Genomic DNA, 57,671 nt, shown 5'->3' with positions numbered 1-57,671 from the left:
TACACGCAATATTTTCAGCAGAGACAACTATTCCGGCTTCAATAGCTCCCTGCTCGATCATGAGCCCAAGCATCTGAATCCCATTCGAAAAGCCGATACACGCATTGGTAATATCAAAGGCTTGGACGGTCTCACCCAGCTCCAGCTCTCTATGAATGATGGTTGATGTGCCAGGTTCAAAGAAGTCTCTCGTTACAGAACAGTTTACGATTGCACCGATACTCTCCCGCGGCACTGTCATTGATTCTAATACCTCCCTGACTGCAGGGATTGCGGCTTGGCTGGGGAGAACCGACGTATCCCAGAATCTTCTGGTCTTCACTCCGCTTAATTTCTCAAGCGTTCCAAATGGGATGTTCAGCCGTTCATAGAGAGGAGCGAGCCGATCTTCAATTTCAGCTGACGTGACCTCGTATTCCGGCAACTGAATCGCGTGCGCATCTAGAGCAACATTCTTAAATTGGAGGGCAAACATAGTATCCTTATCCTACCTGGTCGAAAATGAAACGACTATTTACTCCCGAAGGCTAGCACCCCTTGGGGCTAGGAACAACAAAGCAGGGCATTTTGAGTATGAAAAACTCAACAATGTGGGGCGGATGCAACAAGATCCTCAATAACATACCGAAAAGAGTGCAGACAGGTTGTTACCCGCCATTGAGCAAGGGCCCGCTCAAGATTATGATTTGGCCGAGTCACTGGAAAGTAGACATCGCCCCGCAAGTAATCCGCCAAAAATCGGGCAGTCAAATTAAAGCTAACCGTAAAGCCTGCAAATGAGAGGAGTGATTTCTCGGCATCTGTTAACTCGAAACGAGAGGATAAAAACCCCCGTAACACCGCCTCCATAATACCGCTATCAACCCCAACCTGTGAGAGGTCTCTCTCATCTTCACGACCGACTGCCGAGGCACTGCGCAGGAGATCTCCAATATCATATAGTGGTGTTGCTGGCATACAGAGATCTATATCAACAAGACACAACACCTCGTCAGAGTTCTCCCGAAAGAGAAAGTTATTTGTTTTTGTATCCCCGTGGATAATTTGCTGTCGCAGTTTGCCCCCCTTGACTGCCTTATGAATTTGAAGTGCGTCTTCCTCAAATGACCGCATCTCCTCATACAGACATTTCGATGTTTGTAGCCTTTCGGGGACCCCCTGACTGAGAGCCTCTTGCAACTCGCTCCATCTACGGAATGTGTCCTGAAAATCTGGGGAGTAATCATAGATTTCAGAGCACGGCATCTCAGAGAGAAGATACAAAAACTCCCCTGTCGCATTCCCCAAAGCATACCCCTTTGAATCATTGGGGCAGATGTCATAGGAAATACTATCTTCTACAAAGTTGTAGGTTCTCCAATACAACTTTCCATCAGAGTGATAGGGCTCATCATCAACAGTCGGAATCAAAGTAAGAGAATCAGAAAACTCTCGTTCTGGATGCATTTTAAGCACTTTAGAAATTCGTTGGATGTTGGATAACATGAGTTCAGGATTCTCAAACGCTGTGGTATTGATCTTTTGATGGAGATATTTCTTCGTATTTTCACCCACGCGGACTTCACTGACATACGTTTCATGCAAATGTCCCTGATAGAGTCGAAACATTCTTTTCACTTCTCCGCCGAGAGAGAATTGATTTAAGGTCGAATGAAAATTCGCTATTTCATCAACAGAAAGTTCCGTCAGCTTTCTCATTTCCTTTCCTTTTTCAGAAGACCCTAGCCTTCAGGCATTTAAAATCAAGGCACAACACGGTCTTCTATTACACTGATCGTGGAACTTTCTCTGTTCCCTATCACATACGAGCCATTAAAGACTTCTCGCCTAATGTAAACGAGAAACGGATAATACTCCCATTGAGCAGAAGTAAAAATCCGATACAGGTTCCCACGAAAACGTTCCACTCATGTTCACTCATCGGATAACCAATCATACCCTGATCCCGCCCGAAAAGAGCAAGCCCGAGCAATCCCATCGTGAGGAAAATCGTAAGAATGCTGAGTATCATAAAAACAAAACTACCAAAACTTGCAACAAGTTCGGCGCTATGCTCCCAATCGAACTTTGCAAAATATGCACCCAGCGCCAATCCAAGAGAAATTATCGAGCCACTCATTATCCAACTCACCAAAAACGTTGAGATAATGGTCTCTTTCGCAGCCCCGAGCGCTAGACCTCCTGAGACAAATGTAAAGCATGAAATGGACCCAAGCATTGGGTACCACAACCAGAACTTTTTTTTAAGCACCTGCTTCATGGAGATCGGTGCTGTCTGCAAAATCCAAAAGGCTTGACCTTCTAATGATAAAGCAGGAAAGACCAACCGTGCCGTAGCAGCAGTTGTTATGAACGCACCTATCGATGCATTCATTATGAAAAAAAATACCTGCGAAGATTCAAACTGACCATATGGAACACTATCTGCTATGCCAAAGATCTGAATATGCGAAAGATATACAGCATAAATAATCAGCAGAAGAACCAGCTGCAAAATCTGTGAGGTGTCACGGCATAATAATCGAAAGTCTTTCAACAAAAATTGAGCTGAGTAAACAGATGAGAGTGGCTTAAGGAGTCGAGCTGCAACAGGAGAAAGCCAAGAGCTCTTGAGCTTCAGGATTGTATTGCCACGAATACCGAAGGAGAATAACAGACTGAAAACAACAAATGCACCGCTACATGAAAAAACAGCAGCAGACCAAAGTAAGATAATCGAATCTTTTAAGTAGCGCTGTTCAGAGAGCAGGAAGTCCCCAAAACCCAACGCAATCCATCGGGAAGGCAACCAGAGCATACTCGGAACGGTAAGTTGAGAAACAAGACCGACAAGATATTCAAAACCCGCATCTGCCTGAACTCCCAAGGCTGCAAGCCTAGCAAGCTTGAAGATCAGGAAGAAGAAAAGAATAGCTGCCAAATATATGAGCCACTTTAATCGTGATGGAGGAATCAAGATCGTTATAATATGCGCCAGAATAGTCGCTAAGCTGCTCGAGATTGCAAAAAATGGCAACAAAAGGAATGGGGCAGTTACATACATCCATGGATCCACCTGGTAATGGATGCCGAACGCAAGAAGAAGAGGAATCATGAACCCTATTGGCATCCAGCTCGTACTCACAAGTATTGTGAGAAACTTTGAGATAAAAAACGTATAACGAGAAATGGGCGAAGCAAGAAGTAATTCATTGTCGTTGGACATGAAGAAAACCCCGATTGCGCTGACGGTAGCAGAGAGCAACAACATGCCGAAGAGAAATAGGAACATAGCTGAAAGGGGCAGAACAGGAGATAAATATACAAGAGATGAATACTCCTCCAATTTTTGCAACACCAAAGAGGTACCGATATAAATTCCTGCCACCGTGACAAGCATCACAAGGAGTAGGACGATGATTCTGATCCGTGAAGCAACTTCCTTACTCCGATAGGCCCAGTGATTCTGCATACTCAACCTTTTCGGTCGAAAGAGTAAGAAGCAACGAGGATAGTTCACAATCTGCCCTTCTGAATGAACATAAAGATTTTTTCAAGGAAATCATCAAGTATAACTGGCTCTATCCCGACTTCTTCGCACTCTTGACGAAGAGCATCGGCATCTTGTTCACCGATTGAGTCAATCTGAACGAGAGACGGATCCTGCTGTAAAGAAAGCTTCTTTGACAAAGGACGAATGACATTATCCCACTCTTTCCAGTTTCGAAAATAGAGCGCCCAGCTATCTTTGCCAGTCTGCCGCAATTCAATTGGCCCTTGTAATGATACATCTCGCGTCAATTCCTCTCCCAACAATATCGCAGAGACCGCAAGATGCACTAACTCAACTCCCTGAATATGCACATCAAAGGTATTCTTCGCTATACGAGCTTTTATAATTCCACCAGCCAGTTGTTTTAAAGAATTAAAGGTCAGAGACACTTGTAAATGATTAGGGATGAATATTTCTCCAATCTGCGCGTTGATCTGTAATGCCGATGAAAGTTGAAACCCGTCCTCTCGAATCAACTGATAGCGAAACCATCCAACACATCCATCTGAGTCGGTATTTTTCAATAGAAAGTTTTGGGTACCGCTGCGCATTGAAACGGTAGGCATCTGAGAGAACTGCATCCGATGGAGATTGTTATAGGAGGAAAGAAATAGAAGAGCTGAAAGACCTGCACTCACTCCAGCAGCAATGATAGCTCTCAAGGGTCGACTAAAAGACATATATATCACTTTCCATCTCACGTTCAGTCTACTTGGCGAGCCTGGCTTCGGGAAGGAGTGACTGGATAGCCTCAAGCGCTCAGAACGCAAATAGCGGTAGCAATCCCTTAACCCATCGTCTTTACTGCTTTTATTGTCCATGTCGCGGCTTCCCCAGTCAATGAAATGACATTTTGGGGATTGGTAACTTCACATTTGAGATTGCTATAGTGAGACCAATGACAACCAAAAAATCTTCCCCATCTGGAAAATCACTTGCGCGTGGCACCGCGATTGTCGGAAGCCTTACTGCCATGAGTAGAGTCTTGGGGTTTGTCCGTGACTTACTCTTTGCACGCATCCTCGGAGCTGGATTATCTGCGGATATATTTTTGGTTGCTTTCCGTATCCCAAATACCATGCGTGCCTTCTTCGCTGAAGGTGCCCTAAGCTCAGCATTTATTCCTGTGCTTGCTGAGGAAATGCAAAAAGAGCAGAAAGGTGCAGTCGACTTTTATAGAAAAGCAATTGGCGCAATGCTCTGTATCGTTTTGCTTTGCATTTTGATTATGTTCATCTTCTCAGAGGAGGTGGTACTCCTCTTCGCTGGAGGCTTTGCTCGTGATTCCGCTACCATCCATGAGACTGCAGCTTTATTGCGAATAATGCTGCCCTACCTTCCCAGCATAATGATCGTAGTACTCATCAATGGTCTACTTACCACCCTGCATAAATATGGCGCTGGTTCGATAGCGCAGATATTAGTCAATCTTTGTCTGATTAGCGGAGCACTAGCTGCCGCATTTTGGGAACCAAACGACCGTGGGCGGGTTCTTGCTTGGTCGGTTTTTATCGCCGCGATGATTCAGTATGGCGCACTTTTCCCGCTATCACAGAAAGTTGGATTCCCTCCGCTACCTTTATGGCCAAGATGGGATGCTGCGCTTGGAAAAATGTTCTGGCTTATGATCCCAGCGATACTGGGTGCTGCGGTCTACCAATGCACAATTTTGCTTAATACGGTACTTGCCTCCTTTCTGCGGGTGGGAAGTATCTCTTGGCTATTTTATGCTGATCGCATCGCACAACTCCCGATTGGAATCTTTACTGTGGCACTGAGCTCTGTACTGCTACCACACTTAGCTCGGACTCACGCGGACGGTTCTCGAGAAGAGACTATACAACGACTCAGTGAGGCAGTCAGATATTCCATTTTCTTTCTTCTGCCAATTTCTATCGGTATTTCTCTCACGGCTGAACCAGTAATCGGTCTTCTCTTTGAGCGCGGAAAATTTTCCGCTGCTGATTCATGGGAATCTGCAAAAGCTCTTCGATGGTATGCTCTTGGGCTTACCCCTCTCTCACTTTATGCAGTGATCAGTAGACTCTTCATAGCGAGGAAACAGGCTATTATACCTGCATGTATTGGAATAGCTGTCCTTGCTATCTCTCTCTGTGTGTCTTTAGCAATGATGGGACCCATAGAGCCCGTCAAGGACTCTCGCCTTAGTGATATTATTTCTGCTCTACAGGGTCTTCTGCCATGGTCGCTCAATCTTGGGCATGAAGGGCTCGCTATTTCCTCAGCCGTTGCAGCTGCTACAAGCCTCATTCTGAGTCTCGTAGCGCTCTCAAAAGATGAGCGTCGGACTGTTATCGAAAGCATCCTGCAGAGCCTGCGAGTTATTCCTGCTGCTCTATTGGTAGGCAGTCTTTGCTTATTCCTTAATCAATTCAAGCTACCTAACTATCTCCATATACTCATTATCCTCCCAGTGAGTGTCGCAGTATTTGTTATCATCGCTAAAATATCAAAATGTAAGGAGCAAGAGGAAACTTTTGCTGTATTACGTCGATACCTCAGTCGCAAAGAATTGTGAGGAGACGTAAGCATGGCGCAATTTATCGCTGGACTCAGGGACCAGCCGTCTGAGGAGGCGTTTTCTCCTATCGCTGTCAGAAATCTTCAGGAAAGCTTGCTACTTGAGCATGAAACAAAAAATAAAGCTGCAAGAAAAGTACTAGCAAACAATGCAAAAAAGATACGAAACGGACTTCAAAACAAACGTAAGCAAATCAAAGAAGATGCCATTCAAGCTTTGAAAAACAATCTGGGAATCTGCTTATCTCGCTTTCGCAGCTCTATCAGAGCTGAACTCGAACAAGAATGTCTTGGGCTAGCTCTTCAGATTACTGAGCGCTTTATTGGGAAGTTAGCAACCTCAGATAAAAGACTATTACAAAAGGGATTGCGTTCAGCTTTTGAGGAAGCTCAAGAGGAGACGAATATACAGATCGCTTTCCATCCAAGCGACCGCGAGCATCTCCAAAATCTGATTACTGCATCTGGCAATTCAGAGTACAAGCTTTTAGCTGATCCAGAGATGCAACAAGGAAAGGCAAAGATCATAGCAGGGAAAAGACGGTTTGTAATCGACTGGGAGGAGCAATTCGAGCGCATCTCACGAGATATCCTCCTAGAATATTCCGCAAAGAGCACGCACCATGAGCATCAATCTCACTAACCTGCTTCCAGAAAATCACGTTACTAGCTCCTCACAAGAAGTTGGTTCTATTGAATCGATCTCCGGCGGAATAGTCCGCTCGCGATTAACTGCGATTCAACTGGGAGAACTGTGTTACATTCATACTCAGAAGAAACGTCGAATTCCAACTCAGGTAGTCGGTTTTTCAGAGAGCAAATGCTACCTTGCTCCTTTTGAACCTCTCACGGGAGTTTCTCCGGGCGATATCATTACCAAAACTGGCTCATTGCCTCTGCTTACACTCCCATACGAGCCGAGTGGGCGCGTCTATGACTGTCTCGCTCATCCACTGGATTCAACCAGCAAGTCAAAATGCCATTCCACGACCGTGATGGAGATAGAAACTCCAGTCCCGAATCCATTATCTCGCCCATTAATCAGAACGCAGATGAAAACGGGAATACGTGCTATTGATATCTGCTGTCCAATTGGACTTGGTCAACGGATTGGACTATTCGCCGGCCCTGGCGTAGGAAAGTCGACTTTATTAGGAATGATTGCAAAAGGTGCTTCTGTCGATCGCATAATTATAAGTCTTGTTGGGGAGCGGGGGCGAGAAGTAAACGAATTTTTAGAGGAAGCACTTGGTGAAGATGGACTAAAAAGGTCTATCGTTATCGTGAGCACAAGTGATGAGCAGCCTATTAGACGAAAGCATGCTGCAATTAGTGCTACAAGAATCGCAGAGCATTATCGTGATAGAGGAGAAAATGTTCTTCTCTTAATCGATTCACTAACTAGGGCTGCAAGAGCAATTCGTGACGTCAGTTTAAGTACTGGAGAACTGCCTGTAAGACAGGGGTATACCGCCTCTGTTTTCGAAGAACTCCCCAGAATTCTTGAACGAAGTGGCACTGCCTCTACAGGCAGTATTACTGCAATCTACACCATTCTCTCTGAGGCTTTAGAAGCCCAGGATGTTTTAAGTGAGGAAATCAAGAGCCTCCTTGATGGCCATATCGTCCTCGACAAAGAACTCGCGCACCGGGGATACTTTCCTGCCATCGATCTTACGAGCTCTATATCAAGACTCACTTCACAGCTCTGCTCTCAGGAGCGCTTGAAACACATTCATACGATTCGAGATATTCTCTGCCGTCTAAAAAATGAAAAAGAATTGATTCAACTTGGCGGTACTCCAGATGCAAAACTAACATTTTGCCTAGAACATGAAAATGAACTTCTTCGCTTTCTTCATCATGGGACAAGCATAGAAAAACCGTTGAGCCATGCTGATGAGGAGTACATAAGATCCCTTCATGACCTTTATCAGAGGATTGTATAGAGATGCAAAGCTAATTCTTGCCAGTAAAAACGGCCAACTCAATCTTAGAAGATGAGCTATGGCTAGCGAATCAGTGCAATAGTGTCTCGGAGCATATCACCAGCGCTACTGAAGACTTGAGAACTTGCTGAATATCCACGCTGATAAATCACGAGGTCAACAAACTGGTCGGCAAGGTCTACATTCGAAAGCTCCAATGCCCCCGATTGAAGATCTCCAACCCCACCTTGTCCAGCTGCAGACACACTTGCCTCGCCTGAACGTTGTGTTGCATCAAAAAGCGAGCCCCCAACCCTGGTCAGCCCTTCTTCGTTATTAAAATTTGCTATCCCGAGAGTTGAAAGCACTGTTGTTCCACCAGAACTGAGGCGAGCTGATATTTGGCCCGTGGCAGAAATTTCATATCCTTCGATATCACCTGATGCTTGACCATCTTGAACAATCGAACTGATCGTCGAGTTAGATGCGTACTGAGAAAACTGCGCCAAGTTCATGGTAATATTTCCAGCAGCTGCACCATTGGCATAGGCTGGAGCTGCTACAATTTGTGCCGTAGCCACATCGGCCTCAGAAATCTCTCCATTCAAGTCAAAGTTTAAGGGAGTAATCTGACCGAGTCTCACTGGAGTTCCTGCAGTTCCTCCATTCACATCACCACCATCAATGAAAGCACCAACTGACCAGCGATTTGGACCCTCTTTGAAAAAACCTAAAGTGATATCATGAGATTCACCCAAACTATCAAAAACAGTAACGGTATTAACAAACGCAGCGTTCTCACCTATCTCTTGAAATGTAGCCGGCGCGGCTGGCTGGGCTACAACTCCAGATTGTGAACTCACGTTTCCTTTAATAGTCACGGTCGAGGTAGGACTACCCGAAAGGTCAACCCCAAGCATATCGATTGTCTGTAGGGTAGTAGTATCTCCCGTGAAGCCTAAGACATTCTGGCCTCCTGCGGTTGAGAGGAGCCCGTTCTCATCTATGATGAAACTTCCAGCCCGAGTGTACTGAGGATTCGTGGTATCGCCCACCACGAAAAACCCCTCCCCTTCTATAGTCACGTCAAGGGGACGTCCCGTAATCTCCACCCCTCCTGAGGTATGGTCTTGTCGCACCTGATCAACCTCTACCCCACTTCCTGAAACAGGAAGTGCTGATGAATTCCGTCCGTCAGCTCCTTCACTCAACAGGTCTGAGAACTGAACAATTCCGGCTTTATAGGCAGTGGTATTAGCATTAGAAACATTATCACCGATAACGGCCATCGCAGACCCGTGTGCTTCTAGACCAGAGCTACTTGAAAAAAGTGCTGATTCAAGTCTCATGTGTAGATCCCTCTCCTCATTTCTGCCTGCCCCTATTTTCCTACCCCTTCCGATAGCGGCAAACTTTACTAGGAATTTCCTTCTTCCTATGGCATGCAATAGCGCTTAAACAGGCAAAATATACCCTCTATTTGCCTTCTCGCATTGTAGTAGCAAGGGCCAGACCAATTCTTCTCTATGGTCTACAGCCACCGATGGCTATTGATTGGAATGTTTACCGATTTTCAATCTGCTCTAGGGATATTTGCGACTCTTGCCTGAGCTCAGTCAGCCGAACTCCAAAAAGCGAGAGAACATAAAGGCCATAAAGAACAAATACGATGAACTGAAAGAGATGCGTTACAAGAGAATAAACAAGTGCATCCTCTTTTGATAAATAAAACAACTCGAAACCGACTTGGCATGCGATCTGATACACTCCAATAAAACCAGGCGCACTAGGAGCAGCCACAGCGAGCGCTACCATAACCGCAACGGTAGTACCCAATAGGAAGGTCGCTGGGACATCCAGCAGGAAAAGAAATAAATAAAATAGGAGGTAGTTTGAAACCCAAACTAATACCGTCAGCCATAGCACCATGAAGAGATTCTTTGGACAGGCTAATACATGCGAACTTGCGATAAAGTCATCGAGAAAGTTCTCTGCCTTATGAGCCAATGAGGTATGCGCTACTTTTTTCAATAAAAAACTAAATGCCTGCCTGGTGACATCCGGGAGAAATATAACAAACAAAATAAAAAATAGGATGCCAACCGCAACGCCCCCCAAAATATAAGCACTCAGCGATACCCATTCTGGTAGAGCTGGCAAGAAGGGAATAAGAATTGCCAGAGAAATAATAGCCGCAGCAAGGTCGAAAAAGCGCTCTGTTACTATTGAAGCAAATCCTTCTGCGAAGGAGACTCTCGTTACCCGCGAGAGGAGAAACGGTCGAACGAACTCACCCGCTCTAAGAGGAAGGACAAAATTTGCGAAGTTACCGACCATGATACTGTCATGGCGCTCTCTGAGAGACGTTTTATCCCGACTTGGAAGTAAATAGTACCATCTCCATGCTCTGATCAACACATGGAGAAACGTTAAAGGAAGTGCTGGAATTATGATCCAATAATGTGCTGATAGTAACGGCTCTCGTACATCCTTGAAGTTAATGTCGGAAAGTATGAACCAAAGCAGTCCGCCACTAAAAACAATGCCGAGGAAAGAATGGAAAGAACGGGAAGTGCACAGAGTAGCGAGCGACCTTCCCCCGGCTGTAGCTGCACCGCTTGTATCCTCCCTCTGACTCATCCTCTTTTCCCTCTCTATCGCGTTTTAAAAGAGTAACCTTGTTTTTATATTTGCATCTATCTCTTCTAACTTCTTTTTAATCTCATACGATAGCTCTCTTTCAACGTCCATTATGAGATATCCAATTTCTGTATGCGTAGCTAAATATTGACGGGTAATATTAGCACCCGTATCCGCAATGACCGCATTAATCCTGCTCAGAACACCAGGCTCATTCCTGTGGATATTGAGAACTCGATGCGAGTCTTCCACGTACGGAAGATCAACATGAGGAAAGTTCACCGCACCTACTGAGCTTCCAGTTTCAAGAAACCGCAATAGAGATTCGGCGACCTCTCGACCGATTGACTCCTGGGCCTCTACGGTACTCCCACCAACATGCGGCGTGAGAATTACATTCGGAAGCCCTTGAAGAAGACTCTTGAATCCTTCTCCATTTGCAGCGGGCTCTGACGGAAACACATCCACAGCGGCACCGCTCAAATGGTTATTTTTTAATGCGGCTGCAAGATCATCAAGCACTACCACACTACCTCGACTCAAGTTAAGCAGGGCACTCCCTTGCTTCATCAGACCAAGTTCTTTTGCCCCGATCATGTTTTTTGTGTCCGGCGTCTCAGGAACGTGCAACGAAAGAAAGTCTACTTGGGGAAGCATTCCTTCTAATGAATCAATAGCTCGTGCGTTTCCAAGAGGCAGTTTCTTACTTATATCAAAGAATAAAACCTCCATACCAAGTGACTCTGCGAGTAGACCTACTTGCGGACCAATGTGACCATATCCGACAATCCCAAGCCTTTTGCCTCGTACTTCACTCGAGCCCCCCGCAGATTTTTCCCATACTCCCGCATGCATCTGCTGGCTCCGCCAACACGCTCGGCGAGCAAGCATTACTATTTCCGCTACCGTTAATTCAGCAACACTGCGCGTATTAGAAAATGGTGCATTGAATACTGGCACCGCACGTCTAGCAGCGCACTCAATGTCTACTTGATTCGTTCCGATGCAGAAGCAGCCGATACCCAGTAGACTCACCGCTCGTTCGAGTACAGCTTGGCTCACCTCAGTCTTGGAACGGATACCAAGGAGATGCACATCTGAAATTTTCTCGCTCAGCTCCTCCTCGGTGAGGGCTGACGTGATCCGTTCTACCCCATAGCCCTTTTCGGAGAGCAGAGTGACTGCACTTTCATGAATCCCTTCAAGCAGAAGGATCCTCACCTTTTCTCGGGGATAAGACGTTTGTAACATACTGACCAACGGAGATTGTCCTTGATGTTCATAGGTTATGCCTTCTGAGATATACCCACTCAGCTATCAGGCATCAATAGAACGAAATAAAAGAGTTCTCTGGGCTTAAGGAATAAATTCTGACACAGTTATTCTCAGGCGTGTTTTAAGGGAGTCCTTTCAGAATGAGAAAAAATGATCACTGGACTTTCCGTTCCATCTCTCGCCCCCGACGTAGTCTGATCACCAATGCATTCGGTATAATTGTTCTCGCAATTCCCTTTACGTTTCTAGACACTGCAGTATGGGCATCACCGAGGCAAAAAGAAGCATTAAATCAAGCAGTTGAATCTTATCAGTATCCGAAAGTCAGTGCCGTTCAGTTTAGGGCAGAGGGGAAAAGTACTGGTCACTGGCGCGGACGGGTGCATGGCACTGGTCCTACGACTCTCATTCTCCGTTTTTTCAAAGATAATCGCCTCCTTCAAAAGAGGCTGATAGGGCGAATCCGCCTGGACAACGAGCCAAACGGCGTTCTTTTCTCATATGTCGGAACAAGACCAAAATCCCATTCCATAAAGTGGGACATTATCGCGATGAAGGGTAAATAGCATTAAAAATTAGGTATTTATACTAACAGCAATATTGTTTGACTAAGATTTATAAAGGGGTTTTAATATGGGAGATGCCATATGGTAAGAGGGCTCTTACTTAGGCAGAGAACAATCATTCTGATTCGCTCTAGTTTCGTTTATCGATTTTATTGGTAGAGCATCGGAAAGTTATAGGCCTAAGATTCGTAAAGATATCTTGAGGCGAAGATTGTTTCTCGGTATAACGCACTTTAGTGCCATAAAGTAATAGGTGATTTGTGTTAGCAGTTACTCAAGATCCCAGAATAGGAACAGAAAACTTACAGCCGCAGCCGAACTTACAGCCGCAGCCGCAGGTAGAGCCACAAGTAGTGCTCAGCGAGGAGACCTTCGGTAAACTTATTGAAGGTTTAGTCGCTAGCCAAGGGCCACAAGCAAGACCAAGTGAGGCTGGTGCAGCTCGCATAAGTCAGCTGGAAGAGTCGCTGAGCTAACTTCCTCGGCTGGCCTAAGTAGGCTGGCCTAACTGGGTTTGGCTAAAGGAGCCTGCTAAGAAGCTCACTGACGTGCACTTGGGCTAATTCCTTGCCGCTATCCCCTAATTTTCATCTCTTTTTATTCATCTCTTTTTAAATACAATTGCTCTGGGCTCGTTTTCCTGCCCAAAACCACTAAGGTCTCGTTTCCTGAGGTCCAGACTATCGAGGTCCAGTGTGACCACCAAACCAATCCAATCCGTACAATCATACCTCACACTCACCACATGACCGAGCCTGCATCACTCATGATGGTTTGGAGAGTCTTTTGTCTCCGCCCATGCTTCAAGCCCTGGCAAAATACCAAATTCAATCTTTTTCCCTGGCTTCCACACCATTCCCTGAGAGGCTCCCGTAAATAAGAAACTCGTGCTACACTACCTCGGATGTCAGTAGTAAGCTCTGAAAATAAGCCAAAGTTACTCCAGTATCTTAAGCGATTAGCCCCCTTCTCTATCGTCGATAAGGGGATTGGCTATGCAATTGATGGTCGAGTAGTTGAATGCAGCAAAGTGAACTCAACGATTACCGCAGTTGTCAGATCAACAGACTCAGAGGACTTTAGTGTAACGCTTCAAATCGTTTCATCGAGTCGAGTTGAAGCATACTGCAGGTGTTCAACCCGTGAAGAAATGGAAGAACAGTGGTGCCCTCATTCGGTGGCCGCACTGTGGCGCGCATCAGACCTTGGATTCTTTGAAGCACATAGCGGCTTCGCTGCCTCAGAGTCTGCTTTTCGCGTCAACACCAGCGGACCAATTGAAATCGCAGAGGTCCTTGACCGGGTTGCTGAAGCATCCCCCCTGCCAGAGAACTCCCATGTTCACACCTATACCGACCCAAGCGTAGAAGTCTGCATCGCACCCAATGGAGACCGCCTCGGAATACAAGTATATTTCGATGGAGACCAACAAGAACCACACTTTTTCGAAAGCTTCTCTCCCCGCTCATCCCGAACGATAGACAATATTCTCATACAACTGCTTGAGGACTCAGGCTCATGGGATGAAGAAGGGAAACAGTGGTTCGTCAATTCAAGCCATCATATCGATTCGCTTTTAGGTCTTCTGCAAGAATTTAAGACCATTCTCAATGGGCTTTCTCGAAAACCATTAACCACCGAAGATGTCGCATTAGAAGGATGCCTATCCCTTACCTGGACCGATACGGCAGCTGAAATCTCTTTCATTTGGAAATTGCCAGATGGAAGCTCAAAAGAAGCTGAAGGGGAACTGGTTGGGACCGGACCATACTGGACACTCATCGATAACACCCTATTTCGAGTATCATCAACAGCCTCAAAACTTGCCGCGCTCTTCCCTCATGGACCACGTATAACCGTGGCAAAAGGGAAGAGTGGTCCGATTCTAGAAGCACTTCTTAAAGAAGAAAGTCGACAGTTTGTTCATATTACGAACCCGGAGCTGACGCCAAAAACGAAAATCAAAGCACCAAAGCCCTCTATAGAGCTCTGGTCTAATGAAGAGGACGGCCAGACCCTGAGCCCAGCAAATGAACTCGTTATTGAAGGGACTCTTGATTTTCAGTATCCAGCCGTAGAACCAGATCTGGTATACCTACCCCACCGAGAAGAAGAGGATAAGTACCGAAAGACCCTCGAATCAATGGGATTCTCATATCAAAAAGATCGAAGGCGTTACCGAATGTCTGGAGATGCTGCTCTTGATTTGCTACAGCAGGGGAAATCACTCTTTCCTGCTCCGTGGAAAGTATCAGGTCTGGAAAATATTCAAAAACAGATCAAATTTGCAGACCTTAAGTTAAATGTCTCGGTAGCAAAAACAGAGGAAGAAAGCGGCCCGATTGACTGGTTTCACTGCAAAATCTCTCTATCTCAAAATAATGCAAATATCCCGTTAAGTACTCTTTTTAAACTACGGAACAATACTGGTGATAGATGGATTCGCCTCGATGGCGGAGCATATGCGCAAGTGCCTGCCGGCGGACTGAGTCGCCTGCAAGCAACACTTGGATTTCTAGAGCCGAATTTCCGTCTCTCGAATACAATAAAAACAAAACTTCAGCCATCGCAGGCATTGGGACTCATCCATTCAGAAGATTCGAGAGTAATGATCTCTGCCGACAGAAGCTTCGAACAACTGTCGCGACGACTCAAAAACTTTTCTCAAATCGAAACGATAAGAATTGCAAAAAACTTTCGCGGAAAATTGAGAACCTATCAGAACGATGGGACAAGCTGGATGAACTTTCTCCATCGATACGAACTCGGAGGAATTCTTGCAGATGAAATGGGTCTTGGAAAAACCGTACAAACATTGGCATTTTTGCAATACCTGAAGGAGGGTCGCTCCGCCTTACGGGAATTAAAACACCCTGCGCTGATCGTTGCGCCCACCTCTGTTATTGTAAACTGGATGTACGAAGCTGAGAGGTTTACGCCAGGACTTAGCACTCTTCTGCTGCACGGTCACAAAAGGAGAGAGCTTTTTCACTCTATTCCAGAGCACGATATAGTAGTCACCTCTTATGCTCTCCTACGAATTGATAAACTCGCTCTACAAGAGATGCAGTTTTCATATATCGTCCTCGATGAAGCCCAGAATATCAAAAATCCAACCGCTGCCACGACTCGAGCTGCAAAATCACTCAAGGCTCATCACCGCCTTGCGCTAACAGGAACACCTACTGAGAATCGTCCTCTTGAACTATGGAGCATCTTTGATTTTCTTATGCCAGGCTATCTCGGCTCGGCTGAATTCTTCCGCAATCAATTGGAGAAGCCAATTCTAGAAGGCACTCCGGGTGGAGAGCGCTCTGCTGAGTTGCTCAGTAAGAAAACTGCTCCCTTCATTCTGAGACGATTAAAACATCAAGTCGAAAAAGAGCTTCCACCCAAAACAGAAACAGAGCTTCATGTTACTATGACGCCTCAGCAAATAGAGATTTATCGACAGATCGTTGAAGAGGTCCGTCCTCAGGTTTTAGAAGCAGTCGAAGAACGCGGCATAAAGGGGGCAGGCGTTTCAATCTTAGCAGCCTTGTTGAGGCTTCGACAGGTATGTAACCATCCCCACAGCATTCCTGACTTGCAATCGATTGAAGGTCTTGATTCTGGAAAGTTCGAGCTGTTTAAGGAGGTTGTCACTGAGGCCATCAATTCAGGGAGAAAAATTCTGATCTTCAGTCAGTTCAGAGAGATGTTACGTTTGATGCGAGAGTTCTTAGAAGAACTTGAGACCCCGTTTTTGTATCTCGATGGTCGCACGAAAAACAGGCAGACTCTCGTTGATCGCTTCAATGAAGACGAGTCAGTTCGTGCTTTCCTGATCAGTCTTAAAGCAGGAGGAACTGGTCTAAACCTCACTGCAGCGGATACGGTCATCATTTATGATCCATGGTGGAATCCAGCCGTAGAATCACAGGCAGTAGATCGAGCCCATAGAATTGGACAGAAGAAATCTGTGACAGTTTATAGACTGGTTACTGAAGACTCGATAGAACAGAAAATCATGCAACTCAAAGCAAAGAAGAAAAGAATCACTGAATCTCTAATTCAGGAAGAAGCTTCAGCCTCACCTCTGAACCTCACAAAGTCAGAGCTTGAAGAACTCTTCAAACTCCCAGCAATGGAAGAGAACTGAGCTGACATATTCAAGAGGGCTTCGCCATTCAATTTCACTCAATACAAAAACTCTCCGACTTACAGACGCTCAAGTGCCAAGATCCAAGTCTTTTTACGGAAGTAACGGAAGAATCAAAAGAAATGCTTCACTGGCTATCTTGGAAGTTCGATCTTCATGAGCCATTTCGTTGCCCTAAAGACTTGCCTCTCAGCTCAGAGGAAATGGCCATAGGAGTTAAAAAACAGCACTCTGATGGACTAAAAACACTGTGTGAAACCATGCTTGTTGAGCACATCCAACGCTCAGAAGCTGAGATTCGAAAACGTCAATTTAATCCGGATGAATGGAGCGTATCCGACTTCGAGAATATTGAAGATAGAATCAGATTCGAGCTCTTACAAAGTAAGGGCGTCATTGAGCGATGGCGACAAGGTCTTGTAGCAACGATCACTCTTGCAAATGCCATGGAGTCTCTTGAACTGGGACGAGAAGATTATTTCAATGCAACTTGCATCCTACCTCATGAGTTTCCACCACTGGTTCAACGGTTTGGACTCGCCGTCATAGAAAAAAGTCTCCCTGATGAGGATCCAATTGGCTCGATTCTCGGTGAAAAACGGTCTGAACTCTTGGTAGGACTCGCCCTTCTCACGGAAAAAGAGAAGCTACACCCGAAAATTATGAAGGATTCCTCCCCACATACCTATTCACTTGCTCGGGAACTCTATAGAAGGGTTGATTGGGCGGTGAAAGCTCTTGATCCAGTGAAGATCGATATGACGAGTCTGAGGCGAGAATGCTATCGAACCTATGTTGAAGCTGGCACGGATGCTGCCCTTCAATACCTATCAGATTGGAGAATTCGACCGCGTATTGCTGAAAAAATGGTTGCGAGACTCGAGATGGGATTTAAGGACTTTCGCGGCATCAACAGCAATGTAAGTAGTTCTGCTTTTGAAAATATCTTCGCAGAAACAATGGATCGGCTTGAAATATCATATCGTCGACAAGTCTCCTATTCAGAATTTACCGAAACAAAGAGACGATTCCGTTCCGATTTTTTATTAGAGATCCTTGAAACACGTTCTTCCGAAGAATCAATTCTGAAACCTACCGAGTCGCACCGCTTGCTTTGCATAGAAATCACATCTGCTATGGATGAATTTATACATGATGCAAAGTATTTTGAGCGACTGCGCGAGAAGAAAAGAATTGTAGAGGAGGCAGGTCATCTTTATGTTGAGTTTTCAGAATTTGATGACTGGAAGGGATTTCTCGAGAAGATCGCACCGAATATACAAGAGCCGGACTTCTTGGATCATGTGTTTAAAAAAGAAGCTGAAGATAACGAAAGGCTAGCCCAGCTTTTCGAGCGTCACCCTAACCGCTCAGACCAGCCTACACCAACTAAACAGCGAGATAGCAATAGATATCTATGGGGATTTATTGACAATCCATTTGTAATAACGGCTCTGAGGCGTAGAGCAAGATGAGCTAGAAATTCATATCATCTTGAAACTGATCTGCTCTCACCAGTTTTCCGTTCACGTAGAAGTAACGTACACCATCCATAATGACGGTATCATGTGATTTTTCTGGCGTATTTTTGCTCCCTGGCAGCTTCGTCGGCGCTTGAGGGACTTCCTCTGGGTCCTCATCTCCACGTAGAGACAGATATATCGTACCACTGCTACGAGCAAGTTGTACTTTATTCGCATCCTCTGTCTGTAAAAGGAGAGTAACAGTCGACGGAGCCGAATCCGTAGACTCTTCTGCTATTTCAGTACGAGCATCGGCCGCAAGAACTTTTACATTTTGAACGAGTGAGATTGCAACGAGCTCATCATTACGGCGAGTGATCCAGTTAATATCAACTTGGACACCTGGTCCGATGAAGAGACTTCCGCGCGTTGAATCATGTGGAATTGTTATTGCTCGAAAACCAGGAGGAATTCTCTCAACGACCTCGTTAGGTGACTTATCGATTGCAGTATGAGAAAGCACAATGGGCATACCGGGAAAAAGAATTCCCCGAGCATATCGAGACTCAAGCAAATTAAAATCATCCACGGCTCCATCTGGAACTCCCACCTCTGGCCTCGACTCCTGACGGAACATAAACGGATGAAGCTTGGCTCCCGCTTCAATCTCTTGAATTGGCACCAAGACAGTGACCATTTTAGCAGCAGGAAACGACTCAACTACCTCTGCTCGAAGTGTTTGTTCTACCGAACTCTCTAGTGAACCACTAGAAACGTAAAGATAGGCTATGAGCCCAAGCAATGAGAATAGAAAAGCGGTTGCGAGCACAGCTAATACTCTCAAGAGATACAGATATTTTTCGTTTAAAGGGGCACCGAAGTGATGTCTCATAAACACTCCTCAAATCATCCCGCTTTAAATTGAGTACACTCGCGAAACTCATTGGTTCCTGAACGACTCAGTCTTATAAAGAACCGCTAACCCATAATCTCTTATCGAGACTAAGGACCATAAATTGACTTACTATGAACAATTATAAAACATTGTATTGCTCTGGAGAAGCCTCCTCGTTTTAAGAATAGCCACCAAGCAAGTCATCTGTTACACGTAATTTACGGGAAAAACATAATTTTTTCCAAACTATAGCTAGAAACTCCGCATCATATAGTTGTGGAAAGTTTTTGGTTCTGGGTGATTGAAACTTACTGAAGTGACTCAAATTTTGAGAAGTTCGCGGGAAGTACTCTTCTCTGATTCACGAAGCTCTTCACCGTCTGTTTCATTACGCCAGGAAAGAGACTCTTTTAGCTAACTGTCTACAGCCTTAAAAGGGGCTGGTACGGGGATGATGTGATGGGAAACAATAAATATTGCCTTACGAAAGCAGATCTTGCGGATGCTATTTACGCCACAATGCCAGTTGATAAGCAGAAGGCGACACAAATCGTTGAAGATTACATTGAGTTAATCAAGGCCGCTCTGGAAAAAGAGAGCAAAGTCATGCTTTCGGGCTTTGGCTCTTACGAAGTGAAATACAAACCACCAAGACGTGGGAGAAATCCTCAAACAGGCGAATCAATTATCTTAAGAGCTCGAAGAGTAGTGAAGTTTAAGCCTAGCCAGCTCTTACGAAAGGCCATAAATGGACAGCCTATCGATGAACAGCTCGACGCGGAGGATTAAGCGTTTTCTCTGTTAAGGCACATAATCGCTTCTCACAAATAAGGTGGGTGGGAGCGCATTTCATCGCAATACGAAAATGTACGGCCTGAAACATATCATACAGTAATAGAAGTACCCCTCTGGTTAGCTCTATCCAGCTTCTGTGATGTGCGGTTTTTTGATGTCACGGTCAGACATGTGGTGAATTGATTAATACGCGAAGGGCTACCATTATCTTTCAATTTTTACAGCTTCGCAGAGGAAATGGCTGCAACTCTTTAGCGCTAATGCAGATCGCCTTTTCGATCGGCGTTCTCTCGTTCGATAACCTCCTTTACAGACTGCAGATCTGATAGAACAGGTTCTCCAGTCTCATGGCTGTCTTGTATGACAGCAGAGCGAAGTGCAACAGAATTCACTATCCCAAGACGCTGAGACGTGGGGACAAAAACCTCTCCACAACTCGGACAGCTAGCCACGACGACAATCCCACTGAAGGTGACCCGAGTTTCCTCAGTAATAAAGTCATCATCATCAGTTCCATGTCGTCCACAGGCTGGACACGTAACCGAGTCAACAAAAGTTTCTGCTAGTCCCTTTAACCTAAACTTTAACCCCATCTCTTTATTCTCCGCTGCTTAAATCCTTCGTTAAGTCCACTCTTCGACCACCCTTACTAAAAGTTACGGTATCCATGACAAGATTCATAAGAGAAAGCCCTCGACCGTAACAGCGAACAACTCCGTCCGCATCTGGGATCATCTTTGCATCCACATCAAATCCTGGCCCCTGGTCCTCAATTGCGATGGTCAATTTGCCTTTCTTTAGTGAGAGAGAGGCAAAAATCTCCCTCTTCGAATAACGACGACTAGATAAACGCTCTATTTTTCTTCGGCTGAAATAGTCTATCCCATCACTCCCTATTAATTCCCTCCATTCCGACCTGAGCTCTAAATTCCCATGTTCAAAGGCATTTGCAATCGCCTCTTGGAATACCAGCTCGAGCTTTAATAACAAGAAATTACTTTCATCGATTCCCTGCCGTCGTAGATAGTTAAATAATTTTGGAGAACATGGTGCTTCATGATGCTCTAACGTCGTCAGTCTATATTCTTCATCAAAATCAGGAACATGTATCCAGTTCTCACTATGAGATATCCTCATTCCATCCACTTCCCTCAAGATCTCTTTGAGCTCGTCCTCCTGGATAGGCAACGTTACATGATGAGCGGAAGGAAAAAGCTTATCAATTCGAGTGTATGAGTAGCCGTTTGATGTGTCTTTAGAGGGATGTAACACAAGAATCCTTGGCTCTTCTCCATTTTTATTGATCAATGTTTCTACGAATTCCTTGGGCATAATAAGATCTTCTTCCCGAAAGATAAGTAACGTCGAGGGAGAAACCTGAACACTCCGCTGGTATTCCTCTTTTAGCCCGGAAACCTGCCATCCATTATCTGACAGACACTGCGATAACGGGGTTGTTTTCCACCCTTCCATGTTAAAAAAAATGGCTCGCTTACTTTCAGAAGCGTTTTGAGGTATATGTGACATGACTCATGCCTGATATTCGCTTAGCTCTCGTCGACCGGAAGTAGCTTATCAAGCATCAGAAGTTCAAATGTCTCTTTAACAAAGCCATCCAACGGCTTGACCATCAAAACTCCATCCTCAGCTTTCAGACGCTTGTAACACATCAGTACCTTCCCGATGCCGTAACTATTGATTATCTGAACGTCGCTGAGATCAAGCACTACCGTCCTTTGTCCTTGTTCAAACAATTGATTAAACGCCTTTCGAAGAGCTTCACCAGATTGCTCAGAATCCAGATCACTCGTTATCTTCACGAAGCCCCTATCACCCTTAATTTCTGTTGGAAATTCCTGCATTTACTCCTCTCACGTAACCAAAAATATATAGCTGCACACCATCAATATTAATTCATTCGTCTATTACTCTGGATTGCTAAAGAAAAAGTTCAAACTTTCCTAAAACCCAATAATCAAACTGACAAATCTCCTGAGAATATCCTTTACTCATAGCGAGAATCTTCCGATATCCCCTTAGCGCGGAATACTACAATACTCAGTGATAAGACGATCCTCTCGGCTAATTGTCAGTGCGCGATAGCTCGCGACCTACGAATTTTGCTGAGCGGATATGACTAAAACGAGAGTTGTGCATGAACCTCTATTGAGTATCGATTTTGGTTCGACTCTCGACTATAACTGAGATTACATAAAAAACACGAAACACGCGGGAGTAAGGTATGGATGCACCTCCAAGAGAATTTCATGGTCGTATCTCTGAAGAATGTAATTGGCGAGAAATTGTTGCATGGGTGGGAGATCTGCCGCCTATTCCACAAGTGGCAGCACAGGTGTTGCAAATCATAGAAGATCCTGAATCAACAGCAGAAAGGCTAACAAGCGCTCTCTCGAAAGATGCTGCCCTCGCAGCCCGGGTGCTCAAAATTGCCAACTCAGCTATGTTTTCAAGACAAAGAGACATTACAACGCTCAATCAAGCAGTAATGGTTATTGGCTTTAAAGCGCTTAAGGGAATCATTGTCGCCGCTACGCTGCGACAAATAAACAAAAGATTTGGTACAGCTGAAAAACAGGTCTGGGAAAATTCTATTGCCACTGCGTTTGCTGCTACTCTGATTGCAAAAAAACTACAGAAACCATTCGTAGAGGAAATATTCTTATTAGGATTACTACACTCGCTAGGACAGATCGTACTTCTTGCTCAGGAAGATACATATCAGCGGTTTCAAAAAGTTATTCTTACGATAAAAGAACAGGGAGGAACTTACGTAAAAGCGGAAGAATCTGTTTTGGGGTTTTCTCACCCGCTTATAGGCGCTCTGGTTGCAAAGAAATGGAACTTTTCTCCTGAGATTTGCCAGGTAATTCTCCACTATACTGATAACTTTACCGCATCAACTGCCAGTAATTCAATCGAGGAGAAAATTGCTATTGTCTCTTTGGCTGATTCAATCGTTCATGACGCAGGTATTGGATCTCCCCAAGGCTATGGAGAGCAGCAATCAAATATCAAGCGATGTCTGGCGTTCCTGCAATTTTCAGGGAACTCAGAAGACTTCATTCGAAAAATCAGAGAAGACACCCTTGAGCAATTCGAGGATGGCGGCATGTTTTTGGGGTGATAGGCTAGTGAGCCCATTCACCATCCAGTTCATATAATTGCCATCTCTGTATTCTGATAGAAAGTATCAGCTGGGCTAAAGGAGAGATACCGTCACGAATGTATCGACAGAGTCTACAGACCTCTTACTCATCGTCTGAAGAGGATTTGGTTTCTTGGGGTTCTTCTTCTGACGAGCCATCGTTCTCTGAAGCATTTTCCTGAACCCATAAGGGAAAGCGCGTTGAGAACGCTGGATTATCAAAAATGATTTGTACTCCCTTTCTATTCCGCAAGTTCACAAATACCGGAGCCTTCAAATTCGCTGTTGTGTCTTTTGGATCAGGCCTCACGGTTACAATGACCAAGACGGCGAAGTCATCGCTCTCAAGCAAATCGATATCTTTATCCCCATAAGGCGCGTCAATGCGGTACTCTTCACCAAATTCACCGCCATCCACAATCACAAACGCAAGTTCAGGTTCATCCACTGACTGCAGCCAAGAAAACGGTGGTTTGTGCTCAAGCATAACGAATCGCTGAGTTTTGGAGAAACCGATGAGTCCGGAAGGTAGCTCAATAACAGAGTCCGCAGGAACGGATAGGTCGCCGAATCTCGAACTCTTTACCATGATAGTTGGCTTGTCAGACTGCTCTTCACTCATCACTCAGACCGTTTTTTACGCCTCACCACTATATCCGACTTATCTAGCGAAGATTTGGATGAGCCTTGATCATCCCGATCTCCCTTTGACTTTGGAACTGAAGCAGACAGCTTGCCCGTCTTCCTCTCTCCTCCCGTTTTGGACTTCCATGTTGATGAAAGTTCCTCAAGCCCTTGGCTTGTCGCTCCCGTTTCAGCAGCTTGCCTATTCTCCTCACGAATCTGTTCATAGATTTCTTCGCGGTAAATTCGAAGGTCTCTTGGAGCATCAATTCCCAAACGAATTTGGTGCCCTTTTATTTCCACGATCGTAATCTTTACGTCGTCTCCAAGATAGACACTTTCTCCTGGTTTTCGCGTTAAAATCAGCATAACTTCGCCTTCCTTGGCCTATCTGAATCTCTTTTGCTCGTTCATGAACCCAGATAACTCTATGTACATTCTCACAGTTTAAGATGCTTAACTACGAAGAAGTTTTACCTTTTTTTGAAAAAAATATCCCTGATCGAATAGTCCAAGGATAGAACGTCGTTCGCATGAAAGATTCCCCCCACATTGCCTATTCAGCTGGTCAGAAAAGCCACCGAAGACTACATTGCACTTATGAAACCACTCGCCATCATAGAAACCTGCCTTTATGTTGATAATCTGCAACTGGCTGAGGACTTTTATACTCAGGTGCTGGGACTCCAGATTCATTCACATAAGCCAGAAAGACATCTGTTTCTTCGATGCGGCAAGGGCATGTTATTGCTTTTTAATGCATCGGTAACGAGTTCCACAATGGGAACCCTTCCCAGCCATGGCACAAAGAGCAATACCCATCTTGCATTTGCAATAGCTGAGGACGAGCTCGAGCTTTGGCGAAAACATCTCGGGGAAGCAGGAGTGAAGATTGAAAAGGAACAGGCGTGGCCTTCGGGCGGTTATTCACTCTATTTTCGAGACCCTGCTGGAAATAGCCTTGAAGTTACAACTCCCTCAACTTGGAACATCTCTCTCTAATGCTAGAGATAATCGAGTATCGATTGGTTGAGCAGCTGAGTGGTAACAGTCAGCGAGGCATTGAGAGCGGTCTGGGCCTCGGATAATCGAGTGGCTGACTCTATAACATCCGCCTCTTGTAAGTTTGATAAAACTCCTTTGGCTGAAGCCTCACTGAGTTCGAGAAGGGAGCTCGCGGCCTGAAGCCGTCGCATTCTTCCTGCAACTGCTGTTTGAGCTGGTATTACATCCTGCTCACGTGCACGCTCGATCAAGTCCATCGCAGTCTGAATATCTTGGGTCTGCTGAGTATACTCGGTGGGAAATGTATATGCGACACTCGTGGTATTGTTTGGCACTGGTGGATTCGTGCTCGTCCATTCGGTCTTAAAGCCCGAGAGCGCTCTTCCTAACTGTGTCAGACCACGGATTGCATCATCAAATATCGCTGGACCTGTCGCGTTGACCTGTACCGACAAATCGTTTGTGACGGGCACTGAACGAACCAAACTACTGTCGGTATTAGTACTATACGCAATCACTGCATTCTCTTGTCCACTACTAGGAGTAGTAAATTGGCTTGCGGCATATCCAGTATCATAGGCTGGAGTATCATCAGCACCACCAGCAAAAACATACTTACCGAGATATGTTGAGTTCGCTAGACCTACCACCTGATTACGGATTTCATAAACCTCTTGCGCAAGTTGTGAACGTTCAACTTCAGAGTTCGTTTCATTTGCTGCCTGTGCGGCAATCTCATTCGCTCGAATCAGAATGTCATTAAACTGTTCAAAAATTGCTTCTTGTCTCTCAAGATATCCCGTAGCAGTAGACACTCGGCTTTTCTGCCCCTCAATCTCAACCAACGTCCCGCGCATCTGACTGATAGTGCTTGCATAACTACTGTCTCCTGGCTCAGAGACTTTATATCCCGTTGACAGCTCGCTACTATATTTGGCAACTTGTGCCTTATTTTTCAGCATATCTGCTAAAAGTGATGTTGAGATAAAATTTTCAGGAATTCTAGTCATACAAGTCCTATTATCGTGTCGAGTATATCCTGGGCCGAGCGTAGCACTCGGGCATTTGCCTCAAATGCCTTTTGAAACTTCACCAGGTTTGTAAATTCTTCATCCAGACTCACGCCAGATATTTGATCTCTCTTCGTTTCAGCCGACAACTTGTTATCAGCTGAAACTTGTGCGTTTGTAGCAGCACGAGCATGTAAGTGACCTGCACGTCCTACTGTCTCATTATAGAGCTGATCATAGGTTACATTGGAGCGTTGGAACGTATTAGAAGAGTCAGATGAGAAGGTCGCAGTGGCCGTTTTTAAGGCAAGGAGTCCATCGCTTGCAATAAGGTTTTGCGCATTTCCGCCAGAAATTGTACTTCCATTCACGGCGTCTCTTCCTGCAGCAATCTCTTCAGGAGCAGTAATCGCAAGAGTAAGCTCTGCAGCAAAGCTAATCAAAGAGCCCGCTGCGACAGCTGCATTGAGGTCCGCATTATCAGGAATTCCATCGGCATCACTGTCGGATATCGTAATGGCACCTGCGTTAAAAAACCCAAAAAGCCCTGGATTATTCCCGTTGAGATCAACAGCAGATGGATCAAAATTAGCAGTTGGATTCGCGGTTGCTTCAGGCCCTCGATATGTCTCATTAAAGCGAGTCATGAGATCTCGGGCGATAGCCTCGATGCGCCCTGCTAGCTCTGGAAGAGTTCCGGTTGCTTGAAATGGATTCGTATCCGAAATACTGGCTGAACCTCGCATTGCAAGCAAAGCCCCAACGGCACCCTGGCCACCTGCAAACTCGTCTGTCAAGTTAAGGTGAGCAGAGGAGCTACTGCTTGCGTCATAGTCAAAAACAATAAACTTCATATTCGTACCATCCAACTTTGGAGGATACGTCCCAGTGGAAAAGCTTGGAGCTGCTGTTAATTCTAAAGCGCGACTCTCCATTCCATTAACAAGTGGGAAGCCATTATTAAGCGTCAAGGTCACGCTTCCATCTGCACGCTCAGACATCTGATATGATATTCTCTCTGAGAGTTGCTCTAAAAGCTTCGTCCTTTGGTCTCGCTCATCAGCAGCTACCTGACCTGTGGCTTCTTGCACCGAGATAAACCCATTTAGCTCCGCGATTGACGCCGTCAACGAGTTTACTGATTCAATCTCTGCGGTTAACCGCTCTTCAGCCTCCGCTTGTAATGCTGATACCGTTCCATAGGCAGAGCGAATTGAAGTAACAACATCCTGGGCCCTTTCCAGAACTTCACTACGCAACTCCATACTTGAAGGATTTACGCTTAAATCCTCCAAAGAACTGAAAAACTTGGTCATTGCTGGTCCTATCGAGTTCACATCCTCGGTAAGACTGAATATCGGCTGAATTCTCGCCATGAAATCTTTTTCAGTTTGATAATATGTGGAAGTAGAGATAGCCTCACGCGTCAATCCCTCTAGAAACTGGTCTGCCATACGGGTAATATCCGTAACTGCAACCCCATTTCCAATCTGAATACTCCCTGTTGAACTACCCGAGCCATAGCGAGTCTCAAGACCAACAACGCGTCGTGCATATCCCTCTGTATTCACATTGGCAATATTATTTGCCGTCGCGGCAATTATTGCCTGCTGAGCAGATAAAGCACTTACCGCATTGTTGAATATTTTTGCACTATAGTTCGTCATTCTAGCCCTTTAGCAATAAAGCTCGTAACGCAAAAGGGAATTGTGCAATATGGATGCCACTAATAGGGGAGGACGCTTCCCAGCTTCAGGAAAGCGAGTACAAGAGTTCGCTCAGGCTTGCTTGATTACACCTTCTTTACGCGATGAAGCTGGTAAATAGCTTTCATTGAGCTTACCTTCTTTTCCGTACTGTTTCGATACACTCTTCGTAGCACGCATGAGCATAGAGAGCGTTCCGTTGACTACATTCAAAGCAAAGCTTTGCACTCCACGAAATTCGCCCGTTTCATTGCGAGCTATTTCAATTACTTCTCGAAGTTTCTCTGTGAGTGGCAATAAGCGCTTTTGTTCCTCTGGAGTTCCGTGCTGTTTGATAAGCACAGAGAGTCTCTGCTCTCCGTCGAAGTCAGGAAAGGCGAGAAAAGCTACTCGTTCTTCATGGAATTTCTCTATTATTTTTATGAGCTCCTTACGCTTCTTATCGAGCTCTTGCAGCCTCTCAGCATGAAAACGAGTAATACATTTACGTTGCTCAGAGATAACCGATAAGTAGCGCTCATAAGTGTTAATCTCACGCTTGAGTAGAGACTCGAGGTTCCCAAATATCGGTTTGTTTGTAGACATAAAAAGCGATTCCGAATTCTAATATTCTATTTTAGCTCGCCTTGAAAAATCCTAGTTACCAAAACTATCTCGGTTGAATTGCAAGCAGACTACTCATCTTCGTTGCCAGAAGATCGTGATTGAGCATAAAGAAGCTCTGCGCCTACCTCTCGAACGAATGCCTGCGCTACTGCCTCTGAAGATGGTCTATACTGTCCTGACTGCACCTGGCTCTTTAACGCTTCAACACGTGCCTGACGCTCTGCTTCAATCTGATCGGCTCCCAACTCATCTTGTATCAATCTACTGAGTGAAACATCAACGCGAGAGTCTTTGCTAGGATATCCACCTTGTAGTCGGTCTGATAACTCGCCTTTATTCGCCTCTTTTTCTACTCGACGCGTTACATCAGTCAGTGTGTCTGCTGCTAAGCCACTTTTGCCAATCTTCATATTCCCATCCTTGAGGGTACACCTTCCTAGGACCTTACCTCTGTATTCTTATGCAATACGAGTTGGAGTCCTTAAGATTAAGATGCGGGATACCTAGGAAACGACTCACTCGCCCCCCCGCTTTCTCAATTCCTCTAACACCATATTTTTGATTCCTAGCCCGTCTCCACTCGCAATATCGCTTGCTATCTGCTCTTGGAGGAGCTCCTGGTAAAGCCTTTCTTCAGAACTACCTGATAATAAACCATTATTTGGTACCGAGTTCCACATGGATTTCAGCATCTGTCCCACCAGAATTGATTCAAACTGTGCAGCTGCCTCTTGAGCCTCACTTTGGGTAGCCCCAAGATTCTTGGCATTTTTGACCTTAGCCTCTGTATTCTGCCACTGAGCCCTATCAGCAACGCTACCAAGAAGGTTCGTATTCAATCCAATTTTACTATCTGACATGTTTACTCCTCTTTGCCACGACCACAGATTACATAATCACAAGATCGGCCCTTAATGCCCCAGAGCGCTGTAGAGCCGTAAAAATCGAGATCAGGTCTCTAGGCGTAGCCCCTAATGAATTGAGGGCATTCACTAATTCCCCTAACGTGACCTCTCCTCCTACTATACTCAATCCAGATTGTTCTTCTCCCACTGTTATATCTGTATTTGTCACCACTTCAGTTTCACCAGCTTCAGCAAGCGCTCCTGGCTGGGACACCTGATTCTCAGCGCGAATAGCAATACTTAAATTCCCATGGGCTAAGGCTACCGTACTTACTGTCACACTTTCTCCCATGACTATTGTCCCCGTCTTCTCATTAATCACCACTCTTGCTGGAATGTCAGTATCAATAGCCAACTGTTCTATCTTTGCCACGAATCCAATAGGATCCACTCGATACTCATCAATCAGTGGTATCTCTACGCTCGCACTATCAACTGCTACTGCAATAGGCCGACCCAGTTCGCTATTAATTCGATCTACTAACCGGGTCATCGTGGTAAAATCGGCGGAACGAAGAACAACTCGGATACGCTGACTCTGGAATAAATCAAATGGGATCGAGCGCTCTACCGTTGCTCCTAGGGAAATGTTTCCTACCGTAGGATGGTTTTTTATGGCTGCATCACCGCCTGCCTCAATCGAATATCCACCGACGGTTACAGCTCCTTGTGCAGCGGCATAAACATTACCATCTGCTCCCTTCAGGGGGGTCATCAGCAACGTGCCGCCCTGAAGACTTTTTGCATCCCCGACAGAGGAGATCGTAACGTCAAGTCGGCTACCAGGACGAGCAAATGCTGGAAGAGTCGCAGTAACCATGACACTGGCTACATTGCGAAGCATCAGACCCTGTGCGTCAACGCTTAATCCCTCTCGCTCTAAGAGGTTGGAAATCGTCTTTGTGGTAAAGTTTACCATGATACCGTCGCCAGTTCCGTTTAATCCAATAACGATTCCATAACCGTATAGTTGGTTACCCCGAACTCCCTCAACGTCAGCAATATCTTTCACTCGAGCAGCCATTACAGGGGTGCTCATTCCTAATACGAGGAAAACCAGTGCTAGATGCGATATAATATTTTTCGTTAATTCCTTCATATCAACTCACTTTAGAATGGCCAGATTTTATTAATGAGCCTTCCAAACCACCCGACATACTGTACATCTCCAATAAGCCCTTGACCGTAATAGTCAACACGCAGATGAGCGATTTTTGTGGACATGACTTCATTGCTCGAATTCACATCTCTTGGACGAACAAGTCCAGAGATAACGAGCACCTGCTCTTCATTATTTACTGCTATAATCTTTTCGCCCTCTATTCTCATCAGACCATTCGGGAGAACTTCAACCACCATAGCAGCAATTCGAGCTTGTAAGCTTCCCTTACGTGTAGTTTCCCCTTCTCCCGTAAACTCAGACTGAAAATCTGCATCAATCATAGTTGCAGTATCGAGTCCTGGATTTGCTGCTACGACTGAATCAGTAAAGTTAAATAACTCGGTTATTCCAGCCAGAAATGAAGACTCTCGCTTTGTTTCAGTATCAGCTTCTTTAGAACCTTGTGCAGTTTCGGAAACAACCACCGTAATAAGGTCCATCGGTTGAAATGCTCTGTGATCACGAAACAGCTGGCTTCCAGGCCCATGCATCCTCCAAAGTGACGAGCTCGCACCTGGTTCTCCAACATGAAGAGGTCCCTGATATGGCCGAACATTACTATTTCTTGAATGTGTAACGGTATAGGAGGGTGCAGCCTGCATCGAAGCATCCATATTGGAGACCATCTCACTTTCCCCCGGCACCGCTCCATTTTGAGTATTCACAAAGTGCACAGATGCGCGTGCATCATTTACATCAGCTATACGAAGACTTCTTTTGGCTCCTTGAATTGCCGCCTCTGCACGAGAGCTAACTCTCTGAGCACTCTCTGCAACGACCGCAGTCTGTGTCGTAGAGCTTGAACTACCATCTTGATTACCTGAATGAATATTTCGACTGTAAGATAAAGATGGAAGCTCTGGACGTATCAACTCTCCTGGAGCAATACATCCCCAGAGCATTAAAGATGCCATTATGAGACAACATAATTTATATTTCATCGCGTCACCTCTATCAGACCTGGACTTATCACCTCTCCAGTAATCATTTTTTTCGAACTATCGTTTCTTACCTGTATCCGTTGACCCAAAGCACCTTCCTCAAGCGCGATACCGCTGGCAGTCGCTTCTAGCAGCGAAGAGCGATATCGTAAGGTCACTCGTGCTCCGCGAGTGACCATGGCAGGGAGAGACAGCTTTCTGCGGCTAAATACTTCACCATGCGATATCGGATATTTAATCGCTTGTCCCACAATCTCTCTGGAGTCCATTGCTGAATCAGTCGGAATATCTGATAAACGGGCCCGTGCCATTTTCACATCTCCAGATGAAATAATGGCTCCCTTAGGAAGAGCATGCTTTGCTATAGGAACCTGGACATATTCGCGAACCTCAAGCGGAATATTAAGAGTCATTAGCTCTCCGCTTTCTGGTGTTATCGATATTTTTGCAAGATACTGAGATTTCCTATTTGATGGTATCACTTCACTACTAAAGGCAAGAGGGCCGGGCAAAACGTGAATATTTCCGTCGTATTTCACGCGAACCAATTCAATCTCCCCATCGGCTGGAAGTCCCTCCCTGACAAGGCTTTCAACTTCTTGAATACTGAGGAGACGAGAAGCTCGCTCAACGGTCATTACTCGTGGAAACGCATATCGCAAACTATCGAGTTCAACTCCAGCCTCGCGAAGCGTTGCTAAGACCTGTGCCGCCGAAATCGTTTTCTTTTTACCAGCTCTTGGACTTTTCCCTAAGACTATTGCCTGCAGGGCGATGATAGCCTCATCATCGCTAATAAATTTAGACTCTACTCCCGCTAAATCTCCCAGAGTAAACTCTTGATTTATAACTGTGCTGTTTTGCTTTCCAAAAATACGTATGTCTGAGGTGTGTTTTTCATGCACCTCTGCACTTACTTGAAAAGCAAACAAGAAGAATCCAATAAATATGACAAACAATAAACGCATCATTATCTCTTCAAGTTTATAGCCTGGGTAAGCATTTCTTCAGCTGCACGAACCCCTTTCGAAGAGGCTTCATACGCGCGTTGAGCGGTAATCATATTTACTACTTGTTCAACAACGCTTACATTGCTCGTCTCCAGAAATCCTTGATTAATTCTACCGAAACCGTTCTGATTAAAGTTCCCTGTCTGAACTACCCCTGAAGACTCAGTCGGCTCATAGAGATTCATTCCAATCGCTCGTAGCCCAGAACTATTTGGAAACCGATATGCCTGAAGCTGTCCCACATTAACTGGCGTAGCACTCCCTGAGGTTCTTGCACTAATAGTTCCATCTTGAGCAAATACAACAGCAAGCGCATCCGTTGGAACATTAAGTCCAGAGTCAACTGTATATCCTTCTGAAGTAACGAGATTTCCTAATTGATCAAGTTGGAGAGCACCCGCCCGAGTGTAGGCAAACTGTCCATTCGGAAGAGTAACCTGAAGCATTCCCTCCCCTTCAATTGCAATATCAAGATTACGGCCCGTATTCTTTAGGTCTCCTTGAGTATGAACTTTCTGAACAGATACTGTTTCAACACCAAGTCCAATCTGCATTCCTGTGGAGTTCCGAGTAGACTCGGATGTTTGCGCCCCTGGGTCCAAGAGATTCTGGTACATGAGATCCTGAAACTCTGCTCTACTTTTCTTAAAAGATGTGGTGTTGATATTCGCCAAGTTATTCGAAATAACATCAATATTCGTTTCTTGGGCATTCATACCTGTTGCAGCAGTATATAAAGCTCGTAACATATTTTCCTCCTACGCAGATCTTCTTCCGACACGTTGAATTGCTGTCTGATTCATTGAATCAATTGACCGAGCAGTCTTTGTATACAGCTCAAAGCCTCGATTGGTTGCAATCAAATCTACAATAGCTTGGATTGCAGATATGTTTGATGTCTCGATAGCTTTTGGAACAACGCTCGGATTGGCCACTGGCTCAGGTTGTGCGGTACCGTCAGGAACACGAAACTTACTCGCCCCAACTCGTTGTAATTGCGAGAGGTCATCAAAGCGAACTATTTGGACTCTTCCAGCGTTTTGCGTTAACCCTCCAGGCAAGCCCGTAACTTGAACAAATCCCCCTGAAGTCATAGTAGGAATACCCTGATTCACTACTATCTCTCCCCCATCTGCAAGAACAGGCATCCCATCAGGGGTCACCAAACGCCCTCCGCTATCGAGTGTAAAATTTCCGGCGCGGGTATAAACGGGTCCATCGGCAGATCTTACTACGAAGAACTCATTCGGATCTCGTAGTGCTGCATGAAGTGGCTGACCAGTCTGTTCAATTGGCCCTAAACGGAAATCAGTAATCGCCTCAACTTCCCTTACCCCAGGAGTTCTATCATAATCTTCTTTCGCATAGGGCGTTCTTCTTTTCATAGTGCTCGCAAGAGTATCCTTGAACTCGCCCTCACGAGAGACAACAACCTGTCCTTTAAAACCAGGAGTATTCAGATTGGCAAGATTATTGTTGATAATCTCGAGTTTTGAGAGCTGAAGCATTCCCGCTGCAGCTGATGAGTACGTTCCGCGGTCCATTCTGTTTTTCTCCTACTATGAAATCACCTGTCGCGATCTCGCGATCGGATTTGTCTCTTGTGTTCTCCTTTGACTGAGAGCACCTAACGTGGGATGGCTCTTAATTGCAGAAGCTTCGTGTGCTGAGGAGTTCTCCGAAGGTATCTCAGGTGCCCCTTCCTCCAGAATCATGAGACTCTGGAGTCTCTCCACCTCATCAATGGAAAGGTTAACGCGTGCTGCTACCTCTTGCATCGACTGACCAGCTCGAAGTAGCTCCTCACAGGTTGCATAGATATCCTCTAGTGATTGCTGAGCACTTGGTAAGTGTGTTCGTTGACCTGGCACAACAGACTCTTTCGTGATTCTTTCACGAAGTGGCCTGCGACTCGAACTCGCCATTGGTTGCGTATTCACTTTTGATGTTCGCTTCTGGGTCACTCCTTGTCGGTGACGAGGCTGATGAGCCCTATCATATTCGATGCTTTCCACCTGAGCAGACAGAGAACTTCTACTGCGGTCTTGGGTTGTATTCGGTGCTGGTGAGTCTACGCTCCTCTCTGAGCTTTGATGAAGCGTCTGGAGTCTTTTCTCGATTCCAGCAGAGTGTTCTAAAATCTTCTTTAAGGAGCGGTAAGCAGATCGGGCATCATCAAATCCTTTATTCAAACGCTGCTCGACGGTCTCAATATCAAAGAGGAGCTCTTCGAGCTTCTTTTGCTCTTGCTGCAAAGCTCTTTGCAGCTCTCCGTTGGCTCCACTCGCCTCTTTCAGAAGCCGTGAAAGGCTTTCCTCTAGAGCCTCAAGCGCTTGTAGCTTTGCTGCTGACGGCCCTCGTCCTCTTCCGACTCGTACGGCTAGGTAGAAGATAGTGCAAGAGAGCGCAATATCAATGACAAGGCTTACAATGGGTAGAGATTCGATCATCTTTTCACTCCAATTCGGCTCAAGTTTCACGTCAGAGAAACGTCATGAACTGCACTTTTGCTGTCAGACTTCCGACAATTCACTCGCGAAGAGCCTAATAATTCTGATAAGTTATCAAATACATCTTTTCAGAACTGGTTATTCTGATAGAGGAGTTGCAAGGAGCTTGCCCATTTTTTGAGTCTAATTTCTCAATGGAGAAGTAACAAAATCGTATGCCTCAGATATCACTGTTCACCCCAGGTCCAACCCATATTCCAGATGAAATCCTCCGAGCAATGCATTCGCACGAGCTTCATCATCGAACCCCAGAATTTAGACGGCTCTTTCAGGACACACGTGAACAGCTTGCTCAGGCTATGCATTCACCGGTTCTTCCCCTATTTCTCAGCTGCTCAGGAACAGGTGGAATGGAGGCTGTAGTTCTTAATAGCGTCGGGCCGAGTGATACATTGGGTTATCTCGATGCTGGCAAGTTCGGAGAACGTTGGGGTCAGATTGCAGAATCTGCTCAGTTAAGGTCAAAAAGACTACAATTACCTTGGGGAGAATCTGCAACTACAGAAAACGTTATTTCTTTTCTTGAACAATCTCCCGAAATTACCCACTTTGCTCTTCAATTCTGTGAGACATCAACGACGGTAGAACATGATGTAACTTCAATATCTCAATCTATTAAAGAGAGATTTCCACATATAATATTAATCATTGATGCCATTTCCTCTGCTGCTACGGTCAAGTGGGATCTTAATGCACAGCACTGGGATGCTGTTATCACTGCATCTCAGAAATCATTTATGGTACCACCAGGATTGACTATGCTCTTCCTCAGTCCGAAGTATTGGGACTCCAGTGCGGACATAAAGCCAAGAACTCTTTACTTCGATCTGAAAAATGAATACCGCCAACAAACGAGTGGCAATGCAGCATGGACCCCCGCTATCTCATTAATCGCTGGTCTCAAGGCTGCTCTTTCACTTTTTGAAAGGGAGGGATGGGAAAATGTATATACCCGTCATAAAAACTGCCGCAATAGAGCGCTGTTTTGGTTTTCAGAGCTTGGATTTTCACCCATAAATGTCTCCCATGGCGCTCATAGTGTTTCTGGAGCACGACCACCGCTCTCTATAAACGCAGAAAAATTACGTTCTACATTGAAGTCGAGATTTCAGATTCAGGTGGCTGGAGGACAGGATGAATGGAAAGGAGAAGTTGTTCGTATCGGTCACATGGGGATAATATCTTCTGAAGATATTGATCGCTGCTTTTTGTGTATACAACAGGTTATAAATCAGGAGTAGGAATACGTATGCCATTCTATAAGTCCGCCGAAGAACTTCTGAAGGTTGAAGGCAATACTTTAATGGAGATAAAACGGACTCCGCGCTCGATGCTTGGGCTTATCTCTTGCGCTATAATCTCTACTGTAGTGATTACCCTGATTCTCTTTCTGCCAAACGAAGACGGCTCAAGCCTATCCAGTCTCATTGAATCAAAGTTCATTCTTCTATTCTACCTTATCCCGATTGCGTTTTGCGTAGAAGCAGTCAGGCGATATCATGACGACCTGTATATCTTTGAACGTGAACGAATTGTTCACAAAGGTGGCAGACTTTCTCTTCAGTTGACCGTTCCTTCTATTCGCTATATCGACATTCGAGCAGTCTCCGTAAATCAGAGCATCTATGGGCGAATCTTTGGCTATGGTTCTATTGAGCTAAATACTGCCGCTGAAGATATTAGCGAACTTGTGCTATCGGGAGTAAGAGCACCCTTACAGCTTGCCAACGTAATAGAAAATATCCGCTTGATGCTTTCGAAAAAGTCTTCTGCTCAAGCTGGAAAGGCGACTGATTAGTCGTGCAGCTAGCAGTTTCAACTACTTACGAAAATTACCGTGTTCTATGTAATTTGCATACGAAACTCTAAAGTTTTACTACGAGAACGTCGTAATACTCCTGTGAGGCAAGGCACTCAAAGATTGAGCGCTAGAGGAAATACCGCCTAACTATCAAGGATGAAACACGGGAAGACGAGGTCGTTTTACTCACTTCTCTTTAACTAAGGAAGGAAACCATGATTGATCTCGTAATCGCTGATGACCACGTCGTCTTGAGGGAGGCGCTTTGCGAACTCCTGGAGACTCGAGGAAAATATAACGTCGTTGCTCAAGCCTCCAACGGTGATGAGCTCGTGAATATTCTTAACTCCAGAGCCTCAAATCCACATCTTGTTATTCTCGATGTTACCATGCCGAAAGTTGATGGACTTGCAGCGCTTGAAACGTTGGCAGCAGAGGGACGAGTTCCCCCTGTACTTGTTTTGTCCGCTAATGAAGCTCAAACGAAGATAAGAGCGATGCTAAAGGCAGGCGCTAAAGGCTATCTGCCTAAAAATGCAAGCCTTGATGAACTCGAATTCGCTATCACCTCTATTCTTGACGGCAAAACGTATTTGAGCCCATCTATAACAGCTCCTCTTATGGATAATTCGCCTACTGATTCGCCTCTTGAAAACCCTCTTTCCGTTCTCACAAAGAGAGAGATTGAAATTATGGCGCACTTAGCAGATGGCAAACCAAATCGGGAAATTGGGAAACTTCTACACATTAGTACTCGTACAGTAGATACCCACCGAAGTAATATTCTCAAGAAACTTAAAGTGAGGACAAATGCGGAGCTAGTAAAACTGGCCATCGCCCAAAACCTGATTTCAATCTAGGTTTGTCTTTAAGGGATTAGTCCGTCAGGAGAGATGCGAACGAACGAACTCTCCTGACGGCTCAATACTACCTAATCTCTCACAGAGCCCCTTCAGCGCTTAACTACTGAACCTTCCCCCCAATGCTTCATAAAGCGGCTGAGATGTCATGCTTTATGAGGAGAACGCTTGCCCCACTCCCTCACTACAGGGTAAAAACGTATCTATGGCAAATGACACCGATTCCATCCAATCATCCTCCGTAAATACCGCCGAAGCACTCAAAGAGGATGCCCTTCAAAAAAGAGCCTTGTCGGAGTTTACTCCGAAACAACGGATACTCGCTGCGGCTCTTAAGCTGTTTGTAGAACAGGGATATTTTAGAACCAATGTTCCTGACCTCAGTCGGGACAGCAAATGTAGTGTGGGTTCCATCTACCATAATTTCAAAAACAAAGAGGAAGTTGCCCGTGCCCTGTATACTGAGGGGATTACCGCTTTTAGAGCAGCCTTGTATCAAGCACTCGCTCAAGTAGACGATGTTGAGGAGTTTACGAAAAAGATAATCATATCTTTTCTTCATTTTTCAGAGGCCAACCATCAACTCTCAAAATATCTTTGGCTGTGTCGTCATAATGAGTTTATGACGGGTATTATTCGCCATCCGACGAGAGTTGGTTTTGACCCTCTCGGTAGAAAACTGACGAAGACTATTCGAAGAGGAATTCAAGAGGGCAAGATTCGGCCGCTGAAAGCAAACATTATCTGGAGTATTCTATTTGGTATCCCAGTTGGATATGTCCGAGACTGGTTAGACGGATATAACGAGGAATCACCGAAATTAGTGGCAGATATTATCGCTGATAGCTGCTGGCGGGCGCTGAAAAGTGAATAAGAGCTGAGTTCTCTTTGCATCAGAGAACGCCCGCAACTTAACGACCATTCAGCTCATCAATTGATCGTTCTTCGCTTTTACGAGTAGCCAAGAACTTTGTTCTCACCAGTGTTGTCACCAGGCTCTAACTGGTCCAGACACTTGGAAAGAGCCTCCCACGGCAACATTGCACATCGAATGCGGGCAGAAAAACGGCGAACTCCCTGAAGTGCAGCACAATCTCCTAGCTCATCACACTGCTCATCCTCCAATGATTCCTTCATCATTCGAACAAAAAGAGCTGCTTTCTCCCTCAGCTGTTCAATAGAAAGACCACTACACAGCTCTGACATCATTGACGCAGATGCTTGACTAATTGAACATCCCTTCCCCTCATTTTTTACATCGCAACAACGGCCAGCATTGAGAGCAAGAAAGACTTCGATCTCATCTCCGCATAAAGGATTCAATAACCGACTTGATGCATCTGGACTCTCTATGATACCGCGACAACGAGGATTTTTATAATGATCAATAATGAGATCTTGATATAGGCTTTCTAATTCTTCCATCATCTTTTCCGAAAGTTTATTCCATTCCCTCGCTTCTTCTCTATTTCCCCAAAATAGCACTAATTTGGCTCTTTTGCGACTCACTTACATGAGGATGTTCCCTCAGAAGTCCTAAAATTCTGCCTGCCAAACCTACCTCACGAGCTTTCGTCCCGAACGTGTATTTATCAAGCTGTTTCGACCACACCTCAAGTATTATATCGATATCAGCGGATGACATATCAGAGGAAAGAGAAACCTCATATCCTCCAGTCATAGCCAATTTTCGAGCCTGCTTTTCCACTTCTCGAACCTCTTGATGAGATTGAATCTCTAACAGATGAATGCTCACTGTCTATCCACTCCAAACATCACTCAAAAGCTGAGAAATAAACCAACAACTTCGAAGTTCTCCGACAATACTGAGATCTCCTCTATGATGAGCACTTTGTAGCGTATCATCTCCAGCCCGTATTCCGGCTATAACATCTTCGGAGTTAAACGTGATGGTGACGAGTCCCTCCAAGCCCTCTGATACCCCAGTGAAGTGCAAATTTGGTGGCCTACCAGCCTCGATTAAAATGGCAGAAGACGCATCATGTACGCTGTTCCCTTCTGGCGTTAGCCGCTTTTGTTTAATTCTCAGTAATAGACTTGGAAGAGATAAATCCTCCATCTCATCTCGCCAATCAGGCTTACTTTCCTGCAAGAGAGATGCTAACTGAGCGAGCTCCTGCGCTAAAACATCGCTGATAGTCATGATAGCCCCCAATAACTAGGTCCAATGGTAATTTTTCCCTCTTATATTCTCAAGAGAAGAGCTAAAAACTTTTACCCTTGAAGCTCAAACCCCCAAATCTTCTCTATGGCTTCACCTCGCTTTGAATTCATTGTAAAGTCTGGGCATGCGACCTCTTTCCAATCTTTTCGATAATATTTTGCCGTCCGAGGCTATTCTCTCAGACAGCTTTGATCTACAGAGCTATGGAGTCGATACCTGCAAGAACTTTAGGGGGTCACCTTCTCTCGTGCTACTCCCATCCTCAACAGAACAGATTCAACAAATCATTAGGCAGTGTGCTGAAAACAAAATAGGCGTTGTGCCCTCAGGAGGTCGAACTGGTCTATGTGGAGGTGCGACTGCAACGAATGGAGAGATTATTCTCTCACTTCAGAGAATGAATACTATTATCAATATCGACAGCGATAGTCGCACAATTACAACCCAAGCAGGAGTAACAAATCAGAGGATAAATGAGGCTGTAGCTCCTTTCGGCCTAGTCTTTCCCATTCATCTCGGAAGCTGGGGGAGTTGCCATATCGGTGGAAATATTGCGACGAACGCGGGGGGAATTCATGTAATTCGGTATGGTCATACCAGACATTGGGTCTTAGGTCTTACTGTTGTCACCGGCGATGGCACAATCCTTCGGACAGGCAAAAATCTCTATAAAGACAATTCAGGGTATGATCTTCGCTCGCTATTTATTGGATCAGAGGGCACTCTTGGAGTAATCACGGAATCAACTCTTGCACTTGCACCCAAGCCAAAAGGGCTTGTCCGTCTTCTGTGCTCCGTCAGTTCAATATCAGAATCTATCCCCCTGCTTCATAACGTTATGCGTCATCAGGTGACAGTATCTGCATTTGAGTTCTTTTCTGAACAAGCCATGGAATATGTGACTCGATTCCGAAAACTGAGAGACCCATTCTCCAGAAGACATCCTTATTACGTGCTTATTGAAATAGAGGGAGATTCAGAGAACCTGCGGGAAATCTTGCAAGAAATGTTCATGGAATTTCTGGAAGAAGAACTCATTCAGGATGTCGTCATCGCTCAAACACACAAACAATCAGAGGAAATTATGAGTCTTCGGGAGTCAATAAGTGAAACTCTCTCTTCCGAATTTACTCCCCACAAGAATGATATCTCTGTTCCGATTTCGGCAATTCCCGCTTTCACAGAAGAGCTTCAGTCCTTATTAAGCTCGAAAGCGCCAGAATATGAGCTCATTTTATTTGGACATATTGGAGATGGAAATATTCATCTGAACTGGCTCAAGCCAGAAGATGAAAGTGAGGACGTTTTCTTTGAGAAAAGTGCTGAGATTGATCAGCATGTTCTAGAGCTTGTAGTGGCAAAAGGCGGAAGCATTTCTGCAGAGCATGGTGTAGGACTTTTGAAAAAGAAAGCTCTGCACCTGGGAAGGAGTGATACCGAGATTCAATATATGAAGGCCTTAAAAAAAGTGTTCGATCCAGCAGGTATCATGAATCCAGGGAAAATATTCGACATAGAGCCTAGTACCAAACTATAGCGACGGGCTCGGCTCTATCGACAAGCATATTTCTGTTACTTGCTCAATGCCACGAGTACTGAGCGGAAGCTGCATATATTCACCTGACTTCCACAACGGCAGTTGATCAAGAAAGTTTTCGGCCTTGAGCCACCCATCTTGACCACCTAGTAGTACAAAATAGTTTTCATCGAGAGAACTCAGATCTGATATAAATCTGGCTTGTGCTCCGTAAGACACAAAATGGGGTTTCGCTGAAAAGGAATGTGCACTTTTGTATAGGGTATTATTTGAACCAGGCGCTGCAAAATTATCAAACCGAAAACGTGAGCCAATCACTGGAATACGTCCCAGCGGATACTGAATCCGATATTGATGGAAATTCCCCCACGACTCATACTTCGTAAATTTCTTTCCCATCTTTAAGAGAGATTTCGTAAGCATCTTTGAAAACTCAACTATAAACTCTTGACGCTTCAGCTGTTCCTTTAAATCTGCATACCACAAATCACCTTTGAGCATGATGGAGTGCTCCGATTCATTTGGGAAGAGCCTCTGTAGCAGCTCAGGCACCATATGTGATAAGAGCAAGTGAAAGGCTAGAGCGCCCCTTGAATCAGTAGAGTAAAGTCCATCCCAATTCTTAAGAGCCTCATACATCGCAGCTGCATTAGGGTTTTCGTAAATTTGCTTGCTCTCCAGTTCACCAACGAATTGCAGTAGAAAGTTACGCATCTGCACACTCTTGATAGAGGCTACATCTTGCTGCAATGCCTTTAGATCTTCAATTGAAATACTGGTCTTTGATTCAAAAATTTCAGACATTCTTAAAGCACGACTAGCATTTGCATAAGAAAATGATATCGGAATATTTGTCCTGAATACTCGATTGTTGGCAGATGCAAGGTATCCAGATACTGGATCAAACAAATGGGGGAGTTCAGCTGCTGAACGATAAGACTCTACGATATTGTCTGGATTCTTTATCAGCTGAGAGGTCATTTCAGCCTCTTGAAGAACTGGTTGTTGATAAGCGAGCAGATGACCTATATGTCCTTCACTATCACCATAAAGCATGTTCTGTCCCGAAACTCCATAGGACTCAAATGAACTCATAAACTCGTGAAACGTACGAGCTCTATTCGCACTGAGAAAACTGGAAATCTCGTCACTAATCGCCTCATGGCCTACCCAATTTAGTGCAATAGTCTCGGATAAGTTATCGAAGAAAGGAGAATCACTAATGATAGGTCCGTGTGAAGACTCACGAACTATACGAGTAGTATCAAACCACCATCGAGTACGAATCGTCTCTTCTCGAACAGAAAGCTTTTCCTCTGAAACCTGATAGAGGTGCGTACTAATTGCTCTTAGATTGGTCCCTCCCCACGCGATATCTTCGTTTCTACCAAGCGCAAAAAAGGGAGTACCAGGAATCATCATCCCTACCACACGAAAATCTGGAGTTCTCAGGCCAGCAAGCAGCCAAAAATTTGGAACAGTAGTTCCCAAATGCGGATCGCTGGCAATCAGAGCACTGCCATGTAGTGTTCGCTGACCAGAAATAGCCAATGCATTACTTCCTGAGCGGCTAAAAGCGCGGATGAGACCACTCATGTGCTTTATCTCTTCAGATTGTGATGGAATCAATTGATCAATTCTTTCGCTATCGTCGTCTTCCCTTAAGAAGCGCTCCCATAGGCTGTCACGTAAATCGCGCCCTTCAATAGACAAAAATCCGAAATAGAACATCCAGGAAAGGTCCACTCCCGCTAAACGAGTGACCAAGATTACATCTTGCTCGGTCCATTCTTCTCGTTTCATTTGAAATATTTCAAACTCAGGAGGTAGGCTCTGAAGAGATTTCTGATACCAATTAATCCCAGCAACAAACGAAGAGAGGATTTCTCGAGTCTCTTCGTTCATCTTACTCATTACCTGCATGGAGTTTCGACCAAGATCAAGGATTCGAATGGTATGATCTAAATCTTGAGCAAATGGTCCTATCAGCTCTGAAATTCTTCCGGATGCTAAGCGTTTCAATAACTCCATTTGTCCGAGGCGAAGGTGTGCATGAGTTGCACCGAGGAGAAAGAAACCATCTCGATTAGAACTTGCCTCGACAAATGGCACCCCGCGCTTGCTCCAACGAATCTGGGCTGATGATTCTATGGGTGCTGTCTGAGGGAAAGATTCGAGCCTCTGAGATAGCGATTTGAAGGGAATGCGTACGGCGACAAATGAGCAAGAGGCAATGCTCATGCAGATGTAGACAAACGTACCGATAATGATGGGGCAAGAGATACGAACATACATTGAATTTACAATCTCCCTGATCAAAAAATTCCTGATCGCGGCAGTTTTCCATAGGAGAGGGTTGTATCATCATCAACCTCCTCTTCTACTCTTGTATAACGGACGGTCACTCTTAAAAAGAGCCTCCATCCAAAGCTTCCAATAGCAGTCAGATCTCTTCGGGGGCATATCATCCCCCCATCAACGCGAGGAAAAAGCGAAAAACGACCAGCTGACGGGCGAAAAGCCCCTTCCATCATTGCCCCGCGAGAGGCCCAAGGCTACAATCTCCTTAGGAAACGAGACTCATCTGGTTATCAGAGGCTTCTCGCTGTGAGCGGAGACTTGGTAATCGGCATAAAATAGTTGCAGTTTCTAACTTGAAAACAACAACGAGGGAAGTATATCCATGCGAAGAAGTATGACGATGAATAGCTCAAATCCTGTGCTGAATCAGAAGATGTTTCAGGGTCAGGCCGTAGTGGCATCGCAAGATGGAGTGATGACGCTAGAGGGCACGATCAACAAAAGTATTATCTCGGTACTCCTCGTAATGGCAGCAGCCTACTGGTCATACCAATCACCCGCAGTCTCAATGCCGCTTTTAATTCCGTGTGTGATAGTTGGGCTGATCTTAGCGATAATTATATCCGTCAAGCAGACACTAGCACCAGTTCTCACCCCGGTCTACGCAATAGCAGAGGGACTCGTGCTGGGTGCCCTCTCGTTATCGTATGCCTCCCTGACCGCAGGCTCAGCCTCTGGAAGTTTTGATGCTCCACTTGGGCTAAACCATGAGCTTGTATTTCAAGCTATCGCTCTAACCTTCGGGACACTCTTTTCCATGCTCGTCATTTACCGCTCTGGACTTATCAAAGTTACTGATCGACTCAAGATGATCATCTACACGGCTACTGGGGGAATCTTTCTCCTCTATTTCATCACGATGATTATGGGCTTTTTTGGAGGACAAATGCCCCTTATTCACGAAAGTGGACCATTGGGAATTGGCATATCACTTGTTATCGTAGGATTGGCCGCTTTCAACCTCTTACTTGACTTTGACTTCATTGTAAAAGCTTCAAGTAGCGGTAGTCTGCCTAAATATATGGAATGGTATGGGGCCTTTGGACTCTTGGTAACTCTCGTATGGTTGTATATGGAAATACTGAGATTACTCGCAAAGCTCGCGAGAAATCGAGACTAGAAATACCTTACCTATTGCTCTGGTTACTATACCTTGCTTTGTAGGCAGCTCATAACAGGGAAGCCAAGATAAAATACGAGCTCATAGTAAGCCAGATGGCATGACCTATGAGACTTAGAAGAGGGATCAGACAGGTGCTATGAGATCATTAATACGATGTATTGCATGCCCTCTTCTCTTCTCCTTGATCCTCTGCTCGGCAACCTGGGCCCAAAATCCACCATCAAAAAAGGGCGGCGAGACTCCCTTATTGGATACAGAACTCGGGAAACAAACATTCGAAACATTGAAAATAGAACATTTGAGAGTTCAGAATGCCGCAATCAAGTTTAAAGGCAAGAATAAAGCCATTGAGGCTCAATTACTCTCTATCTTAGAAGATATGGCAATGCATGCCTGTGCCATCTTAAAAGACGGAAATTGGGATTTTTACAGTGTTCATTCAGCCTCTGATACCTGTCGAAAGCAGCTTACAAGCCTCTCGGCGTCCTCTCCAGATAATAAAATAGTAAGATGCATTCAGCGAGGCAAACATTCGAGTGACTGTGTAAAGCTTTTTTCTGAGCAGCAAACGATTAGCATTGATTACTATAAACCAGATCCCTCGGTGCGTCTGAATCAAGAACATCTCGACGGTACATTCTCGACGCCATACGCATCGCAGCACTGGAAGGCAATGCAAGAAATTCGTATGAAAATGCTACACACTCAAGATGAAGAGCAAAAAGCTTCATTGAGGAACGAGCTACTTCAACATCAACTCCGCTCGCTTTCTACCAGCTGCTCCAGACAACCACTTATTTTCTATGAACCGCTATCTGAGCTTGGAGTAAGGAAAGAGTCGTTTCAGGGACAGCAAGATCCAGAGGCAGAAAGAATTAGAGAACTTATAGAGGACTATCGAGAGAGATTAGAAAACGAGCAAAAAAAGCTCAAGGAAAGCGTCACCTCCTTAGAGCCCCCGCAGGCATTGGGAATACCAGCAAGTAAAAGCTCGGAAAAACAAGGACAGCAAAAAACAGAAGCAGGGGAAGAACTCGTCCGGGTTCGAGTTCTCTCAGAAGCATGTATGCAAGCTATTACTGGCGTCCTAGAGTTTCTACCCCTCTCAAAGGCTGCTATTTGTAAAAGAGATGGATTATTCCATCCTACCTGTGAACAAGCGAAGAGAAATAGCTCGGTCATACCGTCTGCTGGAAACGAGAAGGATACTGAGCAGAGAAGAAACAAAGATTCAAGTGATCAAATTAGCACCTTCTAAACGAACAGAGACAAGAAAGTGAAGTCTTATCAACGTTCAATCAAACAGTTGTGGTGCAACTGACGCTATAAACACTGCATACTAAGCACGAGCCGAATTAGAATGGTCTAATCGTGACTACAAAGCTTCCAAAGTCTTTTCCTGGATTCGAATACACGACTTCATAGTGAGAATAGACACCATAGTCTTGTCCAGCGCTACGAGCATTAAGCCAATTGGTGAAGGGATGATAAAGAGTGATGCAAACTGCCAAAGATAGCGCCACGCAAATCACAACTGGTGAAGAGACAATCAGATCGGTAATGGAAGTCCTCTTTTCCATAAGTGCTTCGACGCTCCTTTATCGCGATAGAAAGTGGCCTTTGGAAATGTTATGGAGGAAACTGAGGCCAAGGTATCTCCAGAGGACGGCAAGAAAGAAAAAAAAATATATCTATATGATTTTATTGCGATTATTCGCCAAACATCTCATCAAAGGCTTCATCTTCCGCAAAGGGGTCTTCCTCCTCGGGCTGGTGAATCTGGCGATCTTCGATAAGCGCTGCTCGCCGTTGATAATAGGCAGATTGAACAAAAAGATAGTAGTCAAGAGATGCATCGCGCGCTGCTTCAATTGCCTCATCAAGATTAGTCCGCCGCTGAATAATATCTACCCCTGCTACTCCTGTGGTAATCAAGATTGCATCGTTAGAGCTTGCTGCCTCCATAACAGCCCATCCAACTGGATTGAGTGCAGTATCGACCATAAATCCAAACCCGTCACGTACCGTGGAAGGACCAAAAAAAGGGAATACAAGATATGGTCCCGCTGGAACACCGTGGTATCCTAGTGCTAATCCAAAGTCCTCTTTATGGCGCTCTAAGCCGACATGCTGGGCCACGTCAATCAGACCAAAGATACCAACAGTAGAATTCACAAGAAATCGACCTGTATGTTCCAGAGCTTGCGAGAACTTCAATTGGACCAGATCGCTAACAAGGTATGTAGGATAGAGAAGATTGTCGAAGAAGTTCGTAATCCCACGCTGGGCTTCGTCAGGCATAACATAATCGTATCCATCGGATACTGGCTCAAGAAGATACCGATCTAACTTATCGTTCAACCAGAAAACTCGCCTATTCCATCCTTCAAATGGATCTGAGATATCCAAAAGACTGTCTTCTTCTTGCGCCTCTATGACACGCTCATCTGCATACACAAAGCAGCACCTTGAGCAAAGAGACAGAGACGTAAACGGCAGGAGGGGCGCTATTGAAGGAGCCAAAAGAACAATAGAGAGAATAAGCAAGAAAAAGCGAAGAAGAACCTGTAAGTGCGCTCCAAAACTCTGCATAGCTACCCCTCCAAGCCTCCTTTTACTATAACTACGGTAACACGAAGAGGAAAGAGCCGTTGTACACATTCCCTTCCCTATTGACCTGATTGAGATAATTCTACCATTTGTACATATTTGCTCTTTGAAGCCGGTATTACCTCAATTCCTTCTTGGATGAGCTCTTCATCCACTACCTGCATAATAGCTTGTTGATCGCTCAGGAAGGCATCCCGCACCTCCTCCAATCTTTTAACTTCTTCTGACTTCGCAAGAGTCTTTGCCTCTTCGACACGCTGATCTAAAACATCTGACACGTTTCGCTCAAACTCAATCTCTATTTCTAATAGCGATCCGTAAAATTGGGGCTTACCAAAATATTTTAAGCCCTCGCGCTTACTCTTCAGAAACTCGAGGTATCCCTTTGCATCATAGATATCACTCTTATCGAGACTGATGATAAAGGCCTGCTCAGGATTCGGTCCTGAACCAAACTCGGACGGTATATTAAGATGCTGTCTGTAACGTTCTGTGATAAGCACAAGTTTCGGTATCACTGAAAGGCTCTCCCCTTCATACTGGCCCTCAAGTGCCTGCATGACCTTGTAAGCTGGATAAGTATCCATTCCTTGGAAATTCCCACTTTGAAAATAGGGAATGAACTCATCAAGATCCCAAGGTCTATCAGGGGGCTGATTCTTGACACTAAATGGTGCTGATACATCACGAAACTCAAATCGAGCTTCATCAACTGTACTAAACCCATTTCCAAGCTCTCTACGATTTACCTTTGCCTGAAATTCTAACCGATAGGGCCATAGAGCTACCCAGTCCTGCCTTTTTACGTGCTCTTTGTATGATTTCCTATCTTTAAACCGATTCCGTAACCGATAAGAAATCTGGTTCTTGTAGGCGAGAAGCTCTGGAGTATCAAAATAGATATCTCGATATAAGAACTCCTCTGCCTTACTATCTACATAATACTCTGAGTCAAGATACTGAGGTGCCTGCCATACGGTCTTATCGTGAGATCTTCGCTCCAACGCCTTTCGAATTTTTGATGCTACCTTCATCAGTTTAGGGGATTCTTGCCAGGGCATTTGCAGAGAGAACTTAAATTCGCGTTCAGCTCTGGGCGCAGTTCCAAGTGCCATTTGGTCGACAATAGAGTGAGAATGGAGTGAGGGTATCTGCTCATGTACGGTCTCTATCTCACGAACAACTCCATGTTCTGACTTCACAGAAAACGGAAAGGGAGACTCAATTTTACTGGATCGAAGAGTGAGTCTACCAGATTTCACTGACGGATAGTTGCCACGAACGCTTATATGATCCATTTCTACTGCACCACCGTGCACTGCGAACGCTCCCTCGTACCGTACATAATCATGGAGGAGAAACGAACTATCTTCAAAAATTACATGGGAAAAAGAGCCATTCTCGACATTACGGAGCGCAAGGGTCCCCCATCGAACTCCCTCTTCTGCCGCACGCATAACAATCGGTTGTTCCGCCGTTCCATCAAAATGGACAGACGCGCCATCTAATAGAATAGAAACTCCTTTTTCCAGCAAAATTTCAGTGCCTGGAGCCACATAGAGGGAGTCATAGGGAGTAAGCTGAAGAGTCTCCGTTAACCGTACTCTTCCCGACAACTTACGGGATTCACCCGTCCTAAATTTGTTGGGCGTCCACCAAACCGAATACCGTCGATTGCCTGCATCAAGGGGTATTGAATCGGTTGAATATCCCGAAGCTTTTATCCCAGTGATTGCATTCTTTCCGATTACCTCTATTACCGGACGAGCGTTCTCCGGTATGTTGGAAATTTTATACCTGTAGATTGCTGGTACGACCTCCGCACTCTTGGCTCCGACGTATCTTCGCTTTGAAAGCAGGCGATCGCTGACCGAAACATCGTAGACGTGATCTCTTACCTGCTTACCTAAAATTGGAGAATTGTCTATGAGTGCGCCCTTCAATGATAGGTGATCTCCTAGTCCTTCCAATCCGACTCTTGTTACCACAGGAGACTGGGAAGGCTGATTTGCAAAAGAAATTCTAAATCGTTCAAACTCGAATCCTGCTGCTGAATTTATTCTGAGCAAGACGATACGTTCATCGCTTCGTTCCCCGTTAACGATGCGGTATTCCACCTCTGTAGCTCCCATACGATTCCGAATCCTATTCTCACGAGCTACCACATTCTTCCGTAGACGGGATACTGCCTCCTCTACCTCTCGATTAGAGAGATGACGAATGCCTTTATCATTAGCCTTCAACTTATATGGTGATGCGTAGAGATCCCGACGAATTCGTGACATCTCCAAATCGATTTTGGATAGGATCTTCTCTGAAGGAAGCGCTTCTTCGATAAACTTCCATAAGAATCTATCCTTCAGGTCTCGAAACGCTGGATTTTGAATCATGCTTCTAAAGAGCTTATTGACTCCGATATCTAAATCGAATTCATCGCCCCACATATATGCGACAGTATCCCATACAATCGGAATGAACTTTCCGATATGGGGATGGAAATATAACTTTCCATTATGTGTTTCATCGACATGTACCGATCCAACGAGTTCAAGCAGAGCCATAAACTTGGCAAGCGCTTCGACATCCACAATAGAAGTCAGTCGATCATAAAAAAGATAGGGATTTTCATCCTCATGCAAAGTGTTAATGAGCAACTCCAACTCTCCACGATGGAGATCATTTCCAGGTCCATCAACACTCCATGCCGTCAAATCGCTATACAGTTTCTTTCGTGGAATAGCCCCATAGACTTGCTCAGAAGAAATATCTCCCACAAAAATTTTCCCAGCAGGTAAATAGCGCCTGGCAAGCATATCTTGATTTGGCTGCTCGAGAAAAAGTCGAATGCCATCGAATAATCGATTCAATCGAAAGTGAACATTTTCAGCAAAGGGAGAGAGAAGCCCTTCCACCTCTCCTGCCAAATTGTACCCCAACCAATTAGCGATCTGATTATCTACCCTCGGCACATTTAGGTTGAATGTTTGCATGCCTCGATAAAAATCGCCGTCTTCTAACTCGACACGCCATGATTTATTTGGAAACGCCCAATGGTTCATTGAATCACCCTTAAAGCGCACCTTTCCAGAATATCGCTCATCTCCAAGCCGAATCTTTGCCTTTTCGGATTTTACATTTGTAGTCGGCAAAGCATCTTTTAGGCGGTCAAGCCTCTTTCCCCTCACGTATAACTCGACCACAGGGAGCTCAGTATTCTTTAAATCCTCATGATGAGCCGACATTTTTAGAGCTGTCATTCGAACAACTTTCTCTGCTCCCAACCACACCCGTTCAAGGTATGTATATCCATGCGCGAAACGCTCTCGCGGAATATTCGAAAGATATCGAAAAAAAGAAAGGGCGCTGACAACGAGAAGCACGGTAAAGATGAAAATTTTTGGCGCTCGACGTAACCAGACACGCCGGGTTGCTCTATTCACTGCGTTACGATTGAATTTATCGCTATCATGAGGCACTTGGTTATTCGACATACGTGAAATAGTAGCTGGGGCAGTCAGGAGAAACAAGGCTCGCAGAACGAGTTTCAGCCCTAAAATATGCGCTTAGGAGGATGAACCTCCTTAGCGCATAAAAAAATGGGGGCGCTATTCGCGCCCCCATTCCAATAGAAAATTGACTATTAAATCACAAAGGCCAAATTACAGAGGGAGACAGCCCAGCCCCGTAATTTAATTCCTTTTCCTCCTAAATGCCCCCGTACCTATTATTTGGTTCCGGAACTCTTAAACACGCATTTGATTTCCACTCAACATAGACAGTACGACTTCCAGTATTTGACTGTGCAGCCGAGGCAATCTGTCCAGCAGTTAAACCACATCCGCCGATCCAACCAGAAAAATAATGGTCTGCACCACCATTAACCCCTGGTATCGAGCTTGACTTAAACGTTAATCCACTACAGACCACATTTCCTTGACTGTCATAGACGGTTAACGCTGAATCCCCTGTCTTGTTACTACCAGTAAAAAGTACCACTGGCTTATGTTTCCTGCTGTCAGAGGCATCCGCATCTGGTTTCCAAAGTCGACCAGGTCCAAAGTCAAAGGTATTAGGACAAACTGAATTCAGACCGGGATTCGATCCTCCGCTCCCGCCTCCACTCGTTGAAAAATCATTAACATTGGCCAGATCGGCGATAACGCTGTCTGATTGAAGGGTAATATCCGAAGTCAGCCCACCATCAAATGGCGAAACAACAGTAAGTGTTGCTCCATCTTGGACTGCAAATTGCTCACCTGTCGCACTACCGGCATAATTTCCCACTACCAGAGTTCGACCAGTGTAAGTACCTGCAAAAGCCTGCGTACCATCAAGAGCAAATATTCTTACGCGAGACTTGTTCTTTCGATACTTCTCTTGGAGAAGAATGTACGGGGTGCCATTCCCGTCAGCAATTTCAACGACCTCAATAATGTCTCCTCTCACCACCCCAAGCCGAGCACTCTGTCGCTGAGATGATGTAAAGTTATGAGCCAAATAACGATAACGGGTTCCAGCCTTATTCTGGTATACAACACCAACTCTGACCCCATCAGAATCCTTAAAATAGAAAGGCTCAGCTGCACCTGTCTTGATTTTTCGAGTTGTTCGCCGAGGAAGTTTAGTCTTCAACTCCCCGGAACCCGAAGCAAATGGATCAAGACGAGCGACGATATTTCCTCTTTTACTCATCGTTATTGCATCAGCAGCCCCAGAGGCATCGATATCAAGACCAGCGAGTGCAAAGTGCGCTACCCCCCCGAACGCATACGTATCAACGTCGGAACCATTCTCAATATCCCATTTTAGCTTGGTTCCATTCCTCTTCTCGACGTACGCATAATCAACCCCACCATCGCCTCGCCAATCGGCAACTGCCACCGCTATTCCAGCTTCTCCAAACTCTTCCTTTTCAGAAACAGACTCCGCGTAGCCTGATGCGGACGAGAGGACTTTCCAATCAATGGTGTCATCTTCTTGAATGGTTAGTTGAATGAGCTCTGATAAGCCATCGTCATCAAGATCGAAGCGTGCATCTCCTCGGGCACTAGAAGGCGGCAACACAATGCCGACCACGAGCGCTAGTAACGCTACGGACACCACCCTCAGAGAAGACTGTCCGAAAAAAGATAAAGATAGAGGAAAAGACTGAGCAAAAGGACCGCATTCCGTAGGTTTCATCCGTTAAACCCCTTTGTTATGAGTTAAAAATGTATACTTGATCAGAATAATCAAGAAGTAGGAAGGAGCACAAGGGACTGAAGGAATTTTCTGTGCCGTTCTTCTCTCTTCTAGTAAATTTTTTGATCACGCTGAAAAATACCGAGAAAACTATAAATATCTCTGTAATTCGAAATTTTTCGTACTGATTTGCCTCGTATGACCAGACTTAAGATACCTCACTGATGGTAGGATCACTCCCCAAAAGAATCTCTCTACCATCAAGGATGCCATCAGAATCAGAATCGAGGCGCAGCGGATCAGACCCGAATATCGTCTCCATTTCATCATCGAGCCCATCTCCATCCGAATCACGAACCATCGGATTAAGACCCACCCGTTCTTCGTAGTCGTCTCCAAGCCCGTCACCATCGGTATCGACTGGAAAAGACATCGCATCAAGCGGCGAAGTCCCAGAACGCATCTCGCTCCCATCAAGAAATCCATCTCCGTCGCTATCTTGCACGGAGGTTGAGGTGCCAAGTGAGCTCTCCTCCTGAATCTGGGCACCATCGAGATCAGCATCTACCACCGACATTCTAGCCCTCAGATTTGTTATAACCACCTTAGGAGTGCTCTTTGGGTCTAACTCATCAGTGCCCATATCAAGCTCAAGAGCATCTATATAGCCATCGCCATCCTGATCGCTCAACACTTCGTCCTCATCATCATAAAGACGACCCAGCCAATTACTGGCAGACGTAGAGCTATTCCGACGAATCTCTGAGAGACTTTTAATTTTTTGAATGGCTCCAGAGGGTTCGGTAGAAACGAACGCATCGCCGGCTTCTCCGCCCACCTCCGTCTCATGACCATCACCTAAAGACTTCAGGCCAGCCCAAAAGCCATTTGTCGACCGAAAAGAGAAAATTGCAGAACTATTCGAGGTACTCGTAGGGGATTCGACCGTTTCACTATCCGTGGTAGAGTCATCGGGCGTGGGAGTAGGACTCGCACTAGCAGTTGGAGTAGGGCTGGGACTGGCGGTAGGACTGGGACTGGGGCTTGGTGTTTGAAAAAGCACATAATCCTTTTGGCACTTGCTCACTCCCGAAAACACAACGCAGACAATAAGTATCACAACAAAACGAATCATACTTTTGGGCCTGGATACACTCCCGAGATGAATTCTCTTCTTTGTTTTTGAGACTTGCATTCCGTTTGGAGAAACGACAACACCGTCGCCAGATTCTAAATTTTTCATTTCTGAGCCCCACGAACCAGTTACTCGTATCCAGGAAATCTTCGTTTCGACCTTGCTGGTTGGATGCAACCGTCAGCCGACACCTTTCTCCTGTTTTAGCAGACTCACTCTCTCTCAGAAAGCAGAAAACAAGAAGAAGACACTGTCAGCGGACAGGTATTTAGCCGAATTTGATGAACAAATCTCCTTTCAACTTGAGCTCCTCACTAAACGGGACCCGTGACCAGAGTATCTCGCTCTGCTATCTTAGAGGGATGAAACATGAGATGGTATGGTATGAAACGGCCCTCCCCTGAGAAACTCCGCGAGTGGCAATCACGAGCGCGGTTAAAGAATGCGATAGTTCCATTTTTCTTTGAGGTCTTTCCAACGAAGGTGCTCATTATTTGTGGAGAGTGTAGACGGGAGTTTCAGCGCAACCTCATCCCGCGCGTTGATGAGCCAACTTTTATCTGCCCTGAAGAAAGTTGTAGAGCGCGAAATTGGGTGCCCGTTCGTTTTGATTTTAAGTAGTGTAGAAAATGAGCACAAGACAACTCCACACGTTTGACCTTCTCGTTAATGATACAACTCAGAGATGCTATCAAGCAGTACGCACACAGATCTCTATTCATCCTCACGAGACTCCAGAACTCTCTATTACGAGAGTACTGGCTTTTGCGCACTGCTTGAATTTTTCACCTACACTTTCTGATGACTGCCTGGAAGAGAAAAATCCGACAATCTATGCTAGGGAAAGCTCTGGTGAGTACACTCTATGGGCTCACGTTGGTGAGCTCAACAAAAAGACATTGAAGGTGATTCAACATTCGAGCACTCCCCGAGTGCGTTTTTATTTTTTTACCGAGGCACAAATAGAAATATTCTGCCATCTCATGCGGGGCAGCAAGCGCGACTGGGTATCTCAATATGAGTTTTTTGCATTTGACTTTGCACTCATCAAACAAATTACAGATGAACCACTGAAAAGGCGAAACGCTATAGAGGTGGCCTTTTTAGATGATGTGACGTACGTCACCAGAGAGAAGGATTGTTTCCAAGGGTCCTTTATCCAGCTCAACATGTGGAAGAAGTATCAAGAATCCCTAATGATCGAAATGTCACGGAAGGCTCCGTTCAAGGAGACCATGCGGGGCGCACCCGTTGGTTGATTTCTTACAATAAGTGCGCGGTCAAGAAAGTACTGGGTCAAAAAAGTATGTCGTCGAGCATGTGAGCATGCCAGAAGTGGTCTGACATGCTCATCTCTCATTTGCTGGCTCTATCTCTCATTTGCTGGCTCTACTGTGCAGCTTGTTTTGCTGGAAACTTCTCATCAAGAATTTTACTCCACTCAGCCACGTACTCGTCCTGAGATTGAAGCAGGCTGGTCACATCTCCTGAAAGTTTTATTGACTCGATCTTGTCTCCCTGCGTGATACTATCTACCACTTCCTGACCTTGAGTTACTTTACCGAACACAGAATGTTTTCCGTCAAGCCACGGAGTTGGGACATGCGTTATAAAAAACTGACTACCATTCGTCCCTGGCCCAGCATTCGCCATAGACAGGACTCCTGGCGCATCATGACGAAGACTAGAGTCGAATTCATCTTTAAACTTATAACCAGGTCCCCCCATTCCTGTTCCCGTCGGGTCACCACCTTGAATCATAAAATTATCGATAACTCGATGAAAGATCAGCCCATCGTAGTATCCACGCCGAGCAAGATTGACAAAATTTGCAACCGTCACCGGCGCCTTATCGGGAAACAACGTAATCGAGATATCTCCCTTTGATGTCTTCAAAGAAACCGATAAAGAATTTGCTTCTGCGCTTACTTCACCAACCAGTCCAGCTTCAGTCATAATCACTATGCTCCCTAACATAAAAATAAAGACAAATACTCTTTTCATCCAACAAGACCACATATACTCCTCCAGCTCAAAGCATATTGCTCAACAGATTATTCCTGCTGATCAGTATCGCCAAATAGCCAAAATGGCAAATAACAAGACAGACAAGAATCATTCGATCCAAAGCTCGGTGAGACGCGATTCACGTCCAAACTGCTGATACGCCGTATCCCAGAATCGTCCTCAAATAGTTTTAATCGCCAGTATAGGCCAATAATCGGATTTTCGGCTTTACTCATTGAATTTTTTATCTAGAAAATAAGTCATTAAGGGTGTAGAACCGACGTTGAGTTTAAGGTCCGGGCAGCTAGGGATTTCTCTGACATGTCAATTTCGGCGGAGCTTAATTCTCGAAAAAACGTAATTCAAAGAGAATCATTCAGTAACAATTGGTTGGTATAGCAATATTTGGTGCGACAACAACTGTTTGAAGACTCTGTTAAGTGGTTATATTCAAAATATGGGAGCCATACTTCATGAACGGTAAAAAGCATATTTTTTCTTCAGCTCTAATTGCGGCAGTCATTTCTGTTCTGCCAATTCGGGCAACAGCCGAGGTCTCTTCAGAGGAGTTTCAGAATCTCATGGACTCGTACCTCAAAACGGAGGCTGGTCAAAAGGCGCTCGGCTCCACCATTGAAGAGTATTTCAAAAACCGCCAACTTGAGGCTCGAAAGGAGCAAGAGATAAAAGCGCAGCAGCAAATGGAGCAACAATTCAAGAATCCAACGGTAGTACCCGTGGGAAGCAGCCCCGTTAAAGGACCGAAGGATGCTCCAATTACAATTATAGAATTTTCAGATTTTGAGTGCCCCTACTGTTCGCGAGCGAATAACACAGTAGAAGAAGTTCTCAAAAAATATCCGAATAAAGTCAAAGTCGTGTTTAAGAACTTACCCCTTCCGTTTCATAAAGAAGCAAAGCCAGCAGCAGCGGCGGCTCTAGCGGCTGGAGAACAGGGAAAGTTCTGGGAAATGCATGATGCTCTGTTTGCAAATCAGAGGGGGCTGAACTCAGCATTTTATAAGACGACTGCAGAAAAACTTGGGCTGGACGTAGACAAGTTCATCACTGACATGAAGTCAGAAAAGGTACAAAAGCAGATTGAGGAAGATACGAAGCTCGCGTCTCAAAACGGCATTACAGGGACACCTGGCTTTTTCATCAATGGGGTACTGCTGAAAGGTGCTCAACCGCTACCAGCATTTCAGCGAGTTATTGATCGCTGGCTAGAAAAAGAAAAAGCAAACAGCTAGCTGTGTGCTGAGTTAAGGGAAAGGGCCCTCTTTCAGGGAGCAAAAACGTATACCTGGAAGAGGGCATTTCCCTTTAAAAAATGATCTTCATAAATTGGCGTAGAGAAATCTAAAAGCCTCAAGGCCAGCTGAAGCCCTCACGATCTCTGTCCGGCTCTAGGTAATCAGCAAATCGTCTCTCTTTAAGTCTTCAATCACATGATTTAAAACTCGCACATCATCATCAAGACCAGAGGCATAGGTAGTCTCAGAGAGAGAATCTTCAACACTCGCGAAGTATCGAATAGCCCCCACGATCATCTTCTTATGTCGCGGTGAACACTGAGGGTAAATCTTTAACAACTCTACACAGACCTCTCCTATTCGCTCCACCAGTTGCATATTAAGAATTGGAAATTGAGTGGATAACTCCCGAAAATGTTCGATGCACTCTGCCACCTCTGGAAGAAACTCCTCTACTCTTTCATCTGGAAGTTCTTCACAAAATTCCTGGAATTGAGAAACTACGGTTCTTGGAAATTTGGGCAAAGGATACTTTCGGCGCCAAAAAATCATAATACCTCCTAAATCAGGAACCAACACCCGCCTTATAATGAGGCTATCAGGACAACGAGGCAACTGCTCAAGTGAATTGAAGAAATTCCCTGTCATCGGGTGAAGGAGATCATCGAAAAAAGGGCTGAACTTGGCTATACTCTGCAGAAAACTGAAAAGGTGATGCCATGAAAAAGATACTCCTTACCACTGATTTATCCGAAGAATCAAAGGAAGCATTTCCCCTAGCCGGAAAAATTGCGACACTATCTGGAGCTACCCTCGAGCTTCTAGCAGTTGTAGAGGACCCTGCTCAAGCCGCGCTTATGTTTGCTCTTGATTTTCCAGTTCTTCCTGAAAGAGAAGTAGTAGAACAACTCAAAGAAAAAATAGAGCGGGATCTTCACCAGCTTACAGAAGATTCTTTCCCGGAGTTGGCAGTGCAATACTCCGTTATTGATAGCGTTAGTACCGTTCATGACACGATAATTGATTTTGCGACAAAAAATGATTTCGACCTGATTGTAATTGCAACACATGGGAGAACGGGTATTTCACGACTCTTGATTGGAAGTGTTGCTGAGAGAGTAGTGAGGGAGAGCCCTCTCCCCGTCTTGACGGTCCCATCTCATCGCTCGTAAGCTTCTATGTGGAATAGATGAG

At 45.1% G+C, this 57,671-nt stretch carries 57 protein-coding genes (1 of these 57 running past the window's edge); 21 read left to right on the top strand and 36 right to left on the bottom strand.

From position 1 onward, the window contains the following. The 4 genes from EBR25_01165 to EBR25_01150 form a co-directional block, all read right to left on the bottom strand. A protein-coding gene (locus EBR25_01165; protein ID NBW39591.1) for a 3-oxoacyl-ACP synthase III crosses the window boundary here: on the bottom strand, positions 1-475 show its start. 587 nt of this gene lie to the left of the window's left edge; 475 of the gene's 1,062 nt are visible here — the first part of the coding sequence; the start codon lies at positions 473-475; its stop codon lies beyond the left edge, outside the window. A 107-nt stretch (positions 476-582) separates the two neighbouring features. Then, positions 583-1,698 (bottom strand): aminoglycoside phosphotransferase family protein, encoded by a 1,116-nt coding sequence (locus EBR25_01160; protein ID NBW39590.1) that lies wholly within the window; start codon positions 1,696-1,698, stop codon positions 583-585. A gap of 100 nt (positions 1,699-1,798) precedes the next feature. Beyond that, the gene (locus EBR25_01155) at positions 1,799-3,451 is read right to left on the bottom strand and encodes a hypothetical protein (GenBank protein NBW39589.1); all 1,653 of its coding nucleotides are present in this window, start codon (positions 3,449-3,451) and stop codon (positions 1,799-1,801) included. Positions 3,452-3,495: 44 nt separating this feature from the next. Beyond that, entirely contained in the window at positions 3,496-4,212 is a 717-nt protein-coding gene (locus EBR25_01150; protein ID NBW39588.1) for a hypothetical protein, read from the bottom strand. A 218-nt stretch (positions 4,213-4,430) separates the two neighbouring features. Between EBR25_01150 and murJ the strand changes: the two genes are divergently transcribed. The 3 genes from murJ to EBR25_01135 are packed head-to-tail and all read left to right on the top strand — an operon-like array spanning position 4,431 to position 8,022. Beyond that, the gene (gene murJ, locus EBR25_01145) at positions 4,431-6,071 is read left to right on the top strand and encodes a murein biosynthesis integral membrane protein MurJ (GenBank protein NBW39587.1); all 1,641 of its coding nucleotides are present in this window, start codon (positions 4,431-4,433) and stop codon (positions 6,069-6,071) included. 12 nt (positions 6,072-6,083) lie between these two features. Continuing rightward, a complete protein-coding gene (locus EBR25_01140; GenBank protein NBW39586.1) occupies positions 6,084-6,716 on the top strand; it encodes a hypothetical protein in 633 nt (210 codons plus the stop codon). Beyond that, entirely contained in the window at positions 6,697-8,022 is a 1,326-nt protein-coding gene (locus EBR25_01135) for a FliI/YscN family ATPase (protein NBW39585.1), read from the top strand. Before EBR25_01140 ends, EBR25_01135 begins: the two co-directional genes overlap by 20 nt. Before the next feature lie 62 nt (positions 8,023-8,084). On the opposite strand, the gene EBR25_01130 is transcribed toward EBR25_01135, so the two are convergent. The 3 genes from EBR25_01130 to EBR25_01120 form a co-directional block, all read right to left on the bottom strand. Next, a complete protein-coding gene (locus tag EBR25_01130) occupies positions 8,085-9,350 on the bottom strand; it encodes a flagellar hook protein FlgE (protein ID NBW39584.1) in 1,266 nt (421 codons plus the stop codon). Between the two features lie 214 nt (positions 9,351-9,564). After that, positions 9,565-10,641, bottom strand: coding sequence for a UPF0104 family protein (locus EBR25_01125; GenBank protein NBW39583.1), 1,077 nt, complete (start codon positions 10,639-10,641; stop codon positions 9,565-9,567). A 24-nt stretch (positions 10,642-10,665) separates the two neighbouring features. After that, positions 10,666-11,892: a phosphoglycerate dehydrogenase gene (locus EBR25_01120; protein NBW39582.1), complete on the bottom strand. Its 1,227-nt coding sequence runs from the start codon at positions 11,890-11,892 to the stop codon at positions 10,666-10,668. Positions 11,893-12,056: 164 nt separating this feature from the next. Here EBR25_01120 and EBR25_01115 point away from each other — a divergent pair, with 164 nt between their 5' ends. From EBR25_01115 to EBR25_01100, 4 genes are all read left to right on the top strand, one after another. After that, positions 12,057-12,482 (top strand): hypothetical protein, encoded by a 426-nt coding sequence (locus EBR25_01115; GenBank protein NBW39581.1) that lies wholly within the window; start codon positions 12,057-12,059, stop codon positions 12,480-12,482. Positions 12,483-12,742: 260 nt separating this feature from the next. Next, a complete protein-coding gene (locus tag EBR25_01110) occupies positions 12,743-12,958 on the top strand; it encodes a hypothetical protein (GenBank protein NBW39580.1) in 216 nt (71 codons plus the stop codon). A 428-nt stretch (positions 12,959-13,386) separates the two neighbouring features. Continuing rightward, positions 13,387-16,623, top strand: a complete 3,237-nt coding sequence (locus EBR25_01105; GenBank protein ID NBW39579.1) for a hypothetical protein — start codon at positions 13,387-13,389, stop codon at positions 16,621-16,623. Between the two features lie 122 nt (positions 16,624-16,745). Next, on the top strand, positions 16,746-18,098 hold the full coding sequence (locus EBR25_01100; protein ID NBW39578.1) for a hypothetical protein: 1,353 nt from the start codon (positions 16,746-16,748) through the stop codon (positions 18,096-18,098). Between the two features lies 1 nt (position 18,099). Here EBR25_01100 and cpaB read toward each other — a convergent pair whose 3' ends face one another. Next, positions 18,100-18,978, bottom strand: coding sequence for a Flp pilus assembly protein CpaB (gene cpaB, locus EBR25_01095; GenBank protein ID NBW39577.1), 879 nt, complete (start codon positions 18,976-18,978; stop codon positions 18,100-18,102). Between the two features lie 462 nt (positions 18,979-19,440). Here cpaB and EBR25_01090 point away from each other — a divergent pair, with 462 nt between their 5' ends. Continuing rightward, positions 19,441-19,770: an integration host factor subunit alpha gene (locus tag EBR25_01090; protein ID NBW39576.1), complete on the top strand. Its 330-nt coding sequence runs from the start codon at positions 19,441-19,443 to the stop codon at positions 19,768-19,770. Between the two features lie 263 nt (positions 19,771-20,033). On the opposite strand, the gene EBR25_01085 is transcribed toward EBR25_01090, so the two are convergent. From EBR25_01085 to EBR25_01075, 3 genes are read right to left on the bottom strand one after another with little or no spacing between them, the layout of a single operon-like run. Continuing rightward, positions 20,034-20,369, bottom strand: coding sequence for a hypothetical protein (locus EBR25_01085; GenBank protein ID NBW39575.1), 336 nt, complete (start codon positions 20,367-20,369; stop codon positions 20,034-20,036). Positions 20,370-20,373: 4 nt separating this feature from the next. Beyond that, positions 20,374-21,303, bottom strand: coding sequence for an ATP-binding protein (locus EBR25_01080; GenBank protein ID NBW39574.1), 930 nt, complete (start codon positions 21,301-21,303; stop codon positions 20,374-20,376). A gap of 20 nt (positions 21,304-21,323) precedes the next feature. Beyond that, on the bottom strand, positions 21,324-21,638 hold the full coding sequence (locus tag EBR25_01075) for an anti-sigma factor antagonist (GenBank protein ID NBW39573.1): 315 nt from the start codon (positions 21,636-21,638) through the stop codon (positions 21,324-21,326). A 380-nt stretch (positions 21,639-22,018) separates the two neighbouring features. On the opposite strand from EBR25_01075, the gene EBR25_01070 reads away from it, so the two are divergent. Further along, positions 22,019-22,921, top strand: coding sequence for an HDOD domain-containing protein (locus EBR25_01070; GenBank protein ID NBW39572.1), 903 nt, complete (start codon positions 22,019-22,021; stop codon positions 22,919-22,921). Between the two features lie 124 nt (positions 22,922-23,045). Here EBR25_01070 and EBR25_01065 read toward each other — a convergent pair whose 3' ends face one another. Together EBR25_01065 and csrA are read right to left on the bottom strand one after the other, a co-directional pair. After that, positions 23,046-23,564 carry a hypothetical protein gene (locus tag EBR25_01065; protein NBW39571.1) on the bottom strand — a complete coding sequence of 173 codons (519 nt, stop codon included), beginning with the start codon at positions 23,562-23,564 and terminating at the stop codon, positions 23,046-23,048. Continuing rightward, a complete protein-coding gene (csrA, locus tag EBR25_01060; GenBank protein ID NBW39570.1) occupies positions 23,564-23,935 on the bottom strand; it encodes a carbon storage regulator in 372 nt (123 codons plus the stop codon). The genes EBR25_01065 and csrA overlap by 1 nt, the downstream gene beginning before the upstream one ends. A 231-nt stretch (positions 23,936-24,166) precedes the next feature. Here csrA and EBR25_01055 point away from each other — a divergent pair, with 231 nt between their 5' ends. After that, the gene (locus EBR25_01055; protein NBW39569.1) at positions 24,167-24,568 is read left to right on the top strand and encodes a glyoxalase/bleomycin resistance/extradiol dioxygenase family protein; all 402 of its coding nucleotides are present in this window, start codon (positions 24,167-24,169) and stop codon (positions 24,566-24,568) included. 2 nt (positions 24,569-24,570) lie between these two features. Here the strand turns inward: EBR25_01055 and EBR25_01050 are convergent, their stop codons facing one another. The 11 genes from EBR25_01050 to EBR25_01000 form a co-directional block, all read right to left on the bottom strand. Beyond that, entirely contained in the window at positions 24,571-25,581 is a 1,011-nt protein-coding gene (locus EBR25_01050; GenBank protein ID NBW39568.1) for a hypothetical protein, read from the bottom strand. Continuing rightward, entirely contained in the window at positions 25,578-27,248 is a 1,671-nt protein-coding gene (gene flgK / locus EBR25_01045) for a flagellar hook-associated protein FlgK (protein ID NBW39567.1), read from the bottom strand. Before flgK ends, EBR25_01050 begins: the two co-directional genes overlap by 4 nt. A gap of 111 nt (positions 27,249-27,359) precedes the next feature. Further along, positions 27,360-27,872, bottom strand: a complete 513-nt coding sequence (locus EBR25_01040) for a hypothetical protein (protein ID NBW39566.1) — start codon at positions 27,870-27,872, stop codon at positions 27,360-27,362. An 89-nt stretch (positions 27,873-27,961) separates the two neighbouring features. Beyond that, positions 27,962-28,303 carry a flagellar biosynthesis anti-sigma factor FlgM gene (locus EBR25_01035; protein NBW39565.1) on the bottom strand — a complete coding sequence of 114 codons (342 nt, stop codon included), beginning with the start codon at positions 28,301-28,303 and terminating at the stop codon, positions 27,962-27,964. A gap of 105 nt (positions 28,304-28,408) precedes the next feature. Next, complete coding sequence (locus tag EBR25_01030; GenBank protein NBW39564.1) at positions 28,409-28,753, bottom strand: hypothetical protein; 345 nt, start codon at positions 28,751-28,753, stop codon at positions 28,409-28,411. Positions 28,754-28,781: 28 nt separating this feature from the next. Further along, positions 28,782-29,897 carry a flagellar basal body P-ring protein FlgI gene (locus EBR25_01025; GenBank protein ID NBW39563.1) on the bottom strand — a complete coding sequence of 372 codons (1,116 nt, stop codon included), beginning with the start codon at positions 29,895-29,897 and terminating at the stop codon, positions 28,782-28,784. A gap of 11 nt (positions 29,898-29,908) precedes the next feature. Beyond that, positions 29,909-30,901: a flagellar basal body L-ring protein FlgH gene (locus tag EBR25_01020; protein NBW39562.1), complete on the bottom strand. Its 993-nt coding sequence runs from the start codon at positions 30,899-30,901 to the stop codon at positions 29,909-29,911. Further along, positions 30,898-31,872: a flagella basal body P-ring formation protein FlgA gene (flgA, locus tag EBR25_01015; GenBank protein ID NBW39561.1), complete on the bottom strand. Its 975-nt coding sequence runs from the start codon at positions 31,870-31,872 to the stop codon at positions 30,898-30,900. Before flgA ends, EBR25_01020 begins: the two co-directional genes overlap by 4 nt. After that, positions 31,872-32,660, bottom strand: coding sequence for a flagellar basal-body rod protein FlgG (gene flgG, locus EBR25_01010; protein ID NBW39560.1), 789 nt, complete (start codon positions 32,658-32,660; stop codon positions 31,872-31,874). Before flgG ends, flgA begins: the two co-directional genes overlap by 1 nt. A gap of 9 nt (positions 32,661-32,669) precedes the next feature. Then, positions 32,670-33,455: a flagellar hook-basal body protein gene (locus EBR25_01005; GenBank protein NBW39559.1), complete on the bottom strand. Its 786-nt coding sequence runs from the start codon at positions 33,453-33,455 to the stop codon at positions 32,670-32,672. A gap of 15 nt (positions 33,456-33,470) precedes the next feature. Beyond that, positions 33,471-34,361, bottom strand: a complete 891-nt coding sequence (locus tag EBR25_01000) for a hypothetical protein (GenBank protein NBW39558.1) — start codon at positions 34,359-34,361, stop codon at positions 33,471-33,473. Between the two features lie 215 nt (positions 34,362-34,576). On the opposite strand from EBR25_01000, the gene EBR25_00995 reads away from it, so the two are divergent. The 4 genes from EBR25_00995 to EBR25_00980 all read left to right on the top strand — a co-directional run bounded on the left by EBR25_00995 (position 34,577) and on the right by EBR25_00980 (position 37,956). Continuing rightward, the gene (locus EBR25_00995) at positions 34,577-35,662 is read left to right on the top strand and encodes an alanine--glyoxylate aminotransferase family protein (GenBank protein ID NBW39557.1); all 1,086 of its coding nucleotides are present in this window, start codon (positions 34,577-34,579) and stop codon (positions 35,660-35,662) included. Positions 35,663-35,670: 8 nt separating this feature from the next. Then, on the top strand, positions 35,671-36,219 hold the full coding sequence (locus tag EBR25_00990; protein NBW39556.1) for a PH domain-containing protein: 549 nt from the start codon (positions 35,671-35,673) through the stop codon (positions 36,217-36,219). A gap of 218 nt (positions 36,220-36,437) precedes the next feature. Continuing rightward, positions 36,438-37,082: a DNA-binding response regulator gene (locus tag EBR25_00985; protein NBW39555.1), complete on the top strand. Its 645-nt coding sequence runs from the start codon at positions 36,438-36,440 to the stop codon at positions 37,080-37,082. Positions 37,083-37,230: 148 nt separating this feature from the next. Continuing rightward, on the top strand, positions 37,231-37,956 hold the full coding sequence (locus EBR25_00980; protein NBW39554.1) for a TetR/AcrR family transcriptional regulator: 726 nt from the start codon (positions 37,231-37,233) through the stop codon (positions 37,954-37,956). A 77-nt stretch (positions 37,957-38,033) separates the two neighbouring features. Here EBR25_00980 and EBR25_00975 read toward each other — a convergent pair whose 3' ends face one another. The 3 genes from EBR25_00975 to EBR25_00965 are packed head-to-tail and all read right to left on the bottom strand — an operon-like array spanning position 38,034 to position 39,246. Continuing rightward, positions 38,034-38,567 (bottom strand): SUF system NifU family Fe-S cluster assembly protein, encoded by a 534-nt coding sequence (locus EBR25_00975; GenBank protein NBW39553.1) that lies wholly within the window; start codon positions 38,565-38,567, stop codon positions 38,034-38,036. Next, positions 38,548-38,838: a hypothetical protein gene (locus EBR25_00970; GenBank protein NBW39552.1), complete on the bottom strand. Its 291-nt coding sequence runs from the start codon at positions 38,836-38,838 to the stop codon at positions 38,548-38,550. The genes EBR25_00975 and EBR25_00970 overlap by 20 nt, the downstream gene beginning before the upstream one ends. 3 nt (positions 38,839-38,841) lie before the next feature. Further along, the gene (locus EBR25_00965) at positions 38,842-39,246 is read right to left on the bottom strand and encodes a hypothetical protein (protein NBW39551.1); all 405 of its coding nucleotides are present in this window, start codon (positions 39,244-39,246) and stop codon (positions 38,842-38,844) included. Between the two features lie 145 nt (positions 39,247-39,391). Between EBR25_00965 and EBR25_00960 the strand changes: the two genes are divergently transcribed. Next, positions 39,392-40,804 carry an FAD-binding oxidoreductase gene (locus EBR25_00960; protein ID NBW39550.1) on the top strand — a complete coding sequence of 471 codons (1,413 nt, stop codon included), beginning with the start codon at positions 39,392-39,394 and terminating at the stop codon, positions 40,802-40,804. Here the strand turns inward: EBR25_00960 and EBR25_00955 are convergent. Further along, on the bottom strand, positions 40,799-43,099 hold the full coding sequence (locus tag EBR25_00955) for a penicillin acylase family protein (GenBank protein NBW39549.1): 2,301 nt from the start codon (positions 43,097-43,099) through the stop codon (positions 40,799-40,801). The two genes, EBR25_00960 and EBR25_00955, sit on opposite strands and share 6 nt — an antisense overlap. A gap of 20 nt (positions 43,100-43,119) precedes the next feature. Beyond that, positions 43,120-43,335, bottom strand: coding sequence for a hypothetical protein (locus tag EBR25_00950; protein NBW39548.1), 216 nt, complete (start codon positions 43,333-43,335; stop codon positions 43,120-43,122). 170 nt (positions 43,336-43,505) lie between these two features. Between EBR25_00950 and EBR25_00945 the strand changes: the two genes are divergently transcribed. Both EBR25_00945 and EBR25_00940 read left to right on the top strand, forming a co-directional pair. Then, positions 43,506-44,285, top strand: a complete 780-nt coding sequence (locus EBR25_00945) for a Bax inhibitor-1/YccA family protein (protein NBW39547.1) — start codon at positions 43,506-43,508, stop codon at positions 44,283-44,285. Between the two features lie 139 nt (positions 44,286-44,424). Next, positions 44,425-45,546 (top strand): hypothetical protein, encoded by a 1,122-nt coding sequence (locus EBR25_00940; protein ID NBW39546.1) that lies wholly within the window; start codon positions 44,425-44,427, stop codon positions 45,544-45,546. Between the two features lie 97 nt (positions 45,547-45,643). On the opposite strand, the gene EBR25_00935 is transcribed toward EBR25_00940, so the two are convergent. From EBR25_00935 to EBR25_00915, 5 genes are all read right to left on the bottom strand, one after another. Beyond that, the gene (locus EBR25_00935) at positions 45,644-45,868 is read right to left on the bottom strand and encodes a hypothetical protein (protein NBW39545.1); all 225 of its coding nucleotides are present in this window, start codon (positions 45,866-45,868) and stop codon (positions 45,644-45,646) included. Between the two features lie 130 nt (positions 45,869-45,998). Further along, entirely contained in the window at positions 45,999-46,949 is a 951-nt protein-coding gene (locus EBR25_00930; protein NBW39544.1) for a VacJ family lipoprotein, read from the bottom strand. A gap of 8 nt (positions 46,950-46,957) precedes the next feature. Continuing rightward, complete coding sequence (locus EBR25_00925) at positions 46,958-50,425, bottom strand: hypothetical protein (protein NBW39543.1); 3,468 nt, start codon at positions 50,423-50,425, stop codon at positions 46,958-46,960. A gap of 178 nt (positions 50,426-50,603) precedes the next feature. Next, positions 50,604-52,079, bottom strand: coding sequence for a hypothetical protein (locus tag EBR25_00920; GenBank protein ID NBW39542.1), 1,476 nt, complete (start codon positions 52,077-52,079; stop codon positions 50,604-50,606). Positions 52,080-52,287: 208 nt separating this feature from the next. Further along, a complete protein-coding gene (locus tag EBR25_00915; GenBank protein NBW39541.1) occupies positions 52,288-53,391 on the bottom strand; it encodes a hypothetical protein in 1,104 nt (367 codons plus the stop codon). A 207-nt stretch (positions 53,392-53,598) separates the two neighbouring features. Here EBR25_00915 and EBR25_00910 point away from each other — a divergent pair, with 207 nt between their 5' ends. Both EBR25_00910 and EBR25_00905 read left to right on the top strand, forming a co-directional pair. Next, complete coding sequence (locus EBR25_00910) at positions 53,599-53,835, top strand: hypothetical protein (protein ID NBW39540.1); 237 nt, start codon at positions 53,599-53,601, stop codon at positions 53,833-53,835. A gap of 8 nt (positions 53,836-53,843) precedes the next feature. Further along, positions 53,844-54,473 carry a hypothetical protein gene (locus tag EBR25_00905; protein NBW39539.1) on the top strand — a complete coding sequence of 210 codons (630 nt, stop codon included), beginning with the start codon at positions 53,844-53,846 and terminating at the stop codon, positions 54,471-54,473. 130 nt (positions 54,474-54,603) lie between these two features. Here EBR25_00905 and EBR25_00900 read toward each other — a convergent pair whose 3' ends face one another. Further along, complete coding sequence (locus EBR25_00900; GenBank protein ID NBW39538.1) at positions 54,604-55,218, bottom strand: peptidylprolyl isomerase; 615 nt, start codon at positions 55,216-55,218, stop codon at positions 54,604-54,606. A gap of 476 nt (positions 55,219-55,694) precedes the next feature. Between EBR25_00900 and EBR25_00895 the strand changes: the two genes are divergently transcribed. Further along, positions 55,695-56,474: a hypothetical protein gene (locus tag EBR25_00895; GenBank protein ID NBW39537.1), complete on the top strand. Its 780-nt coding sequence runs from the start codon at positions 55,695-55,697 to the stop codon at positions 56,472-56,474. A 156-nt stretch (positions 56,475-56,630) separates the two neighbouring features. Here EBR25_00895 and EBR25_00890 read toward each other — a convergent pair whose 3' ends face one another. Next, positions 56,631-57,029 (bottom strand): hypothetical protein, encoded by a 399-nt coding sequence (locus EBR25_00890; GenBank protein NBW39536.1) that lies wholly within the window; start codon positions 57,027-57,029, stop codon positions 56,631-56,633. A gap of 167 nt (positions 57,030-57,196) precedes the next feature. Between EBR25_00890 and EBR25_00885 the strand changes: the two genes are divergently transcribed. Next, complete coding sequence (locus tag EBR25_00885) at positions 57,197-57,649, top strand: universal stress protein (protein ID NBW39535.1); 453 nt, start codon at positions 57,197-57,199, stop codon at positions 57,647-57,649. The last annotated feature ends 22 nt before the right edge of the window (positions 57,650-57,671 follow it).

Source organism: bacterium (assembly GCA_009926305.1).
In the GTDB taxonomy this organism is placed as follows: Bacteria; Bdellovibrionota_C; UBA2361; order UBA2361; family RFPC01; genus RFPC01.
The sequence above is the reverse complement of the archived record's forward strand: the minus strand, read 5'-3'. Positions and strand labels throughout refer to the sequence as shown.

What these genes read in the sequence shown, in the direction of transcription:
- EBR25_01160 (NBW39590.1), bottom strand. Translation starts at nt 1,698, where the DNA reads ATGAGAAAGCTGACGGAACTTTCTGTTGATGAAATAGCGAATTTTCAT.
- EBR25_01155 (NBW39589.1), bottom strand. Translation starts at nt 3,451, where the DNA reads ATGCAGAATCACTGGGCCTATCGGAGTAAGGAAGTTGCTTCACGGATC.
- EBR25_01150 (NBW39588.1), bottom strand. Translation starts at nt 4,212, where the DNA reads ATGTCTTTTAGTCGACCCTTGAGAGCTATCATTGCTGCTGGAGTGAGT.
- murJ (NBW39587.1), top strand. Translation starts at nt 4,431, where the DNA reads ATGACAACCAAAAAATCTTCCCCATCTGGAAAATCACTTGCGCGTGGC.
- EBR25_01140 (NBW39586.1), top strand. Translation starts at nt 6,084, where the DNA reads ATGGCGCAATTTATCGCTGGACTCAGGGACCAGCCGTCTGAGGAGGCG.
- EBR25_01135 (NBW39585.1), top strand. Translation starts at nt 6,697, where the DNA reads ATGAGCATCAATCTCACTAACCTGCTTCCAGAAAATCACGTTACTAGC.
- EBR25_01130 (NBW39584.1), bottom strand. Translation starts at nt 9,350, where the DNA reads ATGAGACTTGAATCAGCACTTTTTTCAAGTAGCTCTGGTCTAGAAGCA.
- EBR25_01125 (NBW39583.1), bottom strand. Translation starts at nt 10,641, where the DNA reads ATGAGTCAGAGGGAGGATACAAGCGGTGCAGCTACAGCCGGGGGAAGG.
- EBR25_01120 (NBW39582.1), bottom strand. Translation starts at nt 11,892, where the DNA reads ATGTTACAAACGTCTTATCCCCGAGAAAAGGTGAGGATCCTTCTGCTT.
- EBR25_01115 (NBW39581.1), top strand. Translation starts at nt 12,057, where the DNA reads ATGAGAAAAAATGATCACTGGACTTTCCGTTCCATCTCTCGCCCCCGA.
- EBR25_01105 (NBW39579.1), top strand. Translation starts at nt 13,387, where the DNA reads ATGTCAGTAGTAAGCTCTGAAAATAAGCCAAAGTTACTCCAGTATCTT.
- EBR25_01100 (NBW39578.1), top strand. Translation starts at nt 16,746, where the DNA reads ATGCTTCACTGGCTATCTTGGAAGTTCGATCTTCATGAGCCATTTCGT.
- cpaB (NBW39577.1), bottom strand. Translation starts at nt 18,978, where the DNA reads ATGAGACATCACTTCGGTGCCCCTTTAAACGAAAAATATCTGTATCTC.
- EBR25_01090 (NBW39576.1), top strand. Translation starts at nt 19,441, where the DNA reads ATGGGAAACAATAAATATTGCCTTACGAAAGCAGATCTTGCGGATGCT.
- EBR25_01085 (NBW39575.1), bottom strand. Translation starts at nt 20,369, where the DNA reads ATGGGGTTAAAGTTTAGGTTAAAGGGACTAGCAGAAACTTTTGTTGAC.
- EBR25_01080 (NBW39574.1), bottom strand. Translation starts at nt 21,303, where the DNA reads ATGTCACATATACCTCAAAACGCTTCTGAAAGTAAGCGAGCCATTTTT.
- EBR25_01075 (NBW39573.1), bottom strand. Translation starts at nt 21,638, where the DNA reads ATGCAGGAATTTCCAACAGAAATTAAGGGTGATAGGGGCTTCGTGAAG.
- EBR25_01070 (NBW39572.1), top strand. Translation starts at nt 22,019, where the DNA reads ATGGATGCACCTCCAAGAGAATTTCATGGTCGTATCTCTGAAGAATGT.
- EBR25_01065 (NBW39571.1), bottom strand. Translation starts at nt 23,564, where the DNA reads ATGAGTGAAGAGCAGTCTGACAAGCCAACTATCATGGTAAAGAGTTCG.
- csrA (NBW39570.1), bottom strand. Translation starts at nt 23,935, where the DNA reads ATGCTGATTTTAACGCGAAAACCAGGAGAAAGTGTCTATCTTGGAGAC.
- EBR25_01055 (NBW39569.1), top strand. Translation starts at nt 24,167, where the DNA reads ATGAAACCACTCGCCATCATAGAAACCTGCCTTTATGTTGATAATCTG.
- EBR25_01050 (NBW39568.1), bottom strand. Translation starts at nt 25,581, where the DNA reads ATGACTAGAATTCCTGAAAATTTTATCTCAACATCACTTTTAGCAGAT.
- flgK (NBW39567.1), bottom strand. Translation starts at nt 27,248, where the DNA reads ATGACGAACTATAGTGCAAAAATATTCAACAATGCGGTAAGTGCTTTA.
- EBR25_01040 (NBW39566.1), bottom strand. Translation starts at nt 27,872, where the DNA reads ATGTCTACAAACAAACCGATATTTGGGAACCTCGAGTCTCTACTCAAG.
- EBR25_01035 (NBW39565.1), bottom strand. Translation starts at nt 28,303, where the DNA reads ATGAAGATTGGCAAAAGTGGCTTAGCAGCAGACACACTGACTGATGTA.
- EBR25_01030 (NBW39564.1), bottom strand. Translation starts at nt 28,753, where the DNA reads ATGTCAGATAGTAAAATTGGATTGAATACGAACCTTCTTGGTAGCGTT.
- EBR25_01025 (NBW39563.1), bottom strand. Translation starts at nt 29,897, where the DNA reads ATGAAGGAATTAACGAAAAATATTATATCGCATCTAGCACTGGTTTTC.
- EBR25_01020 (NBW39562.1), bottom strand. Translation starts at nt 30,901, where the DNA reads ATGAAATATAAATTATGTTGTCTCATAATGGCATCTTTAATGCTCTGG.
- flgA (NBW39561.1), bottom strand. Translation starts at nt 31,872, where the DNA reads ATGATGCGTTTATTGTTTGTCATATTTATTGGATTCTTCTTGTTTGCT.
- flgG (NBW39560.1), bottom strand. Translation starts at nt 32,660, where the DNA reads ATGTTACGAGCTTTATATACTGCTGCAACAGGTATGAATGCCCAAGAA.
- EBR25_01005 (NBW39559.1), bottom strand. Translation starts at nt 33,455, where the DNA reads ATGGACCGCGGAACGTACTCATCAGCTGCAGCGGGAATGCTTCAGCTC.
- EBR25_01000 (NBW39558.1), bottom strand. Translation starts at nt 34,361, where the DNA reads ATGATCGAATCTCTACCCATTGTAAGCCTTGTCATTGATATTGCGCTC.
- EBR25_00995 (NBW39557.1), top strand. Translation starts at nt 34,577, where the DNA reads ATGCCTCAGATATCACTGTTCACCCCAGGTCCAACCCATATTCCAGAT.
- EBR25_00990 (NBW39556.1), top strand. Translation starts at nt 35,671, where the DNA reads ATGCCATTCTATAAGTCCGCCGAAGAACTTCTGAAGGTTGAAGGCAAT.
- EBR25_00985 (NBW39555.1), top strand. Translation starts at nt 36,438, where the DNA reads ATGATTGATCTCGTAATCGCTGATGACCACGTCGTCTTGAGGGAGGCG.
- EBR25_00980 (NBW39554.1), top strand. Translation starts at nt 37,231, where the DNA reads ATGCTTTATGAGGAGAACGCTTGCCCCACTCCCTCACTACAGGGTAAA.
- EBR25_00965 (NBW39551.1), bottom strand. Translation starts at nt 39,246, where the DNA reads ATGACTATCAGCGATGTTTTAGCGCAGGAGCTCGCTCAGTTAGCATCT.
- EBR25_00960 (NBW39550.1), top strand. Translation starts at nt 39,392, where the DNA reads ATGCGACCTCTTTCCAATCTTTTCGATAATATTTTGCCGTCCGAGGCT.
- EBR25_00955 (NBW39549.1), bottom strand. Translation starts at nt 43,099, where the DNA reads ATGTATGTTCGTATCTCTTGCCCCATCATTATCGGTACGTTTGTCTAC.
- EBR25_00950 (NBW39548.1), bottom strand. Translation starts at nt 43,335, where the DNA reads ATGGAAGGGGCTTTTCGCCCGTCAGCTGGTCGTTTTTCGCTTTTTCCT.
- EBR25_00945 (NBW39547.1), top strand. Translation starts at nt 43,506, where the DNA reads ATGAATAGCTCAAATCCTGTGCTGAATCAGAAGATGTTTCAGGGTCAG.
- EBR25_00940 (NBW39546.1), top strand. Translation starts at nt 44,425, where the DNA reads ATGAGATCATTAATACGATGTATTGCATGCCCTCTTCTCTTCTCCTTG.
- EBR25_00935 (NBW39545.1), bottom strand. Translation starts at nt 45,868, where the DNA reads ATGGAAAAGAGGACTTCCATTACCGATCTGATTGTCTCTTCACCAGTT.
- EBR25_00930 (NBW39544.1), bottom strand. Translation starts at nt 46,949, where the DNA reads ATGTGTACAACGGCTCTTTCCTCTTCGTGTTACCGTAGTTATAGTAAA.
- EBR25_00920 (NBW39542.1), bottom strand. Translation starts at nt 52,079, where the DNA reads ATGAAACCTACGGAATGCGGTCCTTTTGCTCAGTCTTTTCCTCTATCT.
- EBR25_00910 (NBW39540.1), top strand. Translation starts at nt 53,599, where the DNA reads ATGAAACGGCCCTCCCCTGAGAAACTCCGCGAGTGGCAATCACGAGCG.
- EBR25_00905 (NBW39539.1), top strand. Translation starts at nt 53,844, where the DNA reads ATGAGCACAAGACAACTCCACACGTTTGACCTTCTCGTTAATGATACA.
- EBR25_00900 (NBW39538.1), bottom strand. Translation starts at nt 55,218, where the DNA reads ATGAAAAGAGTATTTGTCTTTATTTTTATGTTAGGGAGCATAGTGATT.
- EBR25_00895 (NBW39537.1), top strand. Translation starts at nt 55,695, where the DNA reads ATGAACGGTAAAAAGCATATTTTTTCTTCAGCTCTAATTGCGGCAGTC.
- EBR25_00890 (NBW39536.1), bottom strand. Translation starts at nt 57,029, where the DNA reads ATGATTTTTTGGCGCCGAAAGTATCCTTTGCCCAAATTTCCAAGAACC.
- EBR25_00885 (NBW39535.1), top strand. Translation starts at nt 57,197, where the DNA reads ATGAAAAAGATACTCCTTACCACTGATTTATCCGAAGAATCAAAGGAA.